The 57671-nt window shown below is 58.2% G+C and carries 44 protein-coding genes and 1 tRNA gene (1 of these 45 cut by a window edge); 28 read left to right on the top strand and 17 right to left on the bottom strand.

Going from position 1 to position 57671, the window contains the following annotated elements; genetic code table 11:
- Window positions 1-50: 50 nt before the first annotated feature.
- The 7 genes from QMZ29_RS22485 to QMZ29_RS22455 form a co-directional block, all read right to left on the bottom strand.
- Entirely contained in the window at window positions 51-3299 is a 3249-nt protein-coding gene (locus QMZ29_RS22485) for a type I restriction endonuclease subunit R (protein ID WP_261425244.1), read from the bottom strand.
- Entirely contained in the window at window positions 3296-4666 is a 1371-nt protein-coding gene (locus QMZ29_RS22480) for a restriction endonuclease subunit S (protein ID WP_261425245.1), read from the bottom strand. The genes QMZ29_RS22485 and QMZ29_RS22480 overlap by 4 nt, the downstream gene beginning before the upstream one ends.
- Window positions 4666-7029, bottom strand: coding sequence for a type I restriction-modification system subunit M (locus QMZ29_RS22475; RefSeq protein ID WP_261425246.1), 2364 nt, complete (start codon window positions 7027-7029; stop codon window positions 4666-4668). Before QMZ29_RS22475 ends, QMZ29_RS22480 begins: the two co-directional genes overlap by 1 nt.
- A 492-nt stretch (window positions 7030-7521) precedes the next feature.
- Window positions 7522-8067 (bottom strand): hypothetical protein, encoded by a 546-nt coding sequence (locus QMZ29_RS22470; RefSeq protein WP_049204530.1) that lies wholly within the window; start codon window positions 8065-8067, stop codon window positions 7522-7524.
- Window positions 8068-8271: 204 nt separating this feature from the next.
- Window positions 8272-9600, bottom strand: a complete 1329-nt coding sequence (locus QMZ29_RS22465) for a type II toxin-antitoxin system HipA family toxin (RefSeq protein WP_164063680.1) — start codon at window positions 9598-9600, stop codon at window positions 8272-8274.
- Window positions 9601-9604: 4 nt separating this feature from the next.
- Window positions 9605-9901 (bottom strand): helix-turn-helix domain-containing protein, encoded by a 297-nt coding sequence (locus tag QMZ29_RS22460; protein ID WP_127146764.1) that lies wholly within the window; start codon window positions 9899-9901, stop codon window positions 9605-9607.
- Window positions 9902-10384: 483 nt separating this feature from the next.
- Window positions 10385-10469, bottom strand: a tRNA-Leu gene (locus QMZ29_RS22455).
- Window positions 10470-10749: 280 nt separating this feature from the next.
- On the opposite strand from QMZ29_RS22455, the gene deoC reads away from it, so the two are divergent.
- The 5 genes from deoC to QMZ29_RS22430 all read left to right on the top strand — a co-directional run bounded on the left by deoC (window position 10750) and on the right by QMZ29_RS22430 (window position 16687).
- The gene (deoC, locus tag QMZ29_RS22450) at window positions 10750-11463 is read left to right on the top strand and encodes a deoxyribose-phosphate aldolase (RefSeq protein ID WP_212637134.1); all 714 of its coding nucleotides are present in this window, start codon (window positions 10750-10752) and stop codon (window positions 11461-11463) included.
- A 65-nt stretch (window positions 11464-11528) separates the two neighbouring features.
- Window positions 11529-13055, top strand: a complete 1527-nt coding sequence (locus QMZ29_RS22445; RefSeq protein ID WP_261425336.1) for a xylulokinase — start codon at window positions 11529-11531, stop codon at window positions 13053-13055.
- Entirely contained in the window at window positions 13055-14386 is a 1332-nt protein-coding gene (gene fucP, locus QMZ29_RS22440; RefSeq protein ID WP_261425338.1) for an L-fucose:H+ symporter permease, read from the top strand. Before QMZ29_RS22445 ends, fucP begins: the two co-directional genes overlap by 1 nt.
- 1 nt (window position 14387) lies before the next feature.
- A complete protein-coding gene (locus QMZ29_RS22435) occupies window positions 14388-14780 on the top strand; it encodes a VOC family protein (protein WP_261425339.1) in 393 nt (130 codons plus the stop codon).
- 1214 nt (window positions 14781-15994) lie between these two features.
- Complete coding sequence (locus QMZ29_RS22430) at window positions 15995-16687, top strand: acyl-homoserine-lactone synthase (RefSeq protein ID WP_080287126.1); 693 nt, start codon at window positions 15995-15997, stop codon at window positions 16685-16687.
- Here QMZ29_RS22430 and QMZ29_RS22425 read toward each other — a convergent pair whose 3' ends face one another.
- Window positions 16688-17404, bottom strand: a complete 717-nt coding sequence (locus QMZ29_RS22425) for a helix-turn-helix transcriptional regulator (protein ID WP_033636878.1) — start codon at window positions 17402-17404, stop codon at window positions 16688-16690. It lies immediately after the preceding gene.
- A gap of 200 nt (window positions 17405-17604) precedes the next feature.
- On the opposite strand from QMZ29_RS22425, the gene QMZ29_RS22420 reads away from it, so the two are divergent.
- Window positions 17605-18363: a DeoR/GlpR family DNA-binding transcription regulator gene (locus QMZ29_RS22420; protein ID WP_033636877.1), complete on the top strand. Its 759-nt coding sequence runs from the start codon at window positions 17605-17607 to the stop codon at window positions 18361-18363.
- Window positions 18364-18424: 61 nt separating this feature from the next.
- Here QMZ29_RS22420 and lptG read toward each other — a convergent pair whose 3' ends face one another.
- Both lptG and lptF read right to left on the bottom strand, forming a co-directional pair.
- Window positions 18425-19495 (bottom strand): LPS export ABC transporter permease LptG, encoded by a 1071-nt coding sequence (gene lptG / locus QMZ29_RS22415; protein ID WP_019453290.1) that lies wholly within the window; start codon window positions 19493-19495, stop codon window positions 18425-18427.
- Entirely contained in the window at window positions 19495-20589 is a 1095-nt protein-coding gene (gene lptF / locus QMZ29_RS22410; protein ID WP_241174469.1) for an LPS export ABC transporter permease LptF, read from the bottom strand. The genes lptG and lptF overlap by 1 nt, the downstream gene beginning before the upstream one ends.
- Window positions 20590-20871: 282 nt before the next feature.
- Here lptF and pepA point away from each other — a divergent pair, with 282 nt between their 5' ends.
- The 5 genes from pepA to QMZ29_RS22385 all read left to right on the top strand — a co-directional run bounded on the left by pepA (window position 20872) and on the right by QMZ29_RS22385 (window position 28491).
- Entirely contained in the window at window positions 20872-22383 is a 1512-nt protein-coding gene (pepA, locus tag QMZ29_RS22405) for a leucyl aminopeptidase (RefSeq protein WP_004933352.1), read from the top strand.
- 231 nt (window positions 22384-22614) lie between these two features.
- The gene (locus QMZ29_RS22400; protein ID WP_004933353.1) at window positions 22615-23064 is read left to right on the top strand and encodes a DNA polymerase III subunit chi; all 450 of its coding nucleotides are present in this window, start codon (window positions 22615-22617) and stop codon (window positions 23062-23064) included.
- A gap of 12 nt (window positions 23065-23076) precedes the next feature.
- Complete coding sequence (locus QMZ29_RS22395) at window positions 23077-25953, top strand: valine--tRNA ligase (protein ID WP_060434043.1); 2877 nt, start codon at window positions 23077-23079, stop codon at window positions 25951-25953.
- 199 nt (window positions 25954-26152) lie between these two features.
- Complete coding sequence (locus QMZ29_RS22390) at window positions 26153-26656, top strand: GNAT family N-acetyltransferase (RefSeq protein ID WP_004933360.1); 504 nt, start codon at window positions 26153-26155, stop codon at window positions 26654-26656.
- Window positions 26657-26883: 227 nt separating this feature from the next.
- Window positions 26884-28491 (top strand): GMC family oxidoreductase, encoded by a 1608-nt coding sequence (locus tag QMZ29_RS22385; protein ID WP_060434041.1) that lies wholly within the window; start codon window positions 26884-26886, stop codon window positions 28489-28491.
- 15 nt (window positions 28492-28506) lie between these two features.
- Here QMZ29_RS22385 and miaE read toward each other — a convergent pair whose 3' ends face one another.
- Both miaE and rraB read right to left on the bottom strand, forming a co-directional pair.
- Window positions 28507-29271 (bottom strand): tRNA isopentenyl-2-thiomethyl-A-37 hydroxylase MiaE, encoded by a 765-nt coding sequence (gene miaE / locus QMZ29_RS22380; RefSeq protein WP_015376459.1) that lies wholly within the window; start codon window positions 29269-29271, stop codon window positions 28507-28509.
- Window positions 29272-29451: 180 nt separating this feature from the next.
- On the bottom strand, window positions 29452-29877 hold the full coding sequence (rraB, locus tag QMZ29_RS22375) for a ribonuclease E inhibitor RraB (protein WP_261425342.1): 426 nt from the start codon (window positions 29875-29877) through the stop codon (window positions 29452-29454).
- A gap of 162 nt (window positions 29878-30039) precedes the next feature.
- Here rraB and argF point away from each other — a divergent pair, with 162 nt between their 5' ends.
- The 6 genes from argF to QMZ29_RS22345 all read left to right on the top strand — a co-directional run bounded on the left by argF (window position 30040) and on the right by QMZ29_RS22345 (window position 38257).
- Window positions 30040-31059 (top strand): ornithine carbamoyltransferase, encoded by a 1020-nt coding sequence (argF, locus tag QMZ29_RS22370; RefSeq protein ID WP_147823132.1) that lies wholly within the window; start codon window positions 30040-30042, stop codon window positions 31057-31059.
- Window positions 31060-31253: 194 nt separating this feature from the next.
- Window positions 31254-32822, top strand: a complete 1569-nt coding sequence (locus tag QMZ29_RS22365; RefSeq protein WP_261425343.1) for an ABC transporter substrate-binding protein — start codon at window positions 31254-31256, stop codon at window positions 32820-32822.
- A 289-nt stretch (window positions 32823-33111) separates the two neighbouring features.
- Window positions 33112-34047, top strand: a complete 936-nt coding sequence (gene pyrB, locus QMZ29_RS22360) for an aspartate carbamoyltransferase (RefSeq protein WP_025305112.1) — start codon at window positions 33112-33114, stop codon at window positions 34045-34047.
- A gap of 12 nt (window positions 34048-34059) precedes the next feature.
- Window positions 34060-34524 (top strand): aspartate carbamoyltransferase regulatory subunit, encoded by a 465-nt coding sequence (gene pyrI, locus QMZ29_RS22355; protein ID WP_004933377.1) that lies wholly within the window; start codon window positions 34060-34062, stop codon window positions 34522-34524.
- Between the two features lie 157 nt (window positions 34525-34681).
- The gene (ridA, locus tag QMZ29_RS22350) at window positions 34682-35068 is read left to right on the top strand and encodes a 2-iminobutanoate/2-iminopropanoate deaminase (RefSeq protein ID WP_004933379.1); all 387 of its coding nucleotides are present in this window, start codon (window positions 34682-34684) and stop codon (window positions 35066-35068) included.
- A 204-nt stretch (window positions 35069-35272) separates the two neighbouring features.
- Window positions 35273-38257 (top strand): amino acid adenylation domain-containing protein, encoded by a 2985-nt coding sequence (locus QMZ29_RS22345; protein ID WP_261425344.1) that lies wholly within the window; start codon window positions 35273-35275, stop codon window positions 38255-38257.
- A 36-nt stretch (window positions 38258-38293) separates the two neighbouring features.
- On the opposite strand, the gene QMZ29_RS22340 is transcribed toward QMZ29_RS22345, so the two are convergent.
- On the bottom strand, window positions 38294-40684 hold the full coding sequence (locus QMZ29_RS22340) for a beta-N-acetylhexosaminidase (protein WP_197811271.1): 2391 nt from the start codon (window positions 40682-40684) through the stop codon (window positions 38294-38296).
- A 211-nt stretch (window positions 40685-40895) separates the two neighbouring features.
- Window positions 40896-43604, bottom strand: coding sequence for a magnesium-translocating P-type ATPase (mgtA, locus tag QMZ29_RS22335; protein ID WP_261425348.1), 2709 nt, complete (start codon window positions 43602-43604; stop codon window positions 40896-40898).
- 424 nt (window positions 43605-44028) lie between these two features.
- On the opposite strand from mgtA, the gene treR reads away from it, so the two are divergent.
- From treR to treC, 3 genes are all read left to right on the top strand, one after another.
- Window positions 44029-44976, top strand: a complete 948-nt coding sequence (treR, locus tag QMZ29_RS22330) for a trehalose operon repressor TreR (protein ID WP_049204473.1) — start codon at window positions 44029-44031, stop codon at window positions 44974-44976.
- Window positions 44977-45105: 129 nt separating this feature from the next.
- On the top strand, window positions 45106-46521 hold the full coding sequence (treB, locus tag QMZ29_RS22325) for a PTS trehalose transporter subunit IIBC (protein ID WP_016929287.1): 1416 nt from the start codon (window positions 45106-45108) through the stop codon (window positions 46519-46521).
- A gap of 197 nt (window positions 46522-46718) precedes the next feature.
- A complete protein-coding gene (gene treC, locus QMZ29_RS22320; RefSeq protein ID WP_261425351.1) occupies window positions 46719-48383 on the top strand; it encodes an alpha,alpha-phosphotrehalase in 1665 nt (554 codons plus the stop codon).
- A gap of 28 nt (window positions 48384-48411) precedes the next feature.
- Here treC and QMZ29_RS22315 read toward each other — a convergent pair whose 3' ends face one another.
- Complete coding sequence (locus QMZ29_RS22315) at window positions 48412-48936, bottom strand: NAD(P)H-dependent oxidoreductase (protein ID WP_049195798.1); 525 nt, start codon at window positions 48934-48936, stop codon at window positions 48412-48414.
- Between the two features lie 106 nt (window positions 48937-49042).
- On the opposite strand from QMZ29_RS22315, the gene QMZ29_RS22310 reads away from it, so the two are divergent.
- The 4 genes from QMZ29_RS22310 (at window position 49043) to QMZ29_RS22295 (ending at window position 53810) form a co-directional block, all read left to right on the top strand.
- Window positions 49043-49957, top strand: a complete 915-nt coding sequence (locus QMZ29_RS22310) for a LysR family transcriptional regulator (RefSeq protein ID WP_261425354.1) — start codon at window positions 49043-49045, stop codon at window positions 49955-49957.
- Between the two features lie 244 nt (window positions 49958-50201).
- Complete coding sequence (gene nrdD / locus QMZ29_RS22305; RefSeq protein WP_261425356.1) at window positions 50202-52340, top strand: anaerobic ribonucleoside-triphosphate reductase; 2139 nt, start codon at window positions 50202-50204, stop codon at window positions 52338-52340.
- 168 nt (window positions 52341-52508) lie between these two features.
- Entirely contained in the window at window positions 52509-52973 is a 465-nt protein-coding gene (gene nrdG, locus QMZ29_RS22300) for an anaerobic ribonucleoside-triphosphate reductase-activating protein (RefSeq protein ID WP_117187880.1), read from the top strand.
- Window positions 52974-53225: 252 nt separating this feature from the next.
- The gene (locus QMZ29_RS22295) at window positions 53226-53810 is read left to right on the top strand and encodes a helix-turn-helix domain-containing protein (protein ID WP_025305101.1); all 585 of its coding nucleotides are present in this window, start codon (window positions 53226-53228) and stop codon (window positions 53808-53810) included.
- A 19-nt stretch (window positions 53811-53829) separates the two neighbouring features.
- Here QMZ29_RS22295 and QMZ29_RS22290 read toward each other — a convergent pair whose 3' ends face one another.
- Together QMZ29_RS22290 and QMZ29_RS22285 are read right to left on the bottom strand one after the other, a co-directional pair.
- Entirely contained in the window at window positions 53830-54273 is a 444-nt protein-coding gene (locus tag QMZ29_RS22290; RefSeq protein ID WP_060448237.1) for an acetyltransferase, read from the bottom strand.
- Window positions 54274-54504: 231 nt separating this feature from the next.
- Entirely contained in the window at window positions 54505-55560 is a 1056-nt protein-coding gene (locus tag QMZ29_RS22285; RefSeq protein ID WP_060434021.1) for a permease, read from the bottom strand.
- A 227-nt stretch (window positions 55561-55787) separates the two neighbouring features.
- On the opposite strand from QMZ29_RS22285, the gene phnF reads away from it, so the two are divergent.
- The 4 genes in view from phnF to QMZ29_RS22265 are tightly spaced (at most 3 nt apart) and all read left to right on the top strand, a layout consistent with a single transcriptional unit that may run on beyond the window.
- Window positions 55788-56516 carry a phosphonate metabolism transcriptional regulator PhnF gene (gene phnF / locus QMZ29_RS22280; RefSeq protein WP_015376439.1) on the top strand — a complete coding sequence of 243 codons (729 nt, stop codon included), beginning with the start codon at window positions 55788-55790 and terminating at the stop codon, window positions 56514-56516.
- On the top strand, window positions 56517-56960 hold the full coding sequence (gene phnG, locus QMZ29_RS22275) for a phosphonate C-P lyase system protein PhnG (protein ID WP_019453314.1): 444 nt from the start codon (window positions 56517-56519) through the stop codon (window positions 56958-56960).
- Window positions 56961-56963: 3 nt separating this feature from the next.
- Window positions 56964-57545, top strand: coding sequence for a phosphonate C-P lyase system protein PhnH (phnH, locus tag QMZ29_RS22270; RefSeq protein WP_197769229.1), 582 nt, complete (start codon window positions 56964-56966; stop codon window positions 57543-57545).
- Window positions 57545-57671, top strand: partial view of a carbon-phosphorus lyase complex subunit gene (locus tag QMZ29_RS22265; RefSeq protein ID WP_060419620.1) — the 5' portion only. The gene runs 959 nt beyond the window's last position; 127 of the gene's 1086 nt are visible here — the first part of the coding sequence; its start codon is at window positions 57545-57547; its stop codon lies off the right edge, out of view. The genes phnH and QMZ29_RS22265 overlap by 1 nt, the downstream gene beginning before the upstream one ends.

Here is a 57671-nt window from a genome sequence, read left to right as displayed (position 1 = left end):
CATTTTAGGGGGAAGCCCCCTATAACAACAAAGCCAAAGCGGCTCCCGTTTTAAGCACCTTTGAGCATATCAAACACCACGCGGGCGAACCCCCTGGCGAGTTCAGGGTTGGACAGATACTGCACCATCATCTCATGCTGGGCTTCGTTGCTGTCCATCACGGCATCATCGATCGCTTTCGGGAAATCACCCAGCATCGCCTGTTCACGCGTATTGTTAGCGATCTGCGTCATCACCGCCTGGTTTTCCGACAGTTTGTCACGCACGGTAAAGGCGTAGTTGATCATGTCTTTATCACTAAGATTATCCGTAACAAACAGATCATTCAGGCGCGCCAGAATATTGGACAGAAACTCTTCTTTCTTGTCCTTTGGCTTCGCTGTACCCATATCGTTACCCGGTGTGATTTGGTATTCTTCCGCATCTTCCTGCAGCTTCAGATGTTGTTCATGAAGCTTCGACAACCGGTAATGGCTCATATCCACATTACTTAAATCAATCTCATCGTCTTCAATACGCTGTTCATGCAGCAACGGGCGAAGATGCCGTGCGAACAGGCTCAGCTTCTCAAGGCTCTTGTCATCGTAATCTACGATCTGCGACATAAACTCATAAAAACGAACGAAGCTACCGAGATCTTTTTTGAAGATATCCAGCTTGTCTTTTTCCTGTTTGCACGTCTTAAAGCTGTTTTCTGCATTAGTTATCAGCACCACATCGCCGGTCTTCTTGGTGCGTTCAAACATCTCTTTAGCCAACACATAGGCATCAATCGCTGAGGTGTAGCGGTGCTTCCAGCGCTCAACCGCCGGCTTGCAGATATTGCTTATCGCAGCATTGGATTTGTTCTTGGTGAAGAACGCTTCGCAGAACTGCTCCACTTCGTTCCACAGGAAAATGCCGCTGGTGCGAAGTTTTTCGAACAGCTCAAAGACTAACTGCGGATCGCTGACATCGGTCAATTCAGCCGTTTGGTAGTAAGGCTGAAATGCCGCCAGAATATCGTCCGGCTCATTATAGAAATCGAGTACAAAGGTTCCCGACTCTTTTTTCCCTGGATAAGTACGGTTGAGCCGTGAAAGTGTCTGGACGCATTCCACGCCGCCCAGCGCTTTATCCACATACATGGCGCATAGCTTGGGTTGGTCAAAACCGGTCTGGAACTTATTCGCTACCAACATCACCTGGTAATCATCAGTCTCAAACGCTTTGCGCATGTCTCGGCCTTTCAACCCAGGGTTCATGTTGATTTCAGTAAACTTCTGGTTCAGCAACGCAAGGCTATTGTGGTCACTTTCATAGAATTCCACTTCACCGGAAAACGCCACCATGGCATTGATCTTCGGATAGTTGTTTTCAGCGATGTATTTATCAAAGGCCAGTTTGTAACGCACCGCGGCTTTACGGGAGCTGGTGACCACCATCGCCTTAGCCTGCCCCCCCAACAGATGCATCACATGTTTACGGTAGTGCTCAACAATCACTTTTACCTTCTGCGAAACATTATGCTCATGCAACGCAACCCACTGATTCAGTTTGACCTTCGCTTTATTGCTGTCGACTTCCCGATCGGGGTCGTCCAGCTTCTGCAGAAGCTTATAGGCCACCTTATAGTTGGTGTAATTCTTCAGGACATCGAGAATGAAGCCCTCTTCAATCGCCTGACGCATGGAGTAGACGTGAAATGCTTCCGGCTTATTGGTTTTTGAGGCAGGTTCAAATGGATTAGGCCGACGGCCAAACAGCTCTAACGTTTTGGCTTTTGGCGTGGCGGTAAAAGCATAGTAGTTGAGATTGTTGCTGCCTTTACGTGCGGCGACGGTGGCATCGAGAATATCTTCCGAGGTCATCACCGCATCGTCATCCATTTCCTCCGTCATCAGTACTTCTTTCAACTGACGTGCCGTAGAACCACTCTGAGAAGAGTGCGCCTCATCAGCAATCACCGCATACTTACGCTGCTTAAGGCTGACGCTGTTCTCAATCGCCTTCAGCACATGCGGGAAGGTTTGGATGGTAACAATAATAATTGGCTGCGAGTTTTCCAGCGCGCTAGCCAGCTTCTCCGATTTAGAACCGTCGCCTTCTTTGTTATTGATACGCCCGACCACGCCATCCTGATGCTCAAACTGGTAGATGGTGTCCTGGAGCTGATCGTCCAGCACGGTACGGTCCGTCACCACGATCACCGAGTGGAATTGCTTCTCACCTTGCTCATCATGCAACCGAGAAAGTTGGTGGGCGGTCCAGGCAATGGAGTTAGATTTACCGGAGCCCGCGCTGTGCTGAATGAGATACTTATTGCCAGTGCCCTCTTCCGACGCAGCGATAATCAGTTTGTTCACGACATCCCACTGATGATAACGCGGGAAGATCAGACTCTCTTTCTTGCCCTTGAGACCATTCCACTCTTCTTTCTCTTCGATTTGTAGATGCACAAAGCTAGCAAGAATTTTCAGCAAATTGTCCGGGAGCAGCACCTCATTCCACAGGTAGCGAGTAGCGTAATCGTTCGCATCTTCCGGGATGTCGTTCCCCGCACCACCGTCGTGAGTACCTTTGTTAAATGGCAGGAAGAAGGTTTTATCACCGTCAAGTTTGGTCGCCATAAACACGTCGTACTGACTGACGGCAAAGTGCACCAATGCCCCGCGTTTGAAAGTAAGCAGTGGTTCCGGCTTGTTGGTAACGGGATCCTTTGGTAAACGCGTTTTCTTATATTGCGTAATGGCGTTTTGCACTGCCTGCTTAAACTCAGACTTCAGCTCCAACGTTGCTACCGGCAAACCGTTGACGAACAACACCAGATCGATACGCCACTTTTTCGCTTTTGTACCAGCCTCTTCAAATGCCGCTTTCGAAGCATGTGGGCTATACACCAGCTCCGGCACAATACGGCAGATATTCTGCTGATAACGGGCGAGCGTTTCCGGATTGAGGCTATGCTCAGGCTTAAACTGACACAGGGAAAACCGGGCGTTATGGCTTTTGATCCCGTGCCGCAATACGCCGAGGGTGCCGTAGGTCCGCGACAGCATATCGGTAGCGTTGATATCCGCTTTTCTCAGCTGAGCGACCAACGCATCGAGGAAGTGACGTTCGGTATCGGTAGGATAAATCTTTGAAAACTTTTCCCACTCCTGCGGCTGCGTGGTTTGCACAAAGGTCAGCGCATCCTGCGAATATAGCGCACGCTCGCGATCGTAGCCGTCGCCTTTACCAACAATCCAACCCGTTTCGACCATCTGAGCAATCATTTCATTTTGGAAAATCAGCTCTTTAGTGGTGTCCATACTCATGCAGTGGTCTCCTGTGGCTCCTCAGCGTCTTGCATATCAGGTGCAACCCAGTCGCGTACGTCGATTTTACCGGTGACAGCGGCGGAGATTAGGGCGGTGCGGCGTTCTTGGAGTAACTTCTTGGCTTCTTCTTGTCGAAGAACGAGGCTATCGAGTTTAGCTACTAGCTCATTAACATTTCTAATAATTTCCTCTTGCTGTTTTATTGATGGCAATGGAATCCATAATTTTTCTAAAAGATCTGTTCTCAAGCACTTAGTGCCATGTGCTGAATTATCAGTTAATTCTAATAAAAAACGTTTAAAACCAGTCAAAACAAGATAAAAGTACTCAGAAGTAATATTTTCATTTGGTATAAGCGCTTTCATATCTTGATTTATCGTAACTATTTCTTTGTTTATTGACACTGGTACGGAATGAGCTAATATCATACCGCGAACAACAATCAAAACTGAGTCAATAGGTATCTTCTTTGTTGAAGATAACTTAACAGCCTCTTCACTGACATGATCTTCAGCATCATAAATATATTGAGCTTTCATGTCTTTCGGAGAAACCCAAGGTATATCACCAATCCAAAATTTTGGATTATTTTTCGAAGGCGTACCACCTCCCTTCGAGCTACACAAATGACGTAGTTGCTTTAATTGCCAATCTTCCGGAACTTCCCCCAACCACTCAACGCCAGAATCTTTCATCGGCACATCAGGGTTTAGCCCTTTGGTGACGGCATGGCTAATCACTGCCTGACGTTTTTCTTTCAGCAGTTCGATCAGTTGCTGTTGCTTCTCGATCAGGTTATCGATTTTTGCGGTTTCGTGCTTGAGAAAGTTTGCAATCCTTAATTGCTCCGTTAATGGCATATTAGGGACTAGTATATTTACTAGATCTGAAGCATTAATTGCTGGATAACTCACACCAACAGAACGAGCTACCACTTCCTTTATGAAACCACTAGCACGAAGACAATATGCGGCAAAATAATGATTTAATCCTAAGGAGGGTCTGATTACCGCAAAACCAGTAGAAACAACCATGTTTTCAGGAGGATTAATTATTGGTGAAATAGCCTCCAGGTAGGTTCTAACAGTGGAAATAATTACGTCACCATCTTTTACCAAACGTCTCGCTCTAGACGGCGCTTTGGACAATAACATGGTTTCTGTTTTTGTTATGCCTTGTGATGAGTTCACACTTCCAATATCAACATATTCAATTTCGTAATCTTGCTCTGCTGATTCAGAAATAACTTGATCATTGGATGTGCATAGAAATTTCAAAGGAATAGCACTCCAATGCTTAGGAATTCCCCCCAACCATTCAACCCCAGAATCCTTATAGTCCGGATACGCCTTATACTTAGCCATTAGGAATGGACCTCCTGCAACAGCTTCATAATCTCGGCGCTAACGGCGTCCAGATCGGCATCAATTTCTTCCAGCGGGCGCGGCGGCTGATAAACGTAGAAATGGCGGTTAAACGGAATTTCATAACCGACAATGCCAATTTCGCCGTCTTTCGCGTCACGCTTATCGGCATTAATCCAGGCATCGGCCACGTGCGGCAGCACTTCTGTTGTGAAGTAGCTCTCAATCAGTTCACTGGTGGAAACGGCGGGATTTAACGGTACGTTCTCGTTGTCACGCAGGTCACCATCCTGCTCGAACTCCACTACTTTGCCTTTGTACTCAAATGCGCCGTACAGTGGCTGGGCGGCCTCTTTCAGAACCTTTTTTACCACCGGCTCAGCATCCGGGTTCTTAGTGGTAATTGCATCGATAAACTGCTTATTCTCTTTGGTGTCCAGCTTCACACCAACCGTTTTGATTGCCCCTTTTAGCGTGAGCTGGAACTGATTGAAATCGTTGCTAACCAGCGCTTTTCCACCTGCCTGAGCGCCTAATACTGTCTGGATTTGCTGAGCTTTAGCCATCAATGCGCATTGTGCCAGCCACAATTTGCTGTCGAGCAGATCTTTAATCTGCTTCTCCTTCAGCTCGGTAAATTCGGCTTTGATAATTGTTCGGGCTTCTGCTTCGATATCGGAGAAATCACCGTAGTTACCGTCATGCCACTGGGCAGCGAACTCTTCATACAGGCGTTCCATCGGGGCGTTAAACGGCTTCGGTGCAAAGCGCAGCGTGGCAATCGCTTCATCGGTGAGCTGTGCAGATAAGCGCAAAGGGCGCTCAATGGTCAGGCGACGATAGCCAAAATCGGTGCTGTTAAAGATTTTGCTGGCAAAGGTTTTCAGCGCTTCGGTTTTAGCGCTGATAGGTTGACGCCCACGGTTGGATTTTTGTGCTGCCGCTTTTTCCATCCCAAGTTCTTCAAGCGGGGTGGCATCCACCGCCTCAAAATCACCAAAGGTGCGGGTGATAAGCTTGATATCGTCCTCGCCCATCAGATTACGTTTAGAACCCAGCGATTTTCGCATCTTGCCGCACAGGTTAGTGCCATCAATCAGCTGCACTTTACCTTTACGCGCTCGCGCTTTCTTGTTCGACAAAATCCAGACGTAGGTCGCAATGCCAGTGTTGTAGAACATATCGGTCGGCAATGCGACGATACCTTCCAGCAAATCGGCTTCCAGAATATAACGGCGAATCTCACTCTCACCACTGCCTGCCCCGCCGGTAAACAGCGGTGAACCGTTGAGGATGATCCCGATACGCCCGCCATTGTTTACGCTACCATCCACATTGTGGCTGTCGCGCATTTTGCTGATCAGGTGCATCAAGAATAGAAGGGAGCCATCAGAGACACGCGGTAGGCCTGGGCCAAAGCGCCCGTTAAAGCCTTTCTGCTGATGTTCGTCGTTAATCTCACCTTCAATCTTTTTCCAATCCACGCCAAAGGGTGGGTTAGAAAGCATATAGTCGAACTGCTCCTGCGCAAGCTGATCGTTAGAGAGCGTATTGCCCAACTTGATACGGCTGACATCCTGGCCTTTGATCAGCATATCGGCTTTACAGATAGCGTAGGACTCGGGGTTCAGTTCCTGGCCAAAGGCACGCATCACGGCTTTGGGATTCAGTTCGTGCACGTATTCCATACCCGATGAGAGGAAACCACCCGTGCCGGCGGTAGGGTCGTAAATGGTGCGGATAATACCCTCTTTAGAGAGTGCCTCATCATCTTCCATGAATACCAATGAGGTGGTTAAACGCACGATATCGCGTGGGGTAAAGTGCTCCCCTGCCGTCTCGTTAGAGCTCTCCGCAAAACGACGGATTAACTCCTCAAACACCAAGCCCATATCATGGTTAGAAATCGCTTTAGGGCTCAGGTCGGTGGTGGCAAATTTCTTAACGACTTTGTATAGCAAGTTGGCATCTTCCAGCAGGCCGACAAACTCACTGAATTTAAAGTGTTCAAAGATTTCACGTGCATCCTTCGAGAACGACTGTACGTAGTTCTCTAGATTGGCCTTGATGTCGTTCTGCCCCATCTTGCCGAGATCCATCGGCGACGTATTGAAGAAAGACAGCCCTTTGGTCGCACGCAACAGAAACTTCTCTCGCCCTTCTTCCGGTAGAGGGCTGGCCTTCAGTTTCTCCGCCTCTGCCAGCACCGCTTCTTTGGTGCCCGCCAGCACACACTCAAGGCGACGCAACAGTGTAAACGGCAGGATCACCCGCCCGTACTGGGATTGTTTAAAATCACCGCGAAGCAGATCGGCAACCGCCCAGATGAAAGCAGCCGTTTGAGAGAAATTTGTGTTAGCCATATCAATAACCTGAAAGGGGACATGTAAAGATGGGTAGATTATACATGAATCAATACTGCTTGCTGTGACATCGGTGCACAGTGATTTTCACCTGTCAGCAGGCACAGGCTAAGAAAGAAGCATGAAAGCTCACCCAACTTACCATCAGTACATCGTTCTATATAATCGTACAGATTGATTTATATAAAATGATATTATATTTTTAGAGAATGATTATTAGGTTAACAACCCCATATTGATTGATATTCATTACAGAAAAAACCCAAAGAAATTATGGGGATAGTTGAATCTTGCATCACTTGATTTGAGGTTGCTTTTTTAGCACTTTTAAACAAACCCGCATAATTACCACTATATTAAGCGTCGTTACCCAGAGAAAGACCTATCACCACATAATTAAATTTCCTAACTAAGTCGTCTTTCATGAGCAATTTTCGTATCTTGATTGGGCCTGGAGCGACACCAGTAATCTCACATTGTATTTTCTAGATGTTAATCCAGTCTTACCTGCCGATTCTGTGAGTAGGTATAGCGAAAATGATCGCCATAGATGGACTCCGTATCCAGCACAAAGTCCAGTTGCAGTGGTTGTTGTGAAGCCCATTTCAAGCTCAATAGATCACCCGCACAGCTTTTATCTGAATCTCTTGCCTCTACCAGAAATATTTCTTCTCCCACCTTGAAAGAATCATTGAGACGCGGACCTCCAATCGCAAAACATTCTGCGCGAAGTCCTAACGCCAGAACAGCGCCGAAGAAGATATTGTTGTCAACGGCATCGACGGGTTTACCATTTACTATCACCGTAATTCCTTTAACAAAGGCTGTTCCCATACCGTTGTTGGTAACATAAATCCCCCACTGTTTTTTACGGCTATCATTGGAAAAATAAGCATTTATCCTCGGCTCTACAGAAATATGATTGTGCTTGATTTGCTCTTTTCCCTGCCAGATAGCAAACCCAAGTGAGATACTAGCAATGACTATGCCTGTAAAAGCGAGGATCGAATCCCTGTATCTTGTCAAAAAATAGCGCATAAACGGTGTTTCCTTATGAAAAATTATCTGCTTCAATGTGATGTTACTACGCGGCATTACAACGTGCTGAATACGACCTATAGCTGTAAACGTTATTTACTTTTTAAGCCGTACAATGTGGGAACTGAAACTATTGTCTATTAATAAAAACCCACGGCAAAGGGTGATATTTTGAGCAACCTGATCGTCATAGGTGACCAGTTCCTACCATCGTCCCCCTGCCAACCGCGCGCACTGTTGCCTGATACCATCAAAAATGCATTCCGCTAATTCGGCTGGGAACGAATCCGGTAGTAGTCCAATGACACGTTCAATCACTCCCGGAGTTGCTGCCAGCAGCTCTTCAATAATGGATTCAACTTCCTGTTGGCCTAACCCGGTTATTTCACCGTGTTTTATCCAGTGGCGGCGTCGGGTCTGGTTAAGCAGGTAATGGTTACTGCTCCCGCGAACGGCCATCGCCAGTTTGCACTTCTGCCAGGCTATCTGGTTATTGCCCGGGCCAATCAGCGGCCAGGCCGATAGCACATCGTACAGTGGCGTCAGGTGGTAACGATTTTGCGGTAAATGCGCAAGACTGAAATTCTTTGCGTGGCCATCTGTCGCGGCCAGCAGCCAAAAAATAATCTGCGCTTTAAAGAAGTGCCTGCGATCTGTTTCAGCCTGTTCCGAGCGACTCAGAATTTCCATAATATCGGTAATACCGGGGCCACCATCTGATTGATACTTCCTCAGCGGCGAAACGCCCAGAGCCTGGCACATATCCTCTTGCGGCAGGCGGATCCACCACTGTTTGTCGCTTGATAATTTTCTGTCAAAACGCTCTACGATCAGTGCCTTTTGATCTTCAAACTGCGCAATATGGGTACTTGCTACCGGCACACCATAGTGTTCAACAATCATGGAGCAGAGCCATTCATTCTCGATGGACGTGCGCATATCGGCCCGCATGTTTCCCACCAGGCCTAGCGCTAATTTGAAAATATGCGTGGTCGGCGTATTTCCCTCAGGTAAACACCACTGGTTGTCATGCCACAGCAGCGCCGTTTTTTCCTGAGCGCCGGCGATGGATAAACGCAGATCGTCATCCTGTCCCTGCAGCCCCGGTAACGTCGTGGCAGTATTGCGGAGCATTTCGGCGATTTGCGCCTCTGCAAGCGGACGCTGCCTGATGGAAAAGATATCAGCAGGTTGCTCACCGATATCGAGAAGCTGTATGGCACCAACACAGTCGCGACCCAGTTCGGCCAATAAATCGAAAGGGTCCAGACTGTCGGCATGATAGCGCATAGCCAAACGTCGGCGGATCCCCTCACTATCCGGCAGCAGGTTATCGAAATAATCGCGTACCACGCTACCGCGATAAGGCTGATTCCCTGGCGTGAAAGGCAAAGAAAGCGACAAAGGCCTCCCCTGACTATCTGCAATCCACTCAGGCAGATACTCCAGCCGATCTTCGCCTTTACGCTTTTCCCAGTATCCCACCGGAATACCGTTCATCCAGATAGCTAACCGTTGTTGCGAACGACGCATTTCGTCACCACTGTTCCCGTCTTGCCGGCGAGTCTATATGAATTGTAGAGATTTCTTCCGTTTCACCCCCTGGAGAGGCAAGCTCTGAAGAAAGCACCATTTCAATCCCCAGCACATTGAACACTCTAAAAAGTCGCTCCAGACTGGCTGATGCAGGGTTTGACTCCAGGCGCGCATAGGTCTGTTGGGTGACGCCCAGCCTCTCCGAGACGTCTTTTTGCGTCAGACCTTTTGCTTTACGAAACCCCACCAGCAAGGGGCGTAACTGGCTCAGTGTTTTTAACGGATAGACGGTATTCATAGATAGCGGCTCGCTGGCTTATCGCTGTGTACAGATTATAGGCTGTTTTACCCACGTTACACCTTACAGGCTGTAAATGCAAAATACAGCTCATAGGGTGTTTTATTATTAATACAGCTTATAAGCTGTTAATCTGAAGAGTAAGCTAGCTGCGAAACGGAGTGGTGACGTTCAATAGCCTCTGGCAAAATTTACTCCGGGGCATTAACAATCTTCTCTGATACCCATCAGTGCAGGTCGCGTTAACGCCCGCGTGATCCCTTCCTCTATTCGAGAACGCCTTGATCCAAAAGATCCCAACAAAACGAAATTTTAATTATTAATATCAAATAGATATATATTAGTAAAACATCAGGAAGATCCGGTTTTTACTGAAATGGGAAATACGTCAATACAGTGTAAAGTGGGTAGGTAATTGCGGCAGGCAGATTCCAGGCACAAAAAAACCACCTTTCGGTGGCTTCTTGTTCACGCGGTACTTAATGGTGCCGAAGGCCGGACTCGAACCGGCACGTATCTCTACGGTTGATTTTGAATCAACTGCGTCTACCGATTTCGCCACTTCGGCACTGAAGTAGTATGCGGAAAACGGGTGCATTATACCTTCCCGCGATCGGTGCGCAAGAGTTATCAGGCATTCAATGAGTTAAATGTCGAAAAAAGCGTCACAATCCCCGTTTACCCTCTTACTTGCGGCATTTGCCGCATCTTCCTCCCGCACTTTCATACCCCCTATAACAAAACCGCAGAACCGATCACAATTTCACCAAATGCTGATTTTAAAGCTATATGAAAGAGAATAAGGTGAACAAATAAAATCAAATGAAAACAAAAGAAGGATAATCGCAATGAATGAAACAACCAGACGCATGGCCAGGTTGATCGATCTGAGCGCGGTGCAGGCCACCAATACCGAGGAAGACGTGCGCCACTGCGCCGCGCTGGCCAGCCGCTATCGCATCATCTCGGTGCACGTGCTGCCGTGCTGGACGCGTTTCCTCAGTACCCTGCTGCCGGAGCACGGCCAGGCGGACGTGATGATTGGCGGGCCGGTCGGCTTTCCCGGCGGTGGGCAGACCACCGATCTCAAGGTGCAGGAGGTGCGCCAGCTGATCGCCGAGGGCGCGCGCGAGGTCGATATGGTGGTGAACATCGGTAAGGTGCTGTCGGGGGATTACGGCTACGTGCGTGAAGATCTGCGCCGAGTAGTCGAGGCCGCCGCACCGGTGCCAGCCAAAGTCATTCTGGAGACGCACTATCTGAACGAGCAGCAGATCCGTCGGGTGTGCGATATCGCCGTCGAAGTCGGCATGGTCTGGGTGAAAACCTCCACCGGCTGGGCACCGACCGGCGCCACGGTAGAGAAAGTGGCGATCATCGCCGATCAGTTGCGTGGCCGCATCCAGATCAAAGGGGCCGGCGGCATTCGCGATTTGGACACGGTGCGCGCGTTGTATCGGCTGGGCGTACGCCGCTTTGGCATGAGCGCGGCGGCCACCCAGCGCGTGCTGGAGCAGCTCGAACAGGAGCCAGGCCTGTTCCCAGAGCTGAACGATAACTAATCTTGCGCGATCCCAGCGCACGCTTCTGCGGGTGGCCCGCACCATCCGCCACGGGAGTGATAACAATGAAAGATTTACTTCTTACCCTTGATATCGGCACCGGCAGCACCCGCGCCGGGCTGGTCACCAACACCGGGGAAATCCTTGGCTTCGCCCAGCGTGAGTACGAACAGATCACGCAGCAGGCCGGTTGGTCGGAACAACCGCCTTCACTGTGGTGGCAGATTGTCTGCCAGTGTACGCAGGAGCTGTACGCGCGCTACGCCGAATACTGGCCGCGTATCGCCGCCGTCGGCGCCTGCGGGCAGATGCACGGCACGGTCTTGCTCGATGCCGACGGCGAGCTGGTCGTCGATCGCGCCATGCTGTGGAACGACAAACGCGCGCAGCCGCAGGTGGCGCGCTTTAGCCACCAACAGCCGCCGCAGCCCTGGCTCGAACTGTTGAACAATCCCCCCACCGCCGCCTGGCCGGCGTTCAAGCTGGCCTGGCTGCGTGAGCATCACCCATCGCAGTGGGAGCGCATCGCCACGGTGTTGATGCCTAAGGATTACGTCAATTTCCGGCTCTGCGGCGTACGCGCCACCGACTACAGTGAAGCCTCCTGCTATTACCTGATGGACAGCGCCACGCTGCAGTGGTCGCCAGAGGCGCTACGGCAGTTCGGGCTGCGCGCCGATCAGCTGCCCGCCATCCACCTCTCCAGCGAGGTGATTGGCCACATTACGCCCGCAGCGGCAAGCGTTACCGGTCTGCCGCCGGGCGTGCCGGTAGTAGCGGGCACGGCGGATATGGCCGCTACCCTGCTCGGTTCCGGCGTCTATCAGGCTGGCATCGCCTCCGACAGCACCGGCACCTCCACGCTGCTCACCGTGGTCTCGGAACACCCGCTGCTCTCTGCCAGCGTCAACAACCTGCACCTGGCCAACTCGGCCTGGGGCGGCTTTACCCTGCTCGATGCCGGTGGCGACGCCATGCGCTGGGCGCGTTCGGCGCTAAGCGCCGGCCAACTCAGCCACCAACAGATGCTCGATATGGCGGCCGAGGTGCCGCCGGGTGCCGAGGGGCTGCTGTTCCTGCCCTACCTAACCGGCGAGCGGCTGGCGGAACACACCAACTCGCGCGCGCAGTTCTTCGGCCTGCAGCGCAAGCATGGGCAGCCGCATCTCTACCGCGCGGTGCTGGAAGGCGTAGCGCTGGCCTCCCTGCGTAATCTGCAGCAGCTCAGGCGCCACGCACAGGAGCCGGAGGCAATGATCGCCTCCGGCGGCGGCGCGCGCAGCCCGCTGTGGCTGCAGATCAAAGCCTCGGTCTATAACCTGCCGCTGCTGCAGACGCGCAATCAGGAGAACGGCACCACCGGCTGCGCGATCGTCGCCGGGGTCGGCGTCGGGTTATTCAGCAGTTTCGCCCAAGGGGTGAGCCGCACTGTCAGCATCGAGCGCGAATTTACTCCCGATCCACGCCAGCACGAGCACTACCTGCGCTGCTTCGAGCTGTTCGAACAGCTCTACCGCCAGGCGCAGCCCCTCTACGAGCAGCTTGACGTTATTAGCTCGTTCTCTTTTTCTCCGGATGAAGGAACACCGTAATGAGCGACTCTCTGATTAATAAGGGCGACGTGGCGCAACACGCCGCGGCCGAAAGCATCGACCGCAGCGCCTATCTGCCCGCCACGCCCTGGCTGCAGCTGATGCTGGTCTGCTGCCTGTTCGCCCTGTGGGGCATGGCCGGCAACCTGAACGATATTCTGATCGCCCAGTTCAAAAAAGGCTTCGATCTGTCGGATACCCAAACCGCACTGGTGCAGTCGATCTTCTTCCTCGGCTACTTCGTGATGGCGCTGCCCGCCGCAGCGGTGATCAAACGCTACTCGTACAAGGTGGCGATCGTGATCGGCCTGTGCCTGTACGCGCTCGGTTGCTTCCTGTTTATCCCTGCAGCGCAGATCATGACCTACGGCGCTTTCCTGGCCTGCCTGGGGGTGATCGCCACCGGGCTGTCGTTCCTGGAAACCTCCGCCAATACTTACTCCAGCCTGCTGGGGCCGCTGGAAACCTCCACCCAGCGCATCAACTTCTCGCAGATCTTCAACTCGCTGGGGATCATTTTTGGCGTATTGATCGGCCAACAGCTGGTGTTCGGCAAAAACGATCCCAGCCACGCCGAGCTGCTACAGATGTCGGCGGCGGCAGCCGAAGCGGCGCGCACCCAGATGGTGTCGCAGGTGGTCACGCCTTATCTGATCATCGGCAGCGTGCTGATCGTGCTGGCGCTGATCTTCGTGGCGGTGAAATTCCCCGCCTGCAAAACCCAACGCTCGTACCAGGGAGCGGGCAAACCGCTGATGCAATCGCTGAAGATCCTGCTGGCGCTGCCGCGCTTCCGATTGGGGGTGTTATCGCAGTTCCTGTATGTCGGCGCGCAGGTAGGGCTGTGGAGCTTCACCATTCGTTTTGTGCAAATGATTGAGCAGGGGGCAACCGAGCATTCGGCCACCTACTGGTTGTTGGCCACGCTGGTCTGCTACTCGGCCGGCAAGGTGGTCACCACCGCACTGATGAAAAAGTTCAGCCCGGCGCGGTTGCTCGGCGTGTTCTGTTCGGTATGCGTGCTGCTGTTGCTGTTGGCCGTCAATATTCAAAGCCTGCTGGCGGTGGTGGCGATCATGGGCGTCAACTTTTGCATGGCGCTGTGCTGGCCAACCAACTTTGGCCTGACGATCAAAGGGCTGGGCGAAGAAACTCAGGTGGCCGGTTCGATCGTAGTGATGTCGATCATCGGCGGCGCGGTGGTGCCGCTAATCATGGGCATCATCTCCGATCTCAACGGCGGCGATATGCAGATCGCCTTCGCGGTGCCGCTGGTCTGCTTCGCCTACGTCGCCTTCTATGGCTTCTACTGCGCACGCAAGGGGATTTGATATGGCACACCGAATTAACGGGCTGATGCACGTCGGTTTGCGCTGCGCCGATATCGAACGAGCCGCCGGCTTCTATCGTTCACTCGGTTTCGAACCCCGGCAAACGCTGGCGCTCAGCGGCCCCGTCACCGTACAGTTTTTGCAGTTGGGTGAGTTAACGCTGGAGTTATACCAGCTACCCGCCGAAGGGCTGACTCGCCCCACCAGTGCCTATGGTATCGACCACATCGCTTTGCGGGTCACCGATCTGGCGGCCACGCAACGCTGGCTGGCGGATCTGGGCTATCCGGTGATTGAAGGGCCGACGCTGCAGCCCAGCGGCGCCAACGGCGTGCGCTATCTGATGATCGCCGGGCCGGACGGTGAGCGGGTGGAGTTCAGCCAACCGTTGTAATGTTTCTTCCCACATAGCACAAGGCCCGATGGCTGTTATAAGCCATCGGGCCTCATTCGCTTTTTTGTCAGCTCACGCGTCTTTATAACCTTGGCTCGCCGCTTGTCGGGTTATGCTTGTTACTCCCCCGATCTATGTAAACGATGCCAAATAATCCCGAACCGGGATAACAATGCTGAAAATAATTGCATCACAATAATTCAGCCAATAAAAAATATGTTTGCACAACATTTCGACAACACTATTTTTTCATCTACGGCAGTCATAACTGGAATAAGTCAATGGGAACGGGGTTGTCAGGGGAGATATGTTATTTCTTGATATGGGATTTTATCTAGAACCAACAGAAAATAGCGTGCATACGTAACAAAACAGCAACCCAAAGCTAAAAACCAGCAGAGAACACTTGCCTCTGCTGAGTTGATAGCTTTAAGATGGTGTAAGAAAATTTTCCCTGGTGTTGGCCGATCTTGGCAGCCTGACCCTAAGAGGTCAGGTTTTTTTTATGTTTTTTTCATCAAAAATTGACTAGAAAAGTGTATCGCCTTAGGGAGTTAGAAGCTAGTTAGACTAAAGTATAGTACCCTACTAGACCTTCATCAGTTCAGTTGGGTTATTATTTCACATAGCGGAAATCAGGTGCTAGCACTATTTTTCGCTCTGTATCTCAGCCGCCACGGCGTTCTATCAAGACCACCACACATTGCTCATTTCACCCAGCAACCCAACATACCCGCAGAACCATCACGAAATAGCACCGTTCCTGTCATTACAATAATGTGATCTCTATCAGATATTTTTTAATAGCGGACTTGGTCACGCAGGAGTACAGGTCCGAGGACATACTGTAAAAATCACACTGGCCGCCATTTTCACGCTTATTCCTCTGCGGGACGACGAAGTCATGCCTTATAGGCAAATCTTCAGTAGGAAAATATCACCAATTCACTATTAAAATAATTAAGACACCATTCATTATAAAATCACCAGTTAATATTTCGCCATGGCAGACAAGGCCGGGCAGCCCATGATAGCAATTCTGGAATCCTCTCCTGTCTTTAATCGGCCAGGCCGTTCAATTTCGCCGGCCTGCTGTGTTCACTGTGCCATTGCCCTGAAACTGCCTCGCGGCACGGCATAATAAGGTTAGCGCCGATCGCTTAAAAAGCCTTATCATTCTCACGCACCGGCATGCTCGTAGTGAAACTTCGCTGATGTTACTGGATAAAGTTATTTCTCTTAATTTATTCAAAGGTAACATTATGTTTAATATTTACAGCACCAACTACGCATCAATGAGCACCGAAAAATCAGCAGATCTTTATGTTTTAAGGAAAAATGTCTTTAAAGACAGGCTGCAATGGGCCGTGAACTGTTCAGACGGCAAGGAGCTGGATGAGTTTGATAATGATAAGACAAACTATATATTTGGCGTAAAGGACAACATGATAGTTTGTGGTACCAGGATGATTGATATGAAACACAAGAATATGCTGAACAGCGCATTTTCCTCTTTCTTTCATGACATCGTCATTCCAGAAGGGAATTTCATCGAATCCACACGCTTTTTCGTCGATAAAGAAAGAACCCAGTCACTGCTGGGTCGCCGGTTCCCTGTGACTCTGGCGCTGTTCTTATCGCTGATCAACTATGCGCGGCAACACGGCTATGACGGCATACTGGCCGTCTCCAGCCATCCGATGTTGCATATCATCAAAAGCTCCGGCTGGAACGTCACGCTGCTGAAGACAGGCATATCGGAAAAGAACGAGCCCGTTCATTTGCTGTTGGGCCACGTTGATCGTCAGAGCCAGGAGGCATTAAAAAACAAAATATTCAAAAAGTTGAATACGCAAGACGAGCACATGCTAAACGCCTGGCCGTTGAGCGACGAACCTGCATTCTAATCACCCCACCGGTTTAATCAGCTGAAGTTCCATCCCTAAACGGATAGCATGCCGGGCATTCGCCACCCCCAGCTTTTTGACAATGTTCCCCATATGAAACTTGATGGTGCAGGTTTTGATCCCCAGGATCATACCCATTTCCTGGTAGGTTTTCCCTACGCTGGCCCAATAGAGGATCTCGTTTTCTCTCTCGGTAAAACGGGCGTTTTTTTCCTGGCGCGCGGTGTTTTTTTCGGACAGTGAAGTCAGCGTCAAATACATCTCATGGGTCGATGCCAGCAGCAACGAAATATCGCCTTTATGCTGATTCAGCATCTGCATGGTTTCCGCCTTGCGCTCGGCAGCGAGGGTAAAGGAAAGGGTCACCAGATTATTATTAAAATCATGCAACACGAAGGTATAGCCGTCGGCTACGCCGAATTCGCGTGCTTGCTCGAACAACTCAGAAAAGCGGAAGCCGGCACCGGCCATCAGATTTTCATCCCAGGCAAAAGGCGTCAGGCGATTGAGCGCCGTAATGACTACCGGATCGGTATATTGTAGCCCTTGCTCTTTATATTGCTTTACCCATTCACCGGGATAATTGGTGACGCCAAAGATACATGACATATCTTTCTTGGATAACACCACGTAGGCCCAGATAAGCTCGCCGAAATCGCCTAATGCCGCTTCCAGATGCTTGCTGATAATGTGACTGATATTCTCTTCATATTCCATTAACTGCCTGCCCCGCTACCCAATACGCTGCTGGGTAGACTATACCAAAAAGGATCGACGCGCCGTAACCTTCACATCTCGCACGGATAATGCCCGGTGGAATATTGCCAGCGGCGGCCGGCAAGCGCTTTGCCTGCCGCCGATACGCGGGGTATATTAGCCGCACGTCCATTGTGCCTGTCAGGAGTGAATGAGTGAGCATGTTCGCAGAAGAGCGCCAGGAAAAACTCCTCGCCATTCTCAAGGAGAAGCGCAAGCTCTCCGTGGGGGAAATGAGCTCGCGCTTTAACGTCTCCGGCGCCACCATCCGCACCGATCTGCGCATTCTTGAAGACGCCGGTATGCTGACACGCACCCACGGCGGCGCCATTCTGCGCACCCGTGCCAGCTTCGAGGTCGGCTCCGATCAGCGTGAAGAGGTGAACCTCAGCGCCAAGGAGCAAATCGGTCAATTGGCCGCCGGCCTGGTGGAAGACGGCGACATCATCGTATTGGATACTGGCACCACCACCCTGCAGATCGCCCGCCATCTGCGCCAGCGCCGCAACCTGACCGTGGTCACCAACGATTTCATGATCGCCAAGAGTCTGGAAGACGTCGAATCGATCCAGATCATCCTGCTGGGTGGCATCGTCAAAAAGGGTTATCACTGCGCGGTCGCCATCAACGGCCGTTCGCTGCTGGATACGCTGAACATCGACAAGGCGTTTATGGGTGCCAACGCATTGTCGCTGAAACAAGGCGCCTGTGTGGCCGACATCATGCTGGCCGAAACCAAGCGCGCGATGGTTGAGCATGCCAATCAAGTGATCGTAGTGTGCGATCACTCCAAGCTGAGTAACACCTCGCTGGCGCAGTTCGCCTCCCCTGCACAGATCGATACCCTGGTGCTGGATCGCCTGCCGGAAGACGCGCAGGCCTATCAGGATGCCGGCATCGCGCTGCTGAGCGTTAGCTAATCCTCCCAACAAAAAAGGCGCGGCCCCACGGCCACGCCTTTCTTCACTACCGATCGCCCCGCTACTTGCGTTTGAGCAGCATATATACGCTGATCAGCAGGAATAGCATGCTCGGCAGCAGCGCGCCCAGCACCGGCGGCATGCTGTAGACCATGCTCAGCGGGCCGAAGATCTGATCCAGCACGTAGAACAGGAAGCCGAAGCTGATGCCGGTCACCACGCGGATACCCATCGGCACGCTGCGCAACGGGCCGAAGATGAACGACAGCGCCATCAGCATCATCACCGCCACCGACAGCGGCGAGAAGATTTTGCTCCACATGTTGAGCTGGTAACGGTTGGATTCCTGGCCGCTCTGCTTCAGGTACTTCACGTAGTTGTGCAGCCCACTGATGGAGAGCGAATCCGGATCCAGCGCCACCACGCCCAGCTTGTCCGGGGTTAGGTTAGTTTTCCATTCGCCGGTCAGCGTCTGGGTGCCGGTCACCTGTTTCGGGTTGGTCAGATCCGAGGTGTCCACCTGCGAAAGCTGCCACAGGCCGTTCTCGAAGCTGGCGGTAGCGGCATAGCGCACCGTTTCCAGGCGACGCTGATCGTTGAAGTGGTAGATGTTCACACCGGAGAGTTCTTTATCGCCGGAGACGCGCTCGATGTAGATGAAGTCATTGCCGTCCTTCGCCCACAGCCCGCTCTTGGTGGAGAGCAGCGAGCCGCCGTACATCTGCTGGGCGCGGTAGTTGCGCGCCATCTGCTCGCCCTGCGGCGCTACCCACTCGCCGATCGCCATGGTCAGCAGCACCAGCGGAATGGCGGTTTTCATCACCGAGCCGGCGATCTGCAGGCGGGTAAAGCCGGAAGCCTGCATCACCACCAGTTCGCTGCGCGTCGCCAGTTGGCCCAGGCCGAGCAGCGCGCCAAGCAGCGCCGCCATCGGGAAGAAGATCTCGATGTCTTTCGGCACGCTCAGCAGGGTGTACATGCCGGCGCTCAGCGCGGTGTACTCGCCCTGGCCGACCTTGCGCAGCTGATCGACGAACTTGATGATGCCGGACAGCGACACCAGCATGAACAGCGTCATGATGATGGTGTTGAAAATCGTTTTACCGATATACCGGTCTAATACGCCAAACATCAGGCCGCTCCTCTCAGGCGTGCGCGCAGCTTACGCATCGGCACGGTATCCCATAGGTTCAGCGCCAGCGCGATCGCGAAGTAAACGCCGTTAACCAGCCACAGCCACAGCATCGGATCCAGCTTGCCCTTGCCGGCGTTGGAGCGCAGCGAGGTCTGCAGCAGGAAGAAGATCAGGTACAGCAGGATAGCCGGCAGCATGCTCAGCACGCGGCCCTGGCGCGGATTCACTACGCTGAGCGGCACCACCAGCAGCGCCATCAGCGCCACCGATACCACCAGCGTCAGGCGCCAGTGCAGCTCGGCGCGCGCGTCCGGATCGTCGGACTCCCACAGCGTCTGCATCGACATCTGTTCGGATTCGGTGTTGTCCGCCGCCACGGTGCGGTGGCCAATCACCGCCTTGTAATCGGTGAAGTCGGTAATGCGGAAGTCGCGCAGCAGCGCGGTGCCTTCAAAGCGGGTGCCCTTGTCGAGCGTCACCACCTGCGAGCCGTCTTTCTGCTGCACGATGTTGCCGTGCTCGGCCACCACCACCGACGGGCGTTGGTTGCCGTTCGGCCGCAGCTGCGCCAGGAACACGTCGTTGAAGGTGCTGCCCTTCACGTTGCCGATAAACAGCACCGCGTTGCCGTCCTGCGAGGGTTTGAACTGCCCTTCCGCCAGCCCGGCGATGCTCGGGTTGGCCTTGGCTTCGTTCACCACCACGTCCTGATAGCGCGAGGCCCAGGGGCCGGCCCAAAATACGTTCACCGCCGCGATCGCAGAGGTGAACAGCGCCAGGATCATGGCAGCGATAATCAGGGTACGTTTGCCCAGCCCGCAGGCATGCATGACGGTGATTTCGCTCTCGGTATACAACCGCCCAAGCGTCATCAGCAAGCCGAGAAACAGGCTCAAAGGCAGGATGAGCTGCGCCATTTTCGGCACGCCCAGAGCGAGCAGAGAGAGTACTAAGTTTGTCGGGATATTGCCGTCCACCGCGTCGCCCAACACCCTGACCAAATTCTGACAAAAGAAGATCAGAAGCAGGATGAACAGGATGGCGATTTGGCTCTTGAGCGTTTCCCGTACCAGATATCTTATGATGATCACGCTTATTACGCCTGTGAAAACTTGTCTTTTTGCAGGAAAATCGATAATTTCATCGTTAATCCGCCATTTATTCTCATCATATGGCAACCTTCACAGCTAAAATAGTATTACAACATCAAGCCGTTTGGGTGTCCTATAGGAACTTGCTTATAGTCGCCAAAACAGAGCAATTTATGCCGTTCAGGTTAACATAATCCGTTAACTCAAATGGCAGGAGATCGTTACGGAGTCGGTTATTCTAGCCGTAGCGTCCGCCTTTGTCTTTAAGATTCAGGAGAGTGCATGGAGTTCAGTGTAAAAAGCGGTAGCCCGGAAAAACAGCGCAGTGCCTGTATTGTAGTCGGCGTTTTCGAACCGCGCCGCCTGTCCCCTATCGCAGAACAACTCGACAAAATCAGTGATGGTTATATCAGCGCATTGCTGCGCCGTGGCGAACTGGAAGGCAAGGTCGGGCAGACGCTGCTACTGCACCATGTGCCCAACATTCTCTCCGAGCGCATCCTGCTGATCGGCTGCGGCAAAGAGCGCGAGCTCGATGAGCGCCAATACAAGCAGGTGATCCAGAAAACCATCAATACCCTCAACGACACCGGCTCGATGGAAGCGGTCTGCTTCCTGACCGAACTGCACGTGAAAGGCCGCAACACCTACTGGAAAGTGCGTCAGGCGGTGGAAACCGCCAAAGAGACGCTCTACACCTTCGATCAGCTGAAAAGCAACAAGGTGGAGCCGCGTCGTCCGCTGCGCAAAATGGTGTTCAACGTGCCGACCCGCCGTGAGCTCACCAGCGGCGAGCGCGCTATCCAGCACGGCCTGGCGGTGGCTTCCGGCATCAAGGCGGCCAAAGATCTCGGCAACATGCCGCCGAACATCTGTAACGCCGGCTACCTGGCCTCGCAGGCCCGTCAGTTGGCGGACGCCTTCAGCACCAATATCACCACCCGCGTCATCGGCGAACAGCAGATGAAAGAGCTGGGCATGAACGCCTATCTGGCGGTCGGCGCCGGTTCGCAGAACGAATCATTGATGTCGGTGATGGAATATAAGGGCAACCCAAATCCGGACGCTAAGCCGATCGTGCTGGTAGGCAAAGGGCTGACCTTCGACTCCGGCGGCATCTCGATCAAACCGGCCGACGGCATGGACGAGATGAAATACGACATGTGCGGCGCGGCGACCGTGTACGGCGTGATGCGCGTGGTGGCGGAGCTGAACCTGCCGCTGAACGTGATCGGCGTGCTGGCCGGCTGTGAAAACATGCCGGGCGGCCGGGCGTATCGTCCGGGCGACGTGCTGACCACCATGTCCGGCCAGACCGTCGAGGTGCTCAACACCGACGCCGAAGGCCGCCTGGTGCTGTGCGACACCCTGACCTACGTCGAGCGCTTCGAACCGGAGCTGGTGATCGACATCGCCACCCTGACCGGCGCCTGCGTGATCGCCTTGGGCCACCACATCACCGGCCTGATGTCGAACCACAACCCGCTGGCGCACGAGCTGCTGGGCGCTTCCGAGCAGGCCGGCGACCGCGCCTGGCGCCTGCCGATGGCCGACGAGTACTACGAGCAGTTGGACTCCAACTTCGCCGACATGGCGAACATCGGTGGCCGCCCTGGTGGCGCCATCACCGCAGCCTGCTTCCTGTCGCGCTTCACCCGCAAGTACACCTGGGCACACCTGGATATCGCCGGCACCGCCTGGCGCTCCGGTAAAGCCAAGGGCGCGACCGGCCGCCCGGTGGCGCTGCTGTCGCAGTTCCTGCTCAACCGTGCAGGTCTGAACGGCGACGATTAAATACCCTTCATCTTTCAAGCCGCAGCGTTGTTGGCCGCATTCGTTCACCCCAGTCACTGACTTGATGTCAGCTCCTGGGGATGAACGAACTTGCCGCCTAGCTGCAACTTGAAATCTATTGGGTATATAATCCTCTCAGCAGCGAAGGGGTAGAGTTATCTGCTCCGTTCCCAAAAAGGGCGCAACCTACATGTTGTGCCCTGTTTTTTTATCGGCAGCGGTGGATCCTTAATGAAACAGGCGACGTTTTATTTGCTCGACAACGCGGAACCGTCTGGTGCGCTCAGCGCCCATGAGGCCGTGGCCTGCGCCGTTGCCGCCAACGGCTTCCGCGCCGGCAAGCGGGTGCTGATCGCCTGCGAGAGCCAGGAGCAGGCCCAGCGGCTGGACGAAGCGCTGTGGCAGCGCGAGCCGCATGAATTCGTGCCGCACAACCTGGCCGGCGAAGGGCCGCACTACGGCGCGCCGGTGGAACTGTGCTGGCCCGGCAAGCGCGGCAACGCCCCGCGCGATCTGCTGATCGCCCTGCTGCCGCAGTTTGCCGATTTTGCTACCGCTTTCCATGAAGTGGTAGACTTCGTTCCTTACGAAGACACTCTGAAACAGTTGGCGCGCGACCGTTACAAGGCCTATCGCAGCGTCGGCTTCCATTTGACCACGGCTACGCCGCCAACTCACTGAATACGATAAAGAATGGAAAAGACAAACAGTCAGCTCGACACCGCATACGACCCAAAACAGATCGAACAGAAGCTGTACGATCACTGGGAGAATCAGGGTTACTTCAAGCCGAACGGCGACACCAGCCAGGAAAGCTTCTGCATCATGATCCCGCCGCCGAACGTCACCGGCAGCCTGCACATGGGCCACGCGTTCCAGCAGACCATCATGGACACCATGATTCGCTATCAGCGCATGCAGGGTAAAAACACCCTGTGGCAGGCGGGCACCGACCACGCCGGCATCGCCACCCAGATGGTGGTGGAGCGCAAGATCGCCGCGGAAGAAGGCAAAACCCGCCACGACTACGGCCGCGATGCGTTCATCGACAAAATCTGGCAGTGGAAGGCGGAATCCGGCGGCACCATCACCCGTCAGATGCGCCGTCTGGGCAACTCCGTGGACTGGGAGCGCGAGCGCTTCACCATGGACGAAGGCCTGTCGAACGCGGTGCGCGAAGTGTTTGTCCGTCTGCACAAAGAAGACCTGATCTACCGCGGCAAGCGCCTGGTGAACTGGGATCCGAAGCTGCGCACCGCCATCTCCGATCTGGAAGTGGAAAACCGCGAGTCCAAAGGCTCCATGTGGCACCTGCGCTACCCGCTGGCCGACGGCGCGAAAACCGCCGAGGGCAAAGACTATCTGGTGGTCGCCACCACCCGTCCGGAAACCGTGCTGGGCGATACCGGCGTGGCCGTCAACCCGGAAGATCCACGCTATAAAGACCTGATCGGCAAAGAGATCATTCTGCCGCTGGTCGGCCGCCGCATCCGCATCGTCGGCGACGAACACGCCGATATGGAAAAAGGCACCGGCTGCGTGAAGATCACCCCGGCGCACGATTTCAACGACTACGAAGTCGGCAAACGCCACGGCCTGCCGATGATCAACATTCTGACCTTCGACGGCGACATCCGTCAGGAAGCGGAAGTGTTCAACACCCTGGGCGAAGTCTGCACCGACTACTGCAACGAGATCCCGGCCGAGTTCCGCGGCCTGGAGCGCTTCGCGGCGCGTAAAGCGGTGGTTGCCGCCTTCGATCAGTTGGGCCTGCTGGACGAGATCAAACCGCACGACCTGACGGTGCCTTACGGCGATCGCGGCGGCGTGGTGATCGAGCCGATGCTGACCGACCAATGGTACGTGCGCACCGCGCCGCTGGCCAAAGTGGCGGTGGAAGCGGTCGAACAGGGCGACATCCAGTTCGTGCCGAAGCAGTACGAAAACATGTACTTCAGCTGGATGCGCGACATTCAGGACTGGTGCATCTCGCGTCAGCTGTGGTGGGGCCACCGCATCCCGGCCTGGTATGACGTGAACGGCAAAGTCTACGTGGGCCGCAGCGAAGAAGAAGTGCGCAGCGAGAACAACCTGGGCGCCGACGTGGTGCTGACCCAGGACGAAGACGTGCTGGACACCTGGTTCTCGTCCGGCCTGTGGACCTTCTCCACCCTGGGCTGGCCGGAGCAGACCGAGGCGCTGAAAACCTTCCACCCGACCAGCGTGATGGTCAGCGGCTTCGACATCATCTTCTTCTGGATCGCGCGCATGATCATGCTGACCATGCACTTCATCAAGGATGAAAACGGCAAGCCGCAGGTGCCGTTCAAGACCGTCTACATGACCGGCCTTATCCGCGACGACGAAGGCCAGAAGATGTCCAAGTCGAAAGGCAACGTGATCGACCCGCTGGACATGGTCGACGGCATCTCGCTGGAAGATCTGCTGGAAAAACGCACCGGCAACATGATGCAGCCGCAGCTGGCGGAGAAGATCCGCAAGCGCACCGAGAAGCAGTTCCCGAACGGCATCGAGCCGCACGGCACCGACGCCCTGCGCTTCACCCTGGCGGCGCTGGCTTCGACCGGCCGCGACATCAACTGGGACATGAAGCGCCTGGAAGGCTACCGCAACTTCTGTAACAAGCTGTGGAACGCCAGCCGCTTCGTGCTGATGAACACCGAAGCGCACGACTGCGGCTTCAACGGCGGCGAGAAAGTGCTGTCGCTGGCGGATCGCTGGATCCTGGCCGAATTCAACCGCACGGTGAAAGCCTACCGCGAAGCGCTGGATACCTACCGCTTCGATCTGGCGGCCAACATCCTGTACGAATTCACCTGGAACCAGTTCTGCGACTGGTATCTGGAACTGACCAAGCCGGTGGTGAGCAACGGCAGCGAAGCGGAACAGCGCGGCACCCGCCACACGCTGATCACCGTGCTGGAAGCGCTGCTGCGCCTGGCGCACCCGATCATTCCGTTCATCACCGAAACCATCTGGCAGCGCGTGAAGCCGCTGACCGGCACGACCGCAGACACCATCATGCTGCAGCCGTTCCCGGCCTACGACGCCGCGCTGGAAGACGAGCAGGCGCTGAACGATCTGGAGTGGATCAAGCAAACCATCATCGCCGTGCGCAACATCCGCGCCGAGATGAACATCGCGCCAAGCAAAGCGCTCGACGTGCTGCTACGCAACTGCAGCGCCGACGCCCAGCGCCGCGTGCAGGAGAACCAAAGCTTTATCGCCCGTCTGGCGCGCCTGGAATCCATCGCGCTGCTGCCAGCCGGTGAGAAAGGCCCGGTCTCCGTCACCAAACTGGTGGACGGCGCCGAGCTGCTGATCCCGATGGCCGGTTTCATCGACAAGGACGCCGAGATCGCGCGTCTGGCGAAAGAGATGGGCAAGCTGGATGCGGAAATCGCTTCGATCGAAGGCAAGCTGGCGAACGAAGGCTTCGTGGCGCGCGCGCCGGAAGCGGTAGTTGCCAAAGAACGCGATCGTCTGGCGGCCTGCAAAGAAGGCAAAGTGAAGCTGCAGGAACAGCAGGCGACCATCGCCGCGCTGTAATCCACCGGCTCACGCCAACGCCTGAAAAACAGCGGGGTCTTCCCCGCTGTTTTTTTATCGCCGTTGCATCCGGGCCGGGTTAGATGTTATTACAAGATATTACTGCCGCAAGGACGCCGCCGGGAAATAACCCCGGCGCGTTTCGCGCTGCGATAAAAATGAAAAACGAACGTGGTCTCTTTCAATGGCGAGTGTAAACATGACAACAGCAACCCCGGCGCGCCTGCTGGTGCGCCCCATCACGGCGGAAGACAATCCCGCCATTGCTCACGTCATTCGCGAAGTCTCCGCCGAGCACGGCCTGACGGCGGATAAAGGCTATACCGTCTCCGATCCCAACCTGGATGCCCTGTATCAGCTCTACAGCCTGCCGCGCAGCGCTTACTGGGTGATCGAGGTGGACGGCCAGGTCGCCGGCGGCGGCGGCATCGCGCCGCTGCAGGGTGGCGCAGACGATATTTGCGAATTGCAGAAAATGTATTTCCTGCCGGTGTTGCGCGGCAAGGGATTGGCGAAACGCCTGGCGCTGCAGGCGCTGGATTTCGCCCGCCAGCACGGCTTCCGCTGTTGTTACCTCGAGACCACCGCCAGCCTGACGCAGGCCGTTGCGCTGTACGAACACCTGGGCTTCGAACACATCGATCACGCGATGGGCGCCACCGGCCACGTCGATTGCGAAGTCACCATGCTGAAAACGCTGTAATCGCCCCCCGCCTCTTCATCAGGGCGCAGCTTGCTGCGCCTTTTTTATTAATATCGCAATCAATCAGTAAAACTCGCTATAACGCCGTTTTTCAAGCAGATAAACTGACGTTAAAAACCACGATGTAAATTTAATGTGAAGTTCGTTAATAAATTAACGATCGCAAATTGACCGTTTTTCCCCCCGCGTTACTCTGCCAGTATCCCAATCGCGCACGGAGAGCTGTCATGTCGGAAAATACCTTTGATTACATCATCGTCGGCGCCGGATCCGCCGGCTGCGTGCTGGCGGCGCAGCTGATCCGCCGCACCCAGGCGCGGGTGCTACTGCTGGAAGCCGGCGGCGACGACAATAACCTGTTCATCAAGATGCCGGCCGGGGTGGCTAAGATCATCGCCAAAAAAAGCTGGCCCTACGAGACGGAACCGGAACCGCACGCCAATAACCGCCGTATGCAAATCGCGCAGGGCAAGGTGCTGGGCGGCAGCAGCTCGGTCAACGGCATGATCTACCTGCGCGGCCAGCCGCAGGACTACGACGACTGGGCCGAACGCTACGGCTGCACCGGCTGGAGCTACCGGGAGGTGCTGCCCTACTTTAAACGCGCCGAGGCCAACGAAAGCCTGTCCGACGACTACCACGGCGCCGACGGGCTGCTGCCGGTCAGCGAAAACCGCTACCGCCACCCGCTCAGCATGGCGTTTATCCGCGCCGGCCAGGAGCTGAACCTGCCCTACCGCAACGACTTCAACGGCGACAGCCAACACGGCGTCGGTTTCTACCAAACCACCACTCACAACGGCGAACGCGCCAGCACCGCCCGCACCTACCTGAAGACGGTGCGCGACGAACGGCGGCTGGTGGTGAAACTGAACGCCCTGGCGCACCGGCTGACCTTCGAGGGCAACGTCGCCACCGGCGTGGTCTACAGCCAGAACGGCGGCGCCGAAGTCACCGCGCGCGCCACCAAAGAGGTGATCGTCAGCGCTGGCGCGGTCGGTTCGCCGAAGCTGCTGATGCTGTCCGGCATCGGCCCGCGCGACCATCTGCAGCAGCTGGGCATCGAGGTGCGGGCGGATCTGCCGGTGGGCAAAAACTTCCACGACCATCTGCACATGTCGATCAACGTCAGCACCCGCGAGCCGATCAGCCTGTTCGGCGCCGATCGCGGCCTGCAGGCGCTGAGCCACGGCGCGCAGTGGCTGGCGTTTCGCAGCGGCGTGCTCTCATCCAACGTGCTGGAAGGCGCCGCCTTCACCGACAGCCAGGGCGACGGCCGGCCGGACGTGCAGATCCACTTCCTGCCGCTGCTGGACAGCTGGGACGACGTGCCCGGCGAGCCGCTGCCGAACATTCACGGCTTCACGCTCAAGGTCGGTTACCTGCAGCCGAAGGCGCGCGGCGAAGTGCTGCTGCGCAGCAGCAACCCGCGCGATCCGGTCAAGCTGCACGCCAACTACCTCGGCCACCCGGACGATCTGGCCGGCAGCGTGCGCGCGGTGAAGTTCGGCCTGGGCTTCCTGCAAACCGCGGCGCTGAAGCCTCTGATCAAAGATCTGCTGATGCCGCAGCCGGAGTGGACACGCGACGAGGCGCAGCTGGAAGAGTTCGTGCGCAACTTCTGCAAGACGGTGTATCACCCGGTGGGCAGCTGCCGCATGGGGCCGTCGCCGCAGGACGCGGTGACCGATCCGCAGCTACGGGTGCACGGTTTTGAACAGCTGCGGGTGATCGACTGCTCGGTGATGCCGCAGCTCACCAGCGGCAACACCAATGCGCCGACCATCATGCTGGCGGAAAAGGCGGTGGATCTGTTGCTGGGCGCGCCGCAGTAGGGGCGCCCCTCAACGTCAGGCGGCGGCGGGCACGCCGCTGTGGAAGCGCAGCTCGCTGTCCGGCGACAGGATCAGCTCAGCTTCGAGGCGGCCGAAATGCGCCACCCGTTCGCTGATGTCGCCGCCGGCGATCTGCTCGGCCAGCGTCAGGTAGTCCTGATAGTGGCGCGCTTCGGATCGCAGCAGCGAGACGTAAAAGCGGTTCAGCTCGTCGTCCAGGTGCGGCGCCAGTTTGGCAAAGCGTTCACAGGATCGCGCTTCGATGTAGGCACCGCAGATCAGTTTGTCGATCAGCGTCGCCGGATCGTGGGTGCGGATCTCGCGGATCATCCCCTTGGCGTAGCGGCTGGCGGTGATCTTGCGATACGGGATCCCGCGTGCCTGCATGATCTCCAGCACCTGCGAGAAGTGGTGCAACTCTTCCTTGATCAACAGCACCATGCGATCCGCCAGATCCTGGCCGTAGGCCGAGCCGTTTTTCGGCAGGATCTTGCGGGTGAACTGGCCCTGGCGGAACAGCGTGTCCGGCGCGCCCTGCGCCTCGTGCAGAAACGCCTCGTAGGGCCGCAGCAGCGCCAACAGCGCGTCGCCGCTCTCTTTGTCCGCCACGTAGCGGCGGATCAGCCACATGCCGGTCTGCGCGGCTTTCAGCTCGCACACCAGGTGGTCGGTCAGCAACAGCTGCAGGTTTTCCGGACGGCGCGCGGCGTCTATCCAGGCGTCGGGAGTTTCACAGTGCAGGAAGCTTAAAATCGGGGCTAACAGGGATTGGTATGTCATCGGCTTAATTGCCCTATGTATTTCAAGTTGCAGCTAGGCGGCCAGCTCACTCATCCCCAGGAGCTTACTCAGGTAAGTGACTGGGGTGAGAGAGTGCAGCCAACAACGCTGTAACTTGAAAGACGACGGGGATATCAGGGGCCGGCGAGAGCCGGCCCACAGGCATTAATCGGAAAGGAATCAGTGGCGTTTGCCGTCGTCGTCTTCGTCGATATAGTCGCCATCTTCGTCACCCTCACCGTCTTCACCGTTCGGATCTTCGAAGTAGGTGCCCCAGCCGTCGTAGTTGACGCCGCAGCGTTCCGCCAGCGCCACCAGCTGTTCTACCTGGGCGTCGATCAGCTCGGCGTTCAGGCCGACTTCGCTGATCACGTCGCAGCACATCACCATCGAACCGTCTTCCACTTCCAGCTCTTCGGCGTCGGTCACTTCGTAGCCCAGCTTGAAGGCTTCAACGGCGGCCTGCTCCAGAACCTCAAATTTCTCGGCGGACAGATGGTGCTCGATGGTGTAGAGCGCGTCCGGATCGCTGCCGTCTTCCAGCAGTTCTTCGATGATCAGGCGGGTCTCTTCACGTTGTTCTTCCAGCAATTCGCGGTTTGCCATGCCTATATCCTCAAGTCAAATGGCCTTCATTCCTTCTATTTTCACACACCGCCGACATTGCTTCCACGATAAACGTGAAAGATTTCCTCGCTGGGGTTGAAATTGAATATTCATACATATAAAGTGAATTTTAATTCAATTAAGCAATCAGGGAATCGGACTATGAGCACCGGCAATGCGTTCTACCAACGTCACTTTCTGAGGTTAATGGATTTCACCCCCGCCGAGCTGCAGGCGCTGCTGCGGCTTTCGGCCGATCTGAAACAGGCCAAGAAGCAGGGGCAGGAACAGCGCCGGCTGCAGGGCAAAAACATTGCGCTCATCTTCGAAAAAGACTCGACCCGCACGCGATGCTCTTTCGAAGTTGCCGCATTCGATCAGGGCGCGCAGGTGACCTATCTCGGCCCAAGCGGCAGCCAGATCGGCCATAAAGAGTCGATGAAAGACACCGCCCGGGTGCTGGGCCGCCTGTACGACGGTATTCAGTATCGCGGCTACGGCCAGGCGCTGGTGGAAACCCTGGCGCAGCACGCCGGCGTGCCGGTGTGGAACGGCCTGACCGACGAGTTCCACCCTACCCAATTGCTGGCGGATCTGCTCACCGTGCAGGAACACCTGCCGGGCAAGGCGCTGAGCGAGGTGAAGCTGGCGTACGTCGGCGACGCACGCAACAACATGGGCAACACGCTGCTGGAAGCCGCCGCGCTGGCGGGCATGGATCTGCGGCTGGTGGCGCCGAAGGCCTGTTGGCCGCAGCCGGAACTGGTGGCCGAATGCCAGGCGCTGGCGCAGCAAACCGGCGCGAAACTCACCCTGAGCGAAGACATCGCCGAAGGGGTACAAGACGCCGACTTCCTCTACACTGACGTCTGGGTGTCGATGGGCGAACCGAAAGAAACCTGGCAAGAGCGTATCGCGCTGCTGCGGCCGTATCAGGTCAACATGGCGATGCTGAAGCTGACCGGCAACCCGAACGTGAAGTTCCTGCACTGCCTGCCGGCTTTCCACGACGACCAAACCACGCTCGGCAAGCAGATGGCGCAGCAGTACGACCTGCACGGCGGCATGGAAGTGACCGACGAGGTGTTCGAATCGGCGCACAGCGTGGTGTTCGATCAGGCGGAAAACCGGCTGCACACCATCAAGGCGGTGCTGGTCGCCACGCTGAGCGAAACCCTCTGATTGTTCCCCCTCCGCCCTGGCACCCCCGGCCAGGGAGGCTAATATATTCCTGGAATATCAAATAGCGGATTAACCTTTGCCCGCCGCCGGCAAAGGTTCTACCGTGACAGGCCGACGGCGCCCGCGCCGTAAAAACCAACGATAACAAACCGTTCTCAGCGCCGCCTTGCGGCGCCTTCAGGGGATACACACCGATGAAAGCCAAACTCTTGCCGCTGTTCCTGCTCGCCGCCCTGCCCACCGCCACGTTAGCCGCCACGCCGCCGAATACGCTGGTGGTGGTGCAATCGCTGGATGACATCGTCAGCCTCGATCCGGCGGAAGCCAACGAACTCTCCAGCATCCAGACAGTGCCCAGCCTGTATCAGCGTCTGGTGCAAGCGGATCGCGACGATCCAGCTAAGGTGGCGCCGGTGCTGGCGGAAAGCTGGCAGGGCGATGCGGCGGCCAAAACGCTGGCGGTGAAACTGCGGCCGCAGGCGGCGTTTGCCTCCGGCAATCCGCTGACCGCTGACGACGTGATCTTCTCTTACAGCCGCGCGGTGAAAATGAACAAATCGCCGGCGTTCATCCTCAACGTGCTCGGCTGGCAGCCGGACAACATCGACGCGCAGCTGAAGAAGATCGACGACCATACCGTGCAGCTGCGCTGGACGGCGGACGTCAGCCCGACGGTGGCGCTGAATATCCTCTCGACGCCGATCGCCTCGATCGTCGACAGCAAGGCGGCGCTGGCCAACGTCAAAGACGGCGACTTCGGCAACGCCTGGCTGAAAATGCACTCCGCCGGCAGCGGCCCGTTCAAGATGCGCGTCTATCAGCCGCATCAGGCGATCGTGCTGGACGCCAACCCCACCTCGCCGGGCGACAAGCCGCAGCTGAAAAACATCATTATTAAAAACGTGCCGGATCCGGCCACCCGCCGCCTGCTGATCCAGCAGGGCGACGCCGATATCGCCCGCGAACTGGGCGCCGATCAGACCGACACGCTGAAAAACCAGCCGGGCGTCAAGGTGCTGGAGATCCCGTCCGCCGAGCAAAACTACCTGGTGTTCAACACCGGCAACGGCGCCAATCCGCTGCTGAACAACCCGGCCTTCTGGGAAGCGGCGCGCTACCTGGTGGATTATCAAGGCATCACGAAGGATCTGCTGAAGGGCCAATACTTCGTGCACCAGAGCTTCCTGCCGGTCGGGCTGCCGGGCGCGCTGGAGACCAACCCGTTCAGCTACGATCCGGCCAAGGCGAAAGCGATCCTGGCCAAGGCGGGCATCACCCACGCCGCCTTTACGCTGGACGTCGAGAACAAACCGCCGTTCATCACCATCGCGCAGGCGCTGCAGGGCAGCTTCGCCGCCGCCGGCGTGAAGATCGAACTGCTGCCGGCCGCGGGCAGCCAGGTTTACTCCCGCGTGCGCGCCAGGCAGCATCAGGCGGCGATCCGGCTGTGGATCCCGGATTACTTCGACGCCCACTCCAACGCCAGCGCCTTCGCCTACAACGACGGCAAGAGCAGCACGGTGGCGTGGATGAACGGCTGGCAGATCCCGCAGTTGAACCAGCAGACGCTGGCGGCGCTGGCCGAAGCCGATCCGGCCAAACGCCGCGCGCGGTACACCGCCATGCAGCAGGCGCTGCAGCGCAGTTCGCCGTACGTGTTTATCGATCAGGCCAAAACCGAAGTGGTGCTGCGCGACAACGTCAAAGGCTACCAGCAGGGGCTGAACGCCGACATGGTCTACTACGATCGCGTCAGCAAATAGCCGGCGGGCGGCCATCGCCGGCCAATCGATTGCGGGGCGGCAAAAAACGGCGTTTTAACGCTTGCAGTGGCGAAAAGCGCGAGTATAATGCGCCACAATTTGCCAGGAGAAAGCATGAAAAACGACGTTTGTTTTGTTAGCCGCAATCGACAAAACCGACTGCCTATCGGCGGCCAGCTGCCGTTGTTTCTCCTGTTGCTAAACCGATCTTTTCAAGCCCCTCATTGAGGGGCTTTTTTTTGCCTTAAAAAGTCCCGCGCCACGGGCACGCGTCGAGGAGGAGTGAAAAATGGCCAACCCGCTGTATCACAAACACATCATCTCTATTAACGATCTCAGCCGCGAGGATCTGGAGCTGGTGCTGCGCACCGCCGCCGGTCTGAAAGCCAACCCGCAGCCGGAGCTGTTGAAACACAAGGTGATCGCCAGCTGCTTCTTTGAAGCCTCGACCCGTACCCGCCTGTCGTTCGAAACCTCGATGCACCGCCTCGGCGCCTCGGTGGTCGGTTTCGCCGACGGCAGCAACACCTCGCTCGGCAAAAAAGGCGAAACCCTGGCCGACACCATCTCGGTGATCAGCACCTATGTGGACGCTATCGTGATGCGCCATCCGCAGGAAGGCGCAGCGCGCATGGCCTCGGAATTCTCCGGTAACGTGCCGGTGCTCAACGCCGGCGACGGCGCCAACCAGCACCCGACCCAGACCCTACTGGATCTGTTCACCATCCAGGAAACCCAGGGGCGCCTGAGCAACCTCAGCATCGCCATGGTCGGCGACCTGAAATACGGCCGCACCGTGCACTCGCTCACCCAGGCGCTGGCCAAATTCGAAGGCAACCGCTTCTACTTCATTGCCCCGGACGCGCTGGCGATGCCGGCCTACATCCTGAAAATGCTGGAAGAGAAAGGCATCGAGTACAGCCTGCACAGCAGCATTGAAGAAGTGGTGCCGGAGCTGGATATTCTCTACATGACCCGGGTGCAGAAAGAGCGCCTCGATCCTTCCGAGTACGCCAACGTGAAGGCGCAGTTCGTGCTGCGCGCCGCGGATCTGACCGGCGCGCGCACCAACCTTAAGGTGCTGCACCCGCTGCCGCGCATCGACGAGATCGCCACCGACGTGGATAAAACGCCGCACGCTTACTACTTCCAGCAGGCGGGCAACGGCATCTTCGCCCGTCAGGCGCTGCTGGCGCTGGTGCTCAACGCAGATTTGGCTCTTTAAGGGGGAACCGCCATGACTCACGACAACAAACTGCAGGTCGAAGCGATCAAATGCGGCACGGTGATCGACCACATTCCGGCGCAGATCGGTTTCAAGCTGCTGACGCTGTTCAAGCTGACCGCCACCGACCAGCGCATCACCATCGGCCTGAACCTGCCCTCCAACGAGCTGGGCCGCAAGGATCTGATCAAGATCGAGAACACCTTCCTGACCGAGCAGCAGGCTAACCAGCTGGCGATGTACGCGCCGAAGGCCACGGTAAACCGCATCGACAACTATGAAGTGGTACGCAAGCTGACCCTCAGCCTGCCGGACCACATCGACGGCGTGCTGACCTGCCCGAACGGCAACTGCATCAGCCGCAGCGAGCCGGTGGCGTCGAGCTTCAGCGTCAAATCGCGCGGCGGCGAAGTGCACCTGAAGTGCCGCTACTGCGAGAAAGAGTTCGAGCATCAGGTGGTGTTGCAGGCCGACTGAATTCTGCCCTTTTAGCGGGAGCGGCGCTGTTAATCTGCGCGTCACTCCCTATAATGGATGCCTGAAAATAACTCTACCCACGTTGCTACCCACCGAATTTTACGCTGCGGCCGACCGCGCGGCGGCGTGAAAGACAACGGGTCTATCAGGAGAAAACATGTCACGTAATATCAGCACTGAACTCGCCCCGGCAGCCATTGGTCCTTACGTGCAGGGCGTTGATCTGGGCAGCATGATCATCACTTCCGGCCAGATCCCGGTCGATCCGAAAACCGGCGCCGTTGCCGACGACGTGGCCGCTCAGGCGCGCCAGTCGCTGGAAAACGTCAAAGCGATCGTCGAAGCCGCCGGCCTGATCGTTGCCGACATCGTGAAAACCACCGTGTTCGTGAAAGACCTGAACGACTTCGCCACCGTCAACGCCGCGTACGAAGCCTTCTTCACCGAGCACAGCGCGCCGTTCCCGGCCCGCTCCTGCGTGGAAGTGGCGCGTCTGCCAAAAGACGTGAAGATCGAAATCGAAGCCATCGCCGTGCGTCGTTAATCGACGCTCACGCGAATCACGGCCAGTGCAGACTGGCCGTTTTTATTGATAAGAATTTTATTAATTCAATTAATTTATAGCGATAGCGTAATATCGCCCACATTTACAATCCCACAATAAAAATACGCCTATAATTGTTTTTCACCCGGCCGGGTCATTGCTGTTTCATTTCGTTCACCCCGTGAATAATGACAGGAGATAACCATGGCACCTAGCGTATTGGATTATTTTATCCAACAAGTTTCCCGTTATCCGGAAAAACTTGCCGTCGTCGGCAATAATAAACACCTGACCTACCGTCAATTGGATGAAGCCAGCAGCGCACTGTGCGCGCTGTTGCTACGACGGGGCGTGGCGCCCGGCACCTATGTGCCGCTCGTCACGCTGCGCACGCCGGAAATGCTGAACGGTATGTTGGCGATCGTCAAAGCCGGCGCAGGCTATATTCCCATCGATGCGCGTTACCCGGAAAAAAGAATACAGGATATCGTTACGCAAAGCGGTTCCCCTTTAATACTCGCCAGCAACGCGACAATTGCGTTATCGGAAGATAATTTCAGCGAAGACGTTATTTATATTGATAATATATCAATTTCGCCACAGGAAAATATAACGTTAATCTCTCCGCCTCCCGATGCCATCGTTTATCTCATTTTCACTTCAGGCACCACCGGCAAACCGAAAGGTGTGCTGATCGAACATCAGTCGCTGCTGAATTTAATTCTCTGGCATAACAAGCAATTCGCTATGGATGCCGAAAGTCGTTCTACGCTGATCGCCGGCTTGAGTTTCGACGTCGCGCAATGGGAGATCTGGTCGCCTCTGACCAGCGGCGGCACATTGTATCTGCCGCCGGAAGACGCTCGCCTGCAGCCGGAAGTGCTGCTGGTCTATTTTGCCGAACAGGGTATCACTCACGCCAGCCTGCCCGCCGTACTGGTTGCCGACGTGGTCGGCGCGCCGCAGCCGGCCAATCTGGCGCTGCGGTATCTGTTCAGCTCGGGGGAAAAACTTCATCCGGTCGATCTGCGCGGCATCGATTATCCCTTGATCGATTACTACGGCCCGACAGAAGCCACCATATTCGCCACCTGCAACCGGGTGGCTTGCGCCACGCAAAATCCGCCCGCCAGCATTGGGCGGCCCATCGGCGATACCGAAATATTCATCCTCGATGACCGACTGCAGCCCGTGATCGGCGATCGCCCCGGCGAGCTGTATATCAGCGGTCGTTGCCTGGCACGCGGCTACCTGAACAATCCGGCATTGACGGCCGAACGCTTCATCACCCCGCCTCACTTCGCCGGGTTACGTCTGTATCGCAGCGGCGATCGGGCTCGTTGGCTGGCGGATGGCCGCATTCAATATCTGGGCCGTATCGACGATCAGGTCAAAATCCGCGGCAATCGCATTGAACTGGGCGAAATCGAAAACGCCATGTTGCAGGTTGCGGGCGTTCGTAAAGCGGTGGCCGCCGTGGCGATGGCAGATGATCCGCTGGGCAAGAAAATCGTGGCGTTTCTGATCGCGGAGAGTGACGGCGAAAACGTGACCGCACGCGTCCGACAGAAACTGAAAGAAACGCTGCCCACCGCATTTCTGCCCGCCGATTATCGTTTACTGGAACACATGCCGCTGAACAACAACGGCAAGATCGACAAAGCGGCTCTGTTGGCGCATTACCAACCGGTCAGCGTCAGTGTCGGCGTTGCGCAGCCGCTGACCGCCGACCAGCGCGTCGTCGCCGATCTCTGGCGCTCGCTGCTGAAAGTGGAACAGCCCGCATCCGGCGATGATTTTTTCTCGCTGGGCGGCCATTCGCTGTTAGCGGCCAAACTGATGGCGGCGCTGGCCGAGGCATTTGCCGTCGAGACTTCGGTGCACGACATCTATGAATATCCCACTCTGGGCGCCCTAGCGCAGGCACTGGCACAACGCAGAGACCGGCAACCGACACAGCGGCAAGGCGAAGCGCGTGCCTTGCAGGATGATGTTTATTTGCCGTCGGATCTCGTCATCGATCCGACGTTCGATCCGCGGCAAATCAGCGCGCCGCGCGCCATTTTGCTGACCGGCGCCACCGGCTTCGTCGGCGCGCATCTGTTGGCCGATCTGCTGCGCACCACCGACGCCGAGCTGTACTGTCTGGTGCGCGACGGCGCCAAACTGCCGCCGAGACAGCGGCTGGAGGCGGTGCTGCAGCGCTACCGGATCGCGCTGAACGCCAGCCAGCACGCGCGCATTCATATCGTGCCTGGCAACGTAGCGGAACACGACTTTTCGCTGACGCCGGCGGCCTACAGGGCGTTAAGCCGAGATATCGATCTGATTTACCATTCGGCCAGCGCGGTGAATTTTATCCAGCCTTACGCCTACATGAAGCGCGACAACGTGCAGGGCCTGCGGGAAATCATTCGCTTCGCGGCGCATAGCCGCACCAAGCCGCTGATGCTGCTGTCGACCATCTCCGTATACAGCTGGGGGCATCTGCACACCGGCAAGCGGGTGATGCGGGAAAGCGACGATATCGACCAAAACCTGCCGGCGGTCAGCCGCGATATCGGCTACGTGCGCAGCAAATGGGTGATGGAGAAAATCGCCGATTTAGCGGCGGCGCAAGGCCTGCCGCTGATGACCTTCCGCCTGGGCTACGCCACCTGCCACAGCCGTACCGGCGTCAATGCCGATTATCAATGGTGGGGACGGCTGGTGAAAACCTGCATCAGCAGCGGCACGGTGCCGGATTTACGGGATATGCGCGAAGGGTTGACCACGGTGGATTACATGACTCGGGCCATCGCCCACGTCTCTCGCAACCCGCAGGCGCTGGGGCAGAAATTCAACCTGATCCATCAAGGTGACAATAATCTGACGCTGCGTGAGTTTTTCAGCCTGCTGGAGCGCGAGTTCGGTTATCGTTTTCGCCCCTTGCCCTTCGCACAGTGGCGGGCACAATGGGAAAACGACAGCGACGCGCCGCTGTACCCGCTGCTCAGCCTGTTCAAGGATCCTATGGTGGACGAGCTATCGACGGTGGAGCTCTATCAAGACACCTATCGGTGGGACTGCAGCAACCTGCAACGCTTCCTGCAGGGCAGCGGTATCGATGAGCCGCGCTTCACCCGCCAGCTGCTGCTGAATTACCTGCAGCACGCCATCGGGTATGCGCCGCTGTCGCTACAGGCGTAACAAAACCGGGGCTCAACTGGCCGAGCCCCGTCACCCTCACTCCGTTTTAAGCCCCCGCAGCAGCGCCTCCAGCGGGTACACCGCGGCAATCACCACTTCGTCGCGCGTCTGCGCCGCCGCATCCAGCCGGCGCTGCGCTTGTTCGGCCTCGGCCCGGCTCAGCGGTTTGTCCTGCTGATGGCGATCCAGCAGCGTTAACCCCAATACGGCCAGGGCATCGACGTCCTGCGCCACCGGCGCCAGCTCCCGCAGCGTGCGGTTGCCCGCGATCGCCGTTTGCAGCGCCGCGCCGTTCGCCTGCCAGCGCTGCAGCCGTTCGCGCAGCGCCTGCGCCGCCGCCTTATCGCGCTTATCCTTCAGCAAAGCCGCAACCTGGGCATGCATGTCACGCACCGCGCCGCTCTCCGGCGGCAGCGCATCGGCAAAGCGGTTCAGCGGTTCGAACTGATGATAGTTGCCGGCCTGGAACTTCAGGTGCTGCCGGGTGTAATACTGCGCCGGTTCCACCGCCTCGGCCAGGATCTGCAGCGGCGCGATCTGCACGCTGTTGCTCAGCCGGGTGAATTCGCGCGCCGTTTCCGCATGCTGCTGCAGGCCGACCGACACCACCGACCAGGCGTCGATCGCCGCCAGCCGCCGGTACATGTTGCTTTCGTCGGTAACGTCCTGCGCCGACCACAGCCGCTCCGCCACCGCGAAGGCGCGCGGCCACAGCTTGAGATCGATCAGCGGCGCGCGCACGTTTTCCGCCCACAGCGCCGCTTCACCGCCGAGAATATTGGCCTGCCCTTTCTCGTCCGGCACCACCGGCATCTTGCCCGCCGGCGCCGCCGCCAGCTTGTCGCCGCTGGTGGGGTAACGCACGTTGCCGACCAGCGTATAGCCGCTGAGCTTGTCCTGTTGCAGCGTGACCACCGGCCGCGTGTCGCCCATCCAGGTATCGACGCGGAACGTCACCTGCTGCGGCGTGCGCCAGACGATGTCGTGCACCGCGCGGCGCGACTTGCCGTTGAAATCGATAAAGCCGCGCCAGCCCTGCTTGCCCTCGATCAGCGTGAAGCTGCCCTCCACCGCGCTACCCTTCAGACGCGGCATGCTGAAACGCCAGCTTTGCGCCTGCTCGCCGGGTTGCACCGCCGTCTCAACCCCCAGCGGCTGCGGCAGAATTTCATTGCGGTAGTGATAGGCGGTGCTTTGCGGCTGATCGAGGTAGAAACCGGTGGAGAGGATGCCCTGATAGCCGTCCTGCGCGCTGGCGCCCAGCGAGTCTTGCCCCTGCCAGGATTGAATGACGATCGAGCGCGGCAGCGACGGATGGTAGATCTCGTCCCAACCGACCATCTGCCGCTGATGCTTCTCGAGGATCTTTTCCAGCTTCTGGTTGAAGTAGGCCTGCAGCGCATGGGTATCCGCCAGCCCGTTCTGCTGCATAAACGCCTGAATCGACGGCGACGCCCGCCACTGGCTGGCGTCCACTTCGTCGCCGCCGATGTGCAGATAAGGATCGGGGAAGATCGCCGCCAGCTCGCCGACGATCGCATCGACAAACTGATACACCTCGTCGCGGGTTGGATCGAGCGTCGGCTTATGCACGCCCCACTCGCGCTCCATGCGATACGGCCCCGGCGCACTCATCAGATCGGGATAGGCCACCGCGATGCTGGAGGCGTGCCCCGGCATGTCGATCTCCGGCACCACGCGAATGCCGCGCGCCGTGGCGTAAGCCACCACCTGCCGCATTTGCTCACGGGTGTAAAACAGGCCGTCGCTGGCCTGCTGCTGCAATTTGGGGTAATGCTCGGAGGCGAAGCGCCAGCCCTGATCGTCGGTCAGGTGCCAGTGGAATACGTTGAGCTTGGCCGCCGCCATGCCGTCGAGCTGGCGCAAAATGTCCGGCAGCGGCAGGAAATGGCGCGCCGAATCCAACAAAACGCCGCGCCACGGGAAGCGCGGCACATCGCGAATATCCACCAATGGCAGGAAAGTGTTTTGCCCGTCGGTCTGCAGCAGCTGCAGCAGGGTCTCCATGCCGCGCAGCGCGCCAAAGCGAGTGTTGGCGGTCAGCGTGGCGCCCTGCGGCGTGACCGCCAGCCGGTAGCTCTCATCGCTGCCCGGCAGCGGCTGCGCCGCCACCCGGTCCTTGATCACCACCTTGATCGCCGCGCCGTTTGCTTCTTCCCTCAGCGCCAGCGTCCAGCCGGTCTGCAACTCGATGCGCTGGCGCCAGCGCGGCAGCGCGTCGCCCAAATCATCGCCCTGCAGCGTCAGAGACAAGCGGCGATCCAGCACCAGCTTGCCCGCCGGTTGCGTCACTTCCACCTGCTGCGGCCAGGGCATCAGCGGCAAATCACCCGCCGGCTGCGCCAGCGCGCCGCAAGAAAACCATAACGATGAAGCCAGTAGCGTATAACGGAAAGGTCTGTGCATCGGAAATTCCTCAGAGGAAAAAAACAAAATATCCCCAATGAATTTCAAACCACCGCTAGGCGATAAACAACAACGCGTTGGTTTGAAAGGCGCAGGGGAAAACAGCCAACGCTGTAGATAAAGACTCAGCACAGAACAGATGTCCAACCGTTGCGGTGAAAAAGCGGACGGGATCACAGTTGCCCCCTCCCGGCCGGAGGGGGCGAACGGGTTATTGCCAGCCGTAGCGGCGCACGAACCAGCCTTTCACACACTGGGTCAGCACCATGTAACCGGCGAGGATCAGCACCAGCCACGGGAAGTAACCGAGCGGCAGCGCCTGCAGCTGCAGGAAGCCGGCCAGCGGCGAGAACACCAGGCCGATGCCGGTGGCGATCACCGCCAGCGTCATGATGCACAGCGGCCAGGACGGGCGGCTCTGGATAAACGGAATTTTGCGCGTGCGGATCATGTGCACGATCAGCGTTTGCGACAGCAGCCCTTCCACGAACCAGCCGGACTGGAACAGCGTCTGCATTTCCGGCGTGTTGGCCTTGAATACCCACCACATCAGGCTGAAGGTCAGCACGTCGAAGATCGAACTGATCGGCCCAAAGAACACCATAAACCGCCCCAGATCGGCGGAGTTCCAGCGCTGCGGCTGGGTGATCTGATCGTCATCGACGTTATCGAACGGGATGGCGATCTGCGAGATGTCGTACATCAGGTTCTGAATCAACAGGTGCAGCGGCAACATCGGCAGGAACGGCAGGAAGGCGCTGGCGATCAGCACGCTGAACACGTTGCCGAAGTTGGAGCTGGCGGTCATCTTGATGTATTTCAGCATGTTGGCGAAGGTGCGGCGCCCTTCGATCACCCCCTGCTCCAGCACCATCAGGCTTTTTTCCAGCAGGATGATGTCCGCCGCTTCCTTGGCGATATCCACCGCCGAATCGACGGAGATGCCGATATCTGCCGCGCGCAGCGCCGGCGCGTCGTTGATGCCGTCGCCCATAAAGCCCACCACGTGCCCCTGGCGGCGCAGCAGTTTGACGATGCGCTCCTTGTGCAGCGGCGTCAGCTTGGCGAACACCGTGGTGCGCGCCGCCGCCTGCGCCAGCTGCTCGTCGTCCATCTGCTCGATCTCGCTGCCGCGCAGCAGATGATCGGCCTCGAGCCCGACGTCACGGCACACTTTGGCGGCCACCAGTTCGTTGTCGCCGGTGAGGATCTTCACCGTGACGCCGTTCTGTTTCAGCGCCGCCAGCGCCGGCGCGGTGCTCTCCTTCGGCGGATCGAGGAAGGCGACGTAGCCTTCGAGGATCAGATCCGACTCGTCCGCCACGCCGTATTCATGGGTTTGCGCCGGCAGGATCTTGTTGGCCACCGCCACCACCCGCAGCCCCTGCTGGTTGAGATCGTCGGTGATGCGGCGGATCCTCGCCAGCAGCGCCTCGCTCAGCGGGATCACCTCGTCTTCGTGGCGCACGTGGCTGCAAATCGCCAGCATCTCTTCCAGCGCGCCCTTGCACACCAGCTCGTGATACTCGTTGTCTTTGGCCACCACCACCGACATGCGGCGGCGCACGAAGTCGAACGGGATCTCATCCACCTTGCGGTAGTTTTGCAGCGCCTGCGGCTGCTGATTTTGCTCCGCGCAGCTCAACACCGCCACGTCGAGCAGGTTTTTCAGCCCGGTCTGGTAGAAGCTGTTCAACCAGGCGTAGCGCAGCACCCGCTCGCTGCTGGCGCCGAACACGTCGGTATGGCGCTCCAGCACGATCTTGTCCTGAGTCAGGGTGCCGGTCTTGTCGGTGCACAGAATGTCCATCGCGCCGAAGTTCTGGATGGCGTCCAGGCGTTTGACGATCACCTTCTGACGCGACAGCTTCACCGCCCCTTTGGCCAGCGTCGAGGTGACGATCATCGGCAGCATCTCCGGCGTCAGCCCGACCGCCACCGACAGCGCGAACAGCGCCGCCTCCCACCAGTCGCCCTTGGTGTAGCCGTTGATCAGCAGCACGATCGGCGTCATCACCAGCATAAATCGGATCAGCAACCAGCTGACCTTGCTGATGCCGCTCTGGAAGGCGTTCGGCTGCTCATCCTGGCTGGTGACGCGCTGCGCCAACTGGCCGAAATAGGTGCCGCCGCCGGTGCCAATCACCATCGCCAGCGCGGTGCCGCTGACCACGTTGGTGCCCATGAAGCACAGGTTCTGGCAGTCGAGCGGATCGGCCGCCAACGCCTGCGGCGCCGCGGATTTTTCCACCGGCAGCGATTCACCGGTCAGCGCCGCCTGGCTGATGAACAGATCCTTGGCCGACAGCACGCGCAGATCCGCCGGGATCATGTCGCCGGCCGCCAGCTTGATGATGTCGCCCGGCACCAGCTGCGCGATCGGCAGCTCCACGTGCTCGCTCCTGCCGGTGAGCGCATCGCTGCGGATCACCGTGGCGGTGTTGCTCACCATGGCCTTCAGCGCGTCGGCCGCCCGGTTGGAGCGCGCCTCCTGGATGAAGTTCAGCAGCGTGGAGATCAGCACCATCAGCGCGATCACCAAGGCGCCGGTCAAATCCTCGGTGGCGTAAGAGATCATGCCGAGCGCGGTCAGCAGCAGGTTGAACGGGTTGCGGTAGCAGTGCCAGAGGTGTTGCCACCAGGCCTCTTTCTGCTGATCGTCGATGACGTTCTCGCCGCAGCGCTGGCGCACCTGTTCCGCCTCATGGGCGGTGATGCCTTCCGGATGGCTGTGAAAACGCTCAAAGAGTTGCATCGTTTCTGCGGCGGCGCATGCCAGCCGCTGCTGCGCCAGGCCGGCCGGCATGTCGCGCGCAGCGCCGCCGACGCTGTCCAGCAGGCTGTCGCGGCGCACCAAACGGCGCGGGAGGCCGCGGGCGAACAGGCCCAGCAGCTGACGGGGGAGTTTTTTCAGTTTCATGGTTCGCACCTCGTCGCCCGGTGCCTCACGGCAGCGGGTAAACGGGGATCGTCATCGGCCGGGCGGATGGCGGGTGCGCCAAAAAGCCTCTGCCAACGCAGATCCTTATTCTTTTTTTCAGCAGCAGGAGCGAACGACAAAGCGCGCGCTACCGGTTACCGTGATGTACTTCACCGGTAAAACAGCAGCGCCAGGCGGAGAGGTTTTACCGGAGAACCGAGTGAGTGTCTAAAGCAGTCGGGTCGGGGTCCATATGGGGAATAACCTCCGGTAAAGGGAAAAACAGAGCGGCAGGAGCGGCCGTTCATCGCAATGTCACAATCCCGTTTTGCATCAAGATCCGCGTCGGAAAATGAGCTATGCTGACGGGCATTGTTTTACAGGCCGTTATGTTACGCCTGTCCACTTCAACGAAAAGTAAACCATGCAAAACCGGCTGACCATCAAGGACATCGCACGCCTGAGCGGCGTAGGTAAATCCACCGTCTCACGCGTGTTGAACAATGAAGGCAGCGTGAGCCCGCAAACCCGTGAACGGGTGGAAGCGGTGATCCGTCAGCAAGGGTTTACCCCCTCCAAGTCGGCGCGCGCCATGCGCGGCCAGAGCGACAAAGTGGTGGGCATTATCGTTTCCCGTCTCGATTCGCCGTCGGAAAACCAGGCGGTGCGCACCATGCTGCCGTTGCTGTACCAGCAGGGCTTCGATCCGATCGTGATGGAGAGCCAGTTCGAAACTCGCCTGGTGCAGGAGCATCTGCACGTGCTGCATCAGCGCAACGTCGACGGCGTGATCCTGTTTGGCTTCACCGGCCTGACCGCGGCGATGCTCAAGCCGTGGCAGGAAAAAATGGTGGTGATGGTGCGCGAATACGACGGCTTCTCGTCCGTCTGCTACGACGACGCCGGCGCGGTGAACCTGCTGATGGATCGCCTGTATCGGCAAGGGCATCGGCATATCGGCTATCTGGGGGTGCAGCTCAGCGACGCCACCACCGGCCAACGCCGCTACCAGGCCTATCTCGACGCCTGTGAACGCCTCACGCTCACGCCGCGCGCCACGCTGGGCGAGCTGAGCTACCAGAGCGGTTTCCAGCACGCCGCCGAAGTGATTGACGCGCACACCAGCGCGCTGGTTTGCGCCTCCGACAGCATCGCCCTGGGGGCGATCAAATACCTGCAACAGCAGCCGACGCGCGCCATCCAGGTATGCGCCATCGGTAACACCCCGCTGCTCAGCTTCCTGTTCCCCGACACCCTGTCGGTGGAGTTCGGCTACGGCAGCGCCGGCCTGCTGGCGGCGCAGCAGCTGTTGGCACAGCTCAGTGGCGAACAGGGGATCCGCCGCCTGGTGGTGCCCAGCAAACTTTCCTGATTAGAAGTTGGCCATTTTTTGTCATTTTGTGATCCTCGCCCCAAACCGGGAACGTTCCCATTTCATTCAAAAAGCCGAGTGGCTAAGCTTTGATCATTACTCAGTCAACACCTCTGCAGGTATCCCATAATGAGCAAAGTAAAACAGCAGGATATTGATCGCCTGATTGTTTTGGTCGGCGGCCGCGAGAACATCGCCACCGTCAGCCATTGCATTACCCGGCTGCGTTTCGTCCTCAATGATCCCAGCAAGGCCAGCCCCAAAGAAATCGAAGCGCTGCCGATGGTCAAGGGTTGCTTCACCAACGCCGGGCAGTTCCAGGTGGTGATCGGCACCGACGTCGGCGACTACTATCAGGCGCTGATCGCCAGCACCGGCGTCAACGAGGCCGACAAAGAACAGGCCAAGGTAGCCGCGCGCCAGAACATGACCTGGACCGAGCGCACCATCTCCCACTTCGCCGAGATCTTCTTCCCGCTGCTGCCGGCGCTGATCAGCGGCGGTCTGATCCTCGGCTTCCGCAACGTGATCGGCGACATCCCAATGTCCGGCGGCCAAACGCTGGCGCAGATGCACCCGGCGTGGAAAACCGTTTACGACTTCCTGTGGCTGCTCGGTGAAGCGATCTTCATGTTCCTGCCGGTGGCTATCTGCTGGTCGACGGTGAAAAAGATGGGCGGCACCCCGGTGCTCGGCATCGTGCTGGGCGTTACCCTGGTGTCGCCGCAGCTGATGAACTCCTACCTGCTCGGCCAGCAAACGCCGGAAGTGTGGAACTTCGGCTGGTTCGTGATCCAGAAAGTGGGCTATCAGGCGCAGGTGATCCCGTCGATCCTGGCGGGCATGGCGCTGGGCTGGATCGAAACCCGGCTGAAAAAGATCGTTCCCGACTATCTCTATCTGGTGGTGGTGCCGGTGGTCTCGCTGCTGCTGGCGGTGTTCCTGGCACACGCGCTGATCGGGCCGTTCGGCCGCATGATCGGCGACGGCGTCGCCTGGGCGGTGAAAGCGGTGATGACCGGCAGCTTCGCCCCGGTGGGCGCCGCGCTGTTCGGCTTCCTGTATGCGCCGCTGGTGATCACCGGCGTGCACCAGACCACGCTGGCCATCGACATGCAGATGATCCAGAGCATGGGCGGCACCCCGGTATGGCCGCTGATTGCGCTGTCCAACATCGCGCAGGCCTCGGCAGTGCTCGGCATCATCATCATCAGCCGCAAGGCCAACGAGCGTGAAATCTCAGTGCCGGCCGCGATCTCCGCCTACCTCGGCGTGACCGAACCGGCGATGTACGGCATCAACCTCAAATACCGCTTCCCGATGCTGTGCGCGATGATCGGCTCCGCGATCGCGGGCCTTATCTGCGGCCTGGACGGCGTAATGGCCAACGGCATCGGCGTCGGTGGCCTGCCGGGCATCCTGTCTATCAAGCCGCAGTTCTGGCTGATTTACTCGCTGGCGATTCTGGTGGCGATCGTCATCCCGCTGGTGCTGACCATCATGGTCTACAAACGCAAGGCCGCCCGCGGCGAGCTGCCGGTTTAATTGACGCAAAATACGCAACATGAATGTAGGGGCTGGAAATACCCTATAGCTTTCGAGCTGCAGCTAGGCGGCAAGGGTGCAAATCCCCAGGAGCTTACTCAAGTAAGTGACTGGGGTGCAGCGCCAGCAGCCAACAACGCTGCGGTTTGAAAGATGAAGGGTACAGGCCCGTTGTCACGATTCAAAGGTATTGAACTATGAGCAACCCAACCCCCTGGTGGCAGAACGGCGTCATCTACCAAATTTATCCGAAGAGTTTTCAGGACAGCACCGGCAACGGCTACGGCGATTTGGCCGGCGTGACGCGGCGGCTGGACTATCTGCAGGAGCTGGGCGTCGACGCCATCTGGCTGACGCCGGTCTACGTATCGCCGCAGGTGGACAACGGCTATGACGTGGCGGACTACTGCGCCATCGATCCGGCTTACGGCAGCATGGCGGACTTCGAGCAGCTGGTCGCCGCCGCCCACCGGCGCGGCATCCGCATCGTGATGGATATGGTGTTCAACCACACCTCGACCGAGCACCCGTGGTTCAAGGCCGCGCAGGATCGCCACAGCCCGTATCGTCAGTTCTACGTCTGGCGCGACGGCGAAGGCGATACGCCGCCGAACAACTGGCGCTCCAAGTTCGGCGGTAACGCCTGGCAGTGGCACGCCGACAGCGGCCAGTACTACCTGCACCTGTTCGCCGCCGAGCAGGCGGATCTCAACTGGGAACACCCGCCGGTGCGCGAAGAGCTGAAGAAAGTGTGTCAGTTCTGGGCGGATAAAGGCGTCGACGGCCTGCGCCTCGACGTGATCAATCTGGTGTCCAAACAGCAGGATTTCCCGTCCGACAGCCTGGGCGACGGCCGCCGCTTCTACACCGACGGCCCGCGCATCCACGAGTTCCTGCAGGAGATGAGCCGCGAGGTGTTTCAGCCGCGCGGCCTGATGACGGTGGGCGAGATGTCTTCCACCACGCTTGAGCATTGCCAGCAGTACGCGGCGCAGAGCGGCGAAGAGCTGTCGATGACCTTCAACTTCCACCACCTGAAGGTGGACTACGCCGGCGGTGAAAAATGGACGCGGGCGGCGCCGGATTACGTGGAACTGAAGCAGATCTTCCGCCACTGGCAGCAAGGGATGCATAACCGCGCCTGGAACGCGCTGTTCTGGTGCAACCACGATCAGCCGCGCATCGTGTCGCGCTTCGGCGATGAAGGCGCACTGCGGGTGCCGGCCGCCAAAATGCTGGCGATGGTGCTGCACGGCATGCAGGGCACGCCTTATATCTATCAGGGCGAAGAACTCGGCATGACCAACCCCGGCTTCCGCGCCATCGAGCAGTATCGCGACGTGGAAAGCCTGAACATGTACGCCGAACTGCGCGCCCAGGGCCGCAGCGACGCCGAGCTGCTGGCGATCCTGGCCGACAAATCGCGCGACAACGGCCGCACCCCGATGCAGTGGAGCGCCGCGCCGCACGCCGGTTTCACCACCGGCACGCCGTGGATCGGCTGCGCCGAGAACTATCCGCAGATCAACGCCGACGCGGCGCTGGCCGATCTCGACTCGGTGTTTTACGCCTACCGCCAGCTGATCATCCTGCGCAAGCAGTATCCGCTGCTAACCCACGGCGACTATCAGGATCTGGCGCCGGATCACCCGGCGCTGTGGTGCTATCAGCGCAGCTGGAACGGCCAGCGCCTGCTGGTGGTAGCCAACCTGAGCCGCGAACCGCTGGCCTGGGCGGCGGAAGGCGTGGAAGCCTCCGCGCAATGGCGCCCGCTGATGAGCAACTACGCCGATTCGGCGGATCAGCCGCAGGCGCTGACGCTGCGGCCGTTCGAAGCGGTGTGGTGGCTGCTCGAAGACTGACCCCGCAGGGCGCAGCGAGCGCTGCGCCCTACAATGTCCCCATCAGCGCCACCACCCCGGCGGCCTCTTGCGCCAACTGCTCATCGCTCATGTCGCTCACGCCCTGCACCAGGTGCGGCGGCAGATAATCCATGCCGGTCAGGTTAGCCAGCGCGTGGAACGGCAGCAGCAGATCCTGCACCGGATAGCGGTTGTAGCCTGCCGGCGTGTAGGCCTGCGCGTTGCCGCCGGTGCTCACCACCAACTGCAGCGGCTTGCCGTGCAGTTTGGTGCCCTCGCTGCCGTAGGCGAAACCATAAGTTAATACCGCGTCCTGCCATTCGCGCAGGATCGCCGGCGAGCTGTACCAGAAAAACGGGAACATCATCACCACCGCATCGTGGCTTTCCAGCAGTGCCTGTTCGCGCGCCACGTCGATGCGGTAATCCGGGTAAGTGCGGATCAGTTCGTGCACGGTCACGTTAGGCAGCGGGCGCACGGCCTCGATCAGCGCCTGGTTGATGCGCGACTCGTCGGGGGTGCGGTGGGCGGTTAACACTAAAATGCGTGACATAAAGGATTCCTTGAACGTAAAGAAGATGAGGCATTTTTCCATTTCTGCCGCTTCGGGTGTAGGCTGTTCAAGGTCACTTCAATTTCAACCGAAAGTATCAACCACTATGTCGCTGCCCTTTGATGTGCACCGCCTGCTGCCGGCCTTCCTCGCCGCCGCGCAGGCGCAAAATTTCTCCGCCGCCGCCCGCCAGTTGGGCGTCACGCCGGCGGCGGTCAGCAAAAATATCCGCGCGCTGGAAGAGAAGCTGGCGCTGCGGCTGTTTCAGCGCAACACCCACAACATGCTGCTGACCGACGAGGGCAAAGCGCTGCTGGCACAGGTGGCGCCGCTGTGGCAGGCGCTGGCGGCGACGCTGGAAAGCGCCGGCGGCGAACGGCAGGCGCCTGCCGGGGTGGTGCGCGTCACGATGATCCCCGGCTTCGGCCGCCAGATGCTGATGCCGTTGATCCCGCAATTTCTGGCGCGCTACCCGCAGATCGATCTCGATCTGTCGCTGGATGCGCGGGTGGTGAATCTGGTGGGCGAAGGTTTCGACGTCGGCATCGGCAGCCGGGTCGATCCCGACAGCCGGCTGGTGGCCCGCCCGCTCTACCCGATGCATATGGTGCTGGCGGCGTCACCCGACTATCTGGCGCGGCGCGGTGAACCGCAAACGCCGCACGATCTGCTGCGGCACGACTGCCTGCTGCACCGCAACCCGGCCAACGGCCGCCACGTCAAATGGCAGCTGCGCCATCAGGGCGAAACCCTGGCGCTGGATCTGAACGGCCGGCTGGTGGTCAGCCGCCCGGAGATGTTGCTGGATGCGGCGCTGGCCGGGCTGGGCATCGTCAACCTGGCGCGCTGGTATCTCGACAAACACTTCGAACAGGGCACGCTGCGGCCGGTGCTGGCAGAATGCTGGCCGCGCCCGGTGCAGCTGTGGCTCTATTACGCTTCGGCGGATCTGCCGCCGCGGGTGCGCGTCTGGGTCGATTTTCTGCTGGCGCATTTTCGCGATCGGCCAACCGGCGATTGACGTCTGTTCAGCTTGCACACGCTCTTCCGTTTTCCTTGTTCTACATCAAAAGAATCTCGCCAATATCTATATATAGTGCATTAAGAATTACGAACACCTATATATAGTAGTTATCCACAAAATCATCCACACGTCGCCACAGCCCTTACGCGCTGCGGCTTTGCCCTGTGGATAAGCGAAATTTGACGGTTGCTCGCCATGCCAGGCGGGTATGAACGCTCCCTCGGGGAACAAGGAGTACAACGTGAAACCAGTAGTGATTAAGCGGGACGGTTGCCAGGTACCTTTTGACGAAGCGCGCATCGCGCAGGCCATCGAGCGCGCCGCGCTGGCGGTGGGCGTGGTCGACGCCGACTACTGCGCCACCGTCGCCCGCGTGGTCGCTCAGCGCATGGAGCAGCAGCCGCGCGTCGATATCCACGAGATCCAGCAGGCGGTGGAAAACCAGCTGATGGCCGGTGAATACAAACAGCTGGCGCGCGCCTATATCGAATACCGCCACGATCGCGACGTGGCGCGCGAGTTGCGCGGCCGCCTGAACCAGGAAATTCGCGGCCTGGTCGAGCAAAGCAACCGCGCGCTGCTGAACGAGAACGCCAACAAGGACAGCAAGGTGATCCCCACCCAGCGCGACCTGCTGGCGGGCATCGTCGCCAAACACTACGCCAAGCAGCACATCCTGCCGCGCGACGTGGTGCTGGCCCATGAACGCGGCGAAATTCACTACCACGATCTCGACTACTCGCCGTTCTTCCCGATGTTCAACTGCATGCTGATCGATCTGAAAGGCATGCTGACCAACGGCTTCAAGATGGGCAACGCCGAAATCGAGCCGCCGAAGTCGATCTCCACCGCCACCGCCGTGACCGCGCAGATCATCGCCCAGGTCGCCAGCCATATCTATGGCGGCACCACCATCAACCGCATCGATGAAATCCTGGCGCCGTTCGTCGACGAGAGCTTCCGCAAACACCTGCAGGTGGCGGAGGAATGGCAGATCCCGGACGCCAAAGGCTATGCCATGGCGCGCACCGAGAAAGAGTGTTACGACGCCTTCCAGTCGCTGGAGTACGAGGTCAACACCCTGCACACCGCCAACGGCCAGACGCCGTTCGTCACCTTCGGCTTCGGCCTTGGCACCAGCTGGGAGTCGCGCCTGATCCAACGCTCGATCCTGAAAAACCGCATCGCCGGGCTGGGCAAAAACCGCAAGACCGCCGTGTTCCCCAAACTGGTGTTCGCCATCCGCGACGGCCTCAACCACCAGTACGGCGATCCGAACTACGACATCAAGCAGCTGGCGCTGGAGTGCGCCAGCAAGCGCATGTACCCGGACATCCTCAACTACGATCAAGTGGTTAAAGTCACCGGCTCGTTCAAAACGCCGATGGGCTGCCGCAGCTTCCTCGGCACCTACGAGCAGGACGGCGAACTGGTGCACGACGGCCGCAACAACATCGGCGTCATCAGCCTCAACCTGCCGCGCATCGCGCTGGAGGCGATGGGCGATGAGTCGCGCTTCTGGGCGCTGCTGGAACAGCGCCTGCAGCTGGCGAAAAAGGCCCTGATGACGCGCATCGCCCGGCTGGAAGGCATCAAGGCGCGGGTGGCACCAATCTTGTACATGGAAGGCGCCTGCGGCGTGCGGCTCAAGGCCGACGACAACATCGCGGATATCTTCAAGAATGGCCGCGCCTCGATTTCGCTGGGCTACATCGGCCTGCACGAGACCATCAACGCGCTGTTCGGCGGCAAAAAACACGTGTATGACGACGAGGCGCTGCGCGCCAAAGCGGTGGCGATCGTCACGCGGCTGCGCGCCGCCGTCGACGCCTGGAAAGACGAGACCGGCTACGGCTTCAGCCTCTACAGCACGCCGAGCGAGAACCTGTGCGATCGCTTCTGCCGACTGGACACCGCCGATTTCGGCGTAGTGCCGGGCGTCACCGACAAGGGCTATTACACCAACAGCTTCCACCTCGACGTGGAGAAGAAGGTCAATCCGTACGACAAGCTGGACTTCGAAGCGCCCTACCCGCCGTTGGCCAGCGGCGGCTTCATCTGCTACGGCGAATACCCGAACCTGCAGCACAACCTGAAGGCGCTGGAAGACGTGTGGGACTACAGCTACACCCGGGTGCCTTACTACGGCACCAACACGCCGATCGACGAGTGCTACGAATGCGGCTTCACCGGTGAATTCTCCTGCACCAGCAAAGGCTTCACCTGCCCGAAATGCGGCAATCACGACTCGGCCAAGGTCTCGGTCACCCGCCGGGTGTGCGGCTATCTCGGCAGCCCCGATGCCCGGCCGTTCAACGCCGGCAAGCAGGAAGAGGTGAAACGCCGGGTGAAACACCTCGGCAACGGGCAGCTCGGCTGAGAAACGCCGTGCAACCAAGGCAGAAGCCTGTTCATCAGGCGTGATTGTCGCAGCCGGTTTGCCTTCGGCCAGCGCGCACCAACCGCAGCGTACACGCAGTACGTGAGGATTGGGAGCACTGCCCGGAGGCAAAATGGCCAGTAAAATAGCCTGATGGGCAGGCCTCACATGAATTATCACCAGTATTACCCGATCGACGTCGTCAACGGCCCCGGCACCCGCTGCACGCTGTTTGTCGCCGGCTGCGTGCACCAGTGCCCCGGTTGCTACAACAAAAGCACCTGGCGGCTCAACTCCGGCCAGCCGTTTACCCCAGCGCTGGAAGACCGCATCATCACCGATCTGAACGATACGCGCGTGCCGCGCCAGGGGCTGTCGCTCTCCGGCGGCGATCCGCTGCACCCGGCCAACGTGCCGAGCATCTTGCAACTGGTGAAACGGGTACGCGCCGAATGCCCCGGCAAGGATATCTGGTTGTGGACCGGCTACCGGCTGGCGGAGCTGGACGCACAGCAAATGCAGGTAGTAGACAGGATCAACGTGCTGATCGACGGCAAGTTCGTGCAGGATTTGAAAGACCCGGCGCTGATCTGGCGCGGCAGTAGCAACCAGGTGGTGCATAGGTTGCGATGAGCCAACAACACACGTTTCAATAGGTATTCATCCAAACTCGACCTGACGCATCGGCAGCATAGAGTTAATCTGACAGGCGGCTCTGTGCCAAAAGCGGATGTTAGGGGTGCAAACCTTGCTCTAATGATGCCGTAGATACTACAGAGGGTATGATTGACTGAGAGAGCGACTGATTTTTCAAACTTGTAAAATCAGTGATTTCAGCCTCATTGTGGTAATGGCATAATCAGGCTGGCGAAAGTGAGGGTGAGAATGGATAAAACATCTAAAAATCAGATAGTAGACAGCGACATTGCGCGTTTATTGCTTAAACATAGGAAGGCACGCAACTGGACGGTAGCAGAGCTTGCCCAACGGTCGGGCGTCAGTCAGGCCATGATCAGCAAGGTTGAACGAGGGGCCTCCAGTCCCAGCGCCACGATCCTCGGCCGTTTAGCCAACGCGATGAATATCACGCTATCAAAACTTTTCGCAGAGCTTGAGCAACACCAGAACTCACTGGTGCTCTTTGCTCATCAGCAGCAGCATTGGACAGATGAAAAGTCGGGCATTACCCGCTGGTCTCTGTCCCCAGCGGGCGCATGTCCCGAACTTATCAAAGTTGAAATTCCTGCTCTTGGTCAACTTACGATACCCGCTTCCGCCAGTGAGCATCTTTCCGGCCAAACGCTGTGGGTGTTGAGTGGCAGCCTTGATTTTCGGGTCAATAATCAAACCCATCATTTACGCGCCGGTGACTGTTTTGCCCTGACCTTTGCCAGCGAGTACCAAATGAGCAATCCCGACAGTGAGCAGGGTTGTGCATACGTCGTTGCTTTTAGCCAAAAAAATCAATAAGGCGCCACTGCCACGACGGCTACACTCCCGCCGATCGGCTTAGGTGCAATAGGGGATAGGCCCTTCCTTGATTATCCAACTCGGAACGCCCTGAAACTTCAAAGCCCATATGTTGATAAAACCCGACGGCCTGTTGGTTTTGTTCATTCACATCGACGCTTAAATCAGGATGAAGCGCCAGCGCATGTGATATCAACTGCTTGCCGACGCCACGTCCGCGAGCTGCTGCATCGACAAAAAGCGCCTCCAGATGACCATCGTGTAAAAACATAAATCCCAGCGGATGGTCTTCCCGATCGGCGGCAACCCACACGGGGGTTTCAGAAAAAAAACCGACAACCTCTTTTTCGATCTCTTGTCGATCGTGCGCAGTGAGAAAGTCGTGCGTAGCATCTACAGAATTTTTCCAGATTTGTATAATTTCTGACGCTTCAGATGGACGTGACATTCTGATTTTTAACATTCTTCTACCTTACCGTGGTCATTACTGGGTGTATTTACACACAAAATTAGTCCACTTGAATTTACTATAGTGAATTTAAATTCACAATAGTGAACTCGATGTCATGTCATGATATCCGACAGGAGAAGCGTTAACTCACTGACGCCATTGATCTGCTTTACCGGTTGTTAAACGTGGCCATTGCCATCTCCTCCTTGAGACAGCATCGAACCACTCATCAGCAACGGTAAGTTACACCAACCCCATCCCCACCACGCCGGTCAGTACGCCGCACAGCGCCACCAGCGCCGCCGTCAGGCACAGAGCCCGGGCGGAGAAGGCCTTGTTGAGCATCAACAGCGAAGGCAGGCTGACCGCCGGTAGGGTCATCAGCAGTGCCAGCGCCGGGCCTGCGCCCATGCCCGCCAGCATCATGGTCTGCACGATCGGGATTTCCGCCGCGGTGGGGATAACAAACAGGCAGCCGACGATCGCCAGGCCGATGATCCACAGCAGGCTATTGTCGACGGCGCCGTCGGCATGCGGGAACAGCCAGACCCGCGCCGCGCCCAGCGCCAGTACCGCCAACACGTAGATCGGGATGGTCGACCAAAACAGCGCCCACAGCGCTTTGCCCCAGCGGACAAGGAACGGTTGCTCGTCGCTCTGCGCCGTCATCACCGGCGGCTGCGGCGCGGCGGGTTGCGGGTCATTGGCGGTCACGCGCTGCACCAGCCAGGCGATGCCCAGCACCATCACCACGCCCGCCACCAGACGGATGGCGGCGAACGGCCAACCGAGCACAAACCCCATAAACACCAGCGTCGCCGGGTTCAATACCGGGTTGGCGAGCCAAAAGGCCAGCGCGGCGCCGCTGGATACCGACTGGCGGCGCATGCCGGCGGCAACCGGCGCGGCGCAGCAGGTGCACATCATGCCCGGCAGCGCGATCAGCGCCCCCAGCACGGTGCCGGAAAAACGCCGGTGGCCGAGCGTGCGCGCCAGCCAGTCGCGCGGGATCAGCACCTGCACCAGCGAACCTAACAACACCCCGAGCAGCGCCGCCTTCCACACCGCGGTGAAGTAGACCAGCGCGTACTGCCAGGCCGCCAGCCAGGGGCTCGCGGCGCCGTCGGCCAGGATCGATTTGCCGATCGAGTGGCTGTCCGCCGCCACGAAGGCCTTGCCGTAGTAAGGCTGCCATTTGACGTAGTAGAGGCCGACGGCCACCACCAGCAGAAACAGGATCGGTTTCCACAGCGGCCAGGCGCGTGGGGCGGGTTCAGGGGCGTTCAGAGGTTGCGGCATGGTAGCGGCCAGAGTCAGTCAACAGAGGCGTCAGCATAGCGCGCCGTCGCCGCCCGTGCACGCCTGGGCTGTCCTAAATAGTTCATCTGTTCGCCACCGAGGCGTAACGCGATTGTCATCTGCGCCCGGCACCATGATGCCAACTTGAAAACCACAGGGTAGACGCCCGATGAAACGCACCGCTTCCGCCTTCATCGCACAGCCATCGGTATGACGAGGTTTTTATTATGATGGAGTTATCTAGACATCCGACCACTTACCCCACCCGCTATCAGCAGATCGCCGCGCAGCTGGAACAGGAGCTGCGCACGCAGTACCGCTGCGGCGACTACCTGCCTTCGGAACAGCAGCTGGCCGAGCGTTACCAGGTCAATCGCCACACCCTGCGCCGCGCGGTGGATCAGCTGGTAGAGCGCGGCTGGCTGCAGCGCCGCCACGGCGTCGGCATTCTGGTGCTGATGCGGCCTTACGACTACCCGCTGCACGCCAACACCCGCTTCAGCCAGAACCTGTTCGAGCAGGGCAGCCACCCCACCAGTGAGCGCTTACTCGCTGTCTTGCGCCCGTGCAATGGGCATGTCGCCAGCGCGCTCTCGCGTGAAGAAGGCGAAATGGTGATCCACCTGCGCACCCTGCGCCGGGTCAACGGCGTGCCGATGAGCGTGATCGACCATTATCTGCCCGATCTGGACTGGTGGCCGGCGCTGCAGCAGTTCCACAGCGGTTCGCTGCACCAGTTTATCGAACAGCACCTGCAGCAGCCGCTGACCCGCCGCCAGACGCGCATCAGCGCGCGCCGCGCGCAGGCCAAAGAGAGCCGGCTGCTGGAGATCGCCACCCACGCGCCGCTGCTGTGCGTGCGCACCCTTAACGTCCGCAGCGGCGGCGAAGACGTGGCGGAATACTCCGTCAGCCTGGCCCGCGCCGACATGATTGAACTGACGATGGAGCACTGAATGCAAGCCTTAGAGTCAAGACAACGCTGGATGTCGGTGCTGGCGCACAGCCGGCCCGAGCAGCTGCGCAGCCACTGGCAGGCGCTGAACCTCAGCCCGGGTTACCGCAGCATCCGCGCGCCGGAGATCGGCCTGGCCCAGCTGCAGGGGCGCATGGGCGCCACCGGCCGCCGCTTCGTATTGGGGGACATGACGGTCACCCGCGCGGTGGTGCAGCTGGACAACGGCGGCTACGGCTACAGCTACATCGCCGGGCGCGACAAGGCGCACGCCGAGCTGTGCGCGCTGGCCGATGCGCTGCTGCAACAGCCGGAACACGGCGAACGCCTGCAACAACAGCTGATCGCGCCGCTGGCCGCGCTGCAGCACGAGCAGCGCCAGCTGCGCGCCCGGGCGATCGCCGCCAGCCGGGTGGACTTCTTTACGCTGGTGCGAGGGGATTAAGCCATGAGTTTATTGACCGGTTTTGAACAACCGATAGACCAATCGCAGCACGCTTTCCGTTTGATTCTTAAAGCCTTGAGCGAACCGGGCCACCGGGTGACGCTGCCGGCCGGCCCGGCCTGGGCGCCGCTGAACGCCGCCAGCACCGCCGCGCTGCTGACGCTGGCCGATCAGGAAACGCCGCTGCAGCTGTGCGCTGCGCTTAAAAGTGAGCGAGTGCTAACCAACATTCGTTTTCACAGCGGCGCGCCGCTGGCCACCGCGGCGCAGGAGGTCTGTTTTGCCCTGTTCGATGAGCAGCTGCAGGCCGCCGATCTGCAGGCGTTGCCGCACGGCACGGAAATCTCGCCGGAGTTCGGCGCCACGGTCATCGTGCAGCTTGCTGAGCTGGAGAACGGCGCCGCGCTGCGCCTGACCGGCCCCGGCATCGAGAATCATCGCCTGATTGCGCCGCGCCTGCCGCCGGCGCTGCTCGATTACCTGGTCAACCGTCCGCAGCGCTTCCCGCTGGGGCTGGATATTTTGCTGACCTGCGGCGATCGCCTGCTGGCGATCCCGCGGACCACCCGCGTGGAGGTGTGCTGATGTACGTAGCGGTAAAAGGGGGCGAAAAAGCCATTGAGGCCGCCCATCAGCTGCAGGAACAGCTGCGGCGCGGCGACGACGCGCTGCCGGCGATCGGCGCGGAACAAATCGAACAGCAGCTGGGGC

Source organism: Serratia sp. PF-27, from assembly GCF_030053255.1.
GTDB classification, from domain to species: Bacteria; Pseudomonadota; Gammaproteobacteria; order Enterobacterales; family Enterobacteriaceae; genus Serratia; species Serratia bockelmannii.
This window is presented reverse-complemented; position numbering and strand designations above follow the sequence as displayed.

Coding starts and splice junctions, on each gene's coding strand:
- QMZ29_RS22425 (WP_033636878.1), bottom strand. CDS start 17,404: ATGGAATATGAAGAGAATATCAGTCACATTATCAGCAAGCATCTGGAA.
- phnF (WP_015376439.1), top strand. CDS start 55,788: ATGATGGAGTTATCTAGACATCCGACCACTTACCCCACCCGCTATCAG.
- QMZ29_RS22470 (WP_049204530.1), bottom strand. CDS start 8,067: ATGCGCTATTTTTTGACAAGATACAGGGATTCGATCCTCGCTTTTACA.
- QMZ29_RS22390 (WP_004933360.1), top strand. CDS start 26,153: ATGACAACAGCAACCCCGGCGCGCCTGCTGGTGCGCCCCATCACGGCG.
- QMZ29_RS22365 (WP_261425343.1), top strand. CDS start 31,254: ATGAAAGCCAAACTCTTGCCGCTGTTCCTGCTCGCCGCCCTGCCCACC.
- treC (WP_261425351.1), top strand. CDS start 46,719: ATGAGCAACCCAACCCCCTGGTGGCAGAACGGCGTCATCTACCAAATT.
- QMZ29_RS22400 (WP_004933353.1), top strand. CDS start 22,615: ATGAAACAGGCGACGTTTTATTTGCTCGACAACGCGGAACCGTCTGGT.
- deoC (WP_212637134.1), top strand. CDS start 10,750: ATGAATGAAACAACCAGACGCATGGCCAGGTTGATCGATCTGAGCGCG.
- miaE (WP_015376459.1), bottom strand. CDS start 29,271: ATGACATACCAATCCCTGTTAGCCCCGATTTTAAGCTTCCTGCACTGT.
- QMZ29_RS22340 (WP_197811271.1), bottom strand. CDS start 40,684: ATGCACAGACCTTTCCGTTATACGCTACTGGCTTCATCGTTATGGTTT.
- pyrB (WP_025305112.1), top strand. CDS start 33,112: ATGGCCAACCCGCTGTATCACAAACACATCATCTCTATTAACGATCTC.
- rraB (WP_261425342.1), bottom strand. CDS start 29,877: ATGGCAAACCGCGAATTGCTGGAAGAACAACGTGAAGAGACCCGCCTG.
- QMZ29_RS22290 (WP_060448237.1), bottom strand. CDS start 54,273: ATGTTAAAAATCAGAATGTCACGTCCATCTGAAGCGTCAGAAATTATA.
- QMZ29_RS22315 (WP_049195798.1), bottom strand. CDS start 48,936: ATGTCACGCATTTTAGTGTTAACCGCCCACCGCACCCCCGACGAGTCG.
- QMZ29_RS22430 (WP_080287126.1), top strand. CDS start 15,995: ATGTTACTGGATAAAGTTATTTCTCTTAATTTATTCAAAGGTAACATT.
- QMZ29_RS22480 (WP_261425245.1), bottom strand. CDS start 4,666: ATGGCTAAGTATAAGGCGTATCCGGACTATAAGGATTCTGGGGTTGAA.
- phnH (WP_197769229.1), top strand. CDS start 56,964: ATGAGTTTATTGACCGGTTTTGAACAACCGATAGACCAATCGCAGCAC.
- lptG (WP_019453290.1), bottom strand. CDS start 19,495: ATGTTTGGCGTATTAGACCGGTATATCGGTAAAACGATTTTCAACACC.
- QMZ29_RS22435 (WP_261425339.1), top strand. CDS start 14,388: ATGGCACACCGAATTAACGGGCTGATGCACGTCGGTTTGCGCTGCGCC.
- nrdG (WP_117187880.1), top strand. CDS start 52,509: ATGAATTATCACCAGTATTACCCGATCGACGTCGTCAACGGCCCCGGC.
- QMZ29_RS22385 (WP_060434041.1), top strand. CDS start 26,884: ATGTCGGAAAATACCTTTGATTACATCATCGTCGGCGCCGGATCCGCC.
- pepA (WP_004933352.1), top strand. CDS start 20,872: ATGGAGTTCAGTGTAAAAAGCGGTAGCCCGGAAAAACAGCGCAGTGCC.
- QMZ29_RS22475 (WP_261425246.1), bottom strand. CDS start 7,029: ATGGCTAACACAAATTTCTCTCAAACGGCTGCTTTCATCTGGGCGGTT.
- argF (WP_147823132.1), top strand. CDS start 30,040: ATGAGCACCGGCAATGCGTTCTACCAACGTCACTTTCTGAGGTTAATG.
- QMZ29_RS22285 (WP_060434021.1), bottom strand. CDS start 55,560: ATGCCGCAACCTCTGAACGCCCCTGAACCCGCCCCACGCGCCTGGCCG.
- QMZ29_RS22310 (WP_261425354.1), top strand. CDS start 49,043: ATGTCGCTGCCCTTTGATGTGCACCGCCTGCTGCCGGCCTTCCTCGCC.
- QMZ29_RS22485 (WP_261425244.1), bottom strand. CDS start 3,299: ATGAGTATGGACACCACTAAAGAGCTGATTTTCCAAAATGAAATGATT.
- pyrI (WP_004933377.1), top strand. CDS start 34,060: ATGACTCACGACAACAAACTGCAGGTCGAAGCGATCAAATGCGGCACG.
- ridA (WP_004933379.1), top strand. CDS start 34,682: ATGTCACGTAATATCAGCACTGAACTCGCCCCGGCAGCCATTGGTCCT.
- QMZ29_RS22460 (WP_127146764.1), bottom strand. CDS start 9,901: ATGAATACCGTCTATCCGTTAAAAACACTGAGCCAGTTACGCCCCTTG.
- treR (WP_049204473.1), top strand. CDS start 44,029: ATGCAAAACCGGCTGACCATCAAGGACATCGCACGCCTGAGCGGCGTA.
- treB (WP_016929287.1), top strand. CDS start 45,106: ATGAGCAAAGTAAAACAGCAGGATATTGATCGCCTGATTGTTTTGGTC.
- QMZ29_RS22420 (WP_033636877.1), top strand. CDS start 17,605: ATGTTCGCAGAAGAGCGCCAGGAAAAACTCCTCGCCATTCTCAAGGAG.
- QMZ29_RS22395 (WP_060434043.1), top strand. CDS start 23,077: ATGGAAAAGACAAACAGTCAGCTCGACACCGCATACGACCCAAAACAG.
- QMZ29_RS22295 (WP_025305101.1), top strand. CDS start 53,226: ATGGATAAAACATCTAAAAATCAGATAGTAGACAGCGACATTGCGCGT.
- QMZ29_RS22345 (WP_261425344.1), top strand. CDS start 35,273: ATGGCACCTAGCGTATTGGATTATTTTATCCAACAAGTTTCCCGTTAT.
- mgtA (WP_261425348.1), bottom strand. CDS start 43,604: ATGAAACTGAAAAAACTCCCCCGTCAGCTGCTGGGCCTGTTCGCCCGC.
- QMZ29_RS22465 (WP_164063680.1), bottom strand. CDS start 9,600: ATGCGTCGTTCGCAACAACGGTTAGCTATCTGGATGAACGGTATTCCG.
- QMZ29_RS22445 (WP_261425336.1), top strand. CDS start 11,529: ATGAAAGATTTACTTCTTACCCTTGATATCGGCACCGGCAGCACCCGC.
- phnG (WP_019453314.1), top strand. CDS start 56,517: ATGCAAGCCTTAGAGTCAAGACAACGCTGGATGTCGGTGCTGGCGCAC.
- fucP (WP_261425338.1), top strand. CDS start 13,055: ATGAGCGACTCTCTGATTAATAAGGGCGACGTGGCGCAACACGCCGCG.